The following is a 57,671-nucleotide window of genomic DNA, read 5'->3' as shown; positions in this document are numbered from 1 at the left end:
GTTCCCTTGCTGACGTTTTGAATCGTGCTGTTCTGAAGATCGACCTCAATCTCGTCACCGGACTCAATGCCTTTGACAGCTTCCGGACACTCCAGAATCGGCATCCCGATGTTCAGCGCATTCCGGTAAAATATCCGTGCATAGGATTCTGCGATGACGGCCTTGACACCGGCCGCTTTAATCGCCAGCGGAGCATGTTCCCGCGAAGATCCGCAGCCAAAGTTTTTGCCGCCGATCATCATATCGCCTGGCTTAACGTTGGCAGCGAACGTTGCATCCGCATCTTCCATACAGTGGGCGGCGAGATGTTCAGGTTCGAAGCGGTTTAAATAGCGGGCCGGGATGATGACATCCGTGTCAATATCATGGCCGAATTTCCAAGCTTTACCCATTATCAACGACCTCCCTCGGATGAACGATTTGTCCGCATATGGCTGAAGCCGCAGCGACTGCCGGATTGCACAGGTATACTTCGCTTTCGGGATGGCCCATCCGGCCAACGAAATTCCTATTTGTGGTGGACAGCGACCGTTCACCTTTCGCTAGGATTCCCATATGACCGCCCAGACATGGCCCGCAGGTCGGCGTACTGACTGCTGCTCCGGCTTCAATCATGGTCTGAATCCAGCCGCGGTTCATCGCTTCGAGCAGGATATCCTGTGTCCCGGGGAATATCAGGCAGCGGATATTCGGATGGATCTTCTTTCCTTTCAGAATCTTAGCCGTGATTTCGAGATCCTCAAGACGTCCGTTCGTACACGAGCCGATGACAACCTGATCTATTTTTATGCCGCGCGCTTCATCTACCGATTTTGTGTTCTCCGGAAGATGCGGGAAAGCAATCTGCAGCGGAATATCTTCCGTGTCAAATTCATAAACCTTCTCGTATATGGCATCCGGGTCGCTTTGATAGACTTTATAATCTCTTTTTGCCCTTGCTTTAACGTACTCCAGCGTAATCTCGTCCGGTTCAATGATTCCGGCCTTGCCGCCGGCCTCGATTGCCATATTGCACATCGTCAGCCTGTTGTCCATAGAAAGCGCTTTGATGCCGTTTCCGGTAAATTCCATCGCTTTGTAGCGGGCACCGTCAACGCCGATTTTGCCGATGATATATAGGATCAGGTCTTTGCCGCCGACATAGGGCTGAAACTTCGTGCCGTGAAAAACAAATTTTAAAGTTTCGGGTACTCTGAACCAAGCCTCACCTGTGGCCATCCCAGCCGCGCAATCCGTACTGCCGACGCCGGTCGCAAAAGCGCCGAGTGCGCCATATGTGCAGGTGTGGGAGTCGGCGCCGATAATTAGGTCACCGGGTAGAACCACGCCCTGTTCCGGGAGCAGACAGTGCTCGATACCGACTCTTCCGGTATCCCAGTAATGTTTAATCTCATGTTTCCGGGCAAATTCCCTGACAGTTTTGCATTGTTCCGCGGAGGCTATATCTTTGTTCGGTGTGAAATGGTCGGGTACCAGCGCAATTTTTTTCCTGTCAAATACCTTTTCAATTCCTAACTTTTCAAACTCTTTGATCGCCACCGGAGCCGTAACGTCATTGGATAAGACTATATCCAATTTGGCATTGATGATTTCTCCGGGAACAACTTTATCTACTCCGGCATGGGCTGCCAGAATTTTTTCGCTTATCGTCATACCCATGGGCAACAACCTCCTTTTTGCCTATGCTCCTGTTCATATAATATTATCTCATCTGCGTGAACATTCAGTACGTGCGAGATGAGATAATAAGTATCCTCAATCATGCATCATCACAGCCTGTTTTGTCTCCAGTTATCATCTTTGCTTCAGGCTGATCCAGCCTTTGCTGAGTGCCCTGTTGACAGCCTGGACATACGCTTTAACACTGGCCTCGATAATATCCGGACTGACTCCCCGGCCGGCAACAGTGTGATCACCGAACAAAACCGTTACGGTTACTTCACCCTGAGAATCCTCGCCGACGTCAATCGCCTGTAACGAGAAATTCTGCAGTTTTCCTTCAATCCCGACAATTTTGTCGATCGCCTTATAGGCAGCCGCTACAGGACCGTCACCATAAGCCGCTTTCACCAGCTCATTATGATGCTCTTTCCCATCTTTCAGCTCTAAGCCAATCGTCGCCGTAGGCTTCAGGTTGTTTCCGCTTAGAATCTGCCAGTAATTTAAGACCAGCGTTTCCTCTGCCTCCTGCGTTTCAGCAAGCGCATAAAGATCAGCTTCCGTGATAATTTTTTTCTTTTCAGCAAGGGTTTTGAAGTCTTCAAAAAGCTTCTCAAAGCGTTCTTCACTGACTTCAATGCTCAGGTCGTCCAGAGACTGTTTAACCGCATGCCTCCCGGAATGTTTGCCGAGGACAATCGTATTCATATCGAGTCCGATGGCATCCGGGGACATAATTTCATACGTACTGCGTTCTTTCAGGACTCCGTCCTGATGAATGCCTGATTCGTGCGCAAAAGCGTTTTTGCCGACGATCGCTTTATTCGGCTGGACCCTCATACCGGACAGTCTGCTGACCAGACTGCTGGTCCGGGAAATCTCCCGGGTGACAATACCTGTCTCGACCTCATAAAGGTCTTTCCGGGTGTGCAGCGCCATGGCCAATTCTTCCAGCGCAGCATTCCCAGCCCGTTCTCCGAGGCCGTTGACCGCACATTCAATCTGATGAATGCCTGCCTTGACTGCTGCCAGGGAATTTGCCACGGCCAGTCCGAGATCATTGTGGCAGTGGACGCTTACTTTGACTTTTTCAATGCCCTCCGTTTTGTCCATGATCGCCTTGACGAACTGAGCAAATTCTGCGGGCATCGCATACCCGACGGTATCCGGGATGTTGATCACAGTAGCTCCGGCCTTAATGACCAGTGAGAATACCTTGGCCAGAAAATCCACGTCGCTACGGGAAGCATCTTCAGCACTGAATTCAACATCGCTAACTTTGGATTTTGCCAGTTTGACCCCATAGACAGCGCGTTCCAACACCTCATCCGGTGTTTTTCTGAGTTTGTACTGCATATGAATCGGAGATGTCGCAATAAATGTATGGATTCGCGGGCTTTCCGCGATATGGATCGCCTCCCAGGCCCTTTCAATATCCTTGGCTTCTGCCCTGGCAAGCGCAGCAATGGTCGTATTTCTGATTTTTTCAGCGATCAGGGATACGGCCTGAAAATCGCCCGGAGAAGTAATCGGAAAACCGGCTTCAATGATATCCACACCCAGTTTTTCCAGCTGACGGGCAATCTGCAGCTTCTCTTCCATATTCAGCGCAACCCCTGGAGACTGCTCCCCGTCCCGCAGCGTTGTGTCAAAAAATTCAATCCGTCTCACTACCCTACCCCCCTTGCGCTTAGAATCAATTTTATTCATAAAGATTTTTTATCCAGGTAGGTCTCCGTAATATATAGCCGCTTACGGCAATTGAGCCCTCCTGGCTCAAAAAGCCGCGCTTCGCACTCCTTGCTCCGCTTGTCGCCGCCTATATATTACGGAGACTGATCTCTGGAGATATTCGTTAAATTATTCTGAAAAATACACTTTGGAATCAACATGCAAGTATTCATACCAAAGATTAGTCTGGGGGCTACAGTTCCGCTGTGAGCGGAGCACGATGCGGAGCGCGGCCTTTTGTGCCACGGATGGCACAACGGTCGAAAAGCGGTATTGTAGCCCACAGACATACCCCAAATATTGGTATTGAGAGTTGAGGTTATTTCTTCTTCAGCCAAGGCATCATCGAACGAAGCTCCTGGCCGACTTTTTCAATTTTGTGTTCGGCATCCCTGCGGGTCATGGCATTGAAGACCGGACGGCCAACCTGATTTTCGGAGAGCCATTTGCGGGCAAATTCCCCGTTTTGGATTTCAGAAAGAACTTTCTTCATTTCCTTGCGGGTTTCTTCCGTAATGATCCGTCTGCCGACCATCAGGTCCCCGTACTGGGCTGTGTCGGATACGGAGTAGCGCATCCGGCTGATTCCGCCTTCGTACATCAGGTCGACAATTAACTTCAGTTCATGCAGACACTCAAAGTAGGCGATTTCCGGCTGGTAACCGGCTTCTACAAGTGTGTCAAAACCGGCGCGGACCAATTCGGACGCACCGCCGCAAAGTACTGCCTGTTCACCGAATAAATCGGTTTCGGTCTCTTCAGCGAACGTAGTTTCAATCAGCCCTGTACGGGTGCAGCCAATCCCTTTGGCATAAGCAAGACCAATCTGGTGGGCGTTACCGGTAGCGTCCTGATAGACGGCGATCAGTCCCGGTGTTCCTGCACCTTCGGTGTAGGTCCGGCGGACCAGATGTCCCGGGCTCTTCGGAGCGATCATAATCACATCGACATCAGCCGGCGGCACGATCTGGCCAAAGTGAATGTTGAAGCCGTGTGAAAAGCAAAGTACTTTGCCGGCAGTGAGCGACGGCTCGATTTCTTCCCGGTAGATCCTGCTCTGGGTCTCATCAGGCAGAAGGATTTGGATCAGGTCCGCTTTGGCTGCTGCTTCAGCAACCGTCATCACCGTTAGGCCGGCTTCTTCGGCTTCTTTCCATCTCGGGCTGTTTTTACGCAAGCCCACAATGACATTCAAACCGGAATCTTTAAGGTTCTGTGATTGGGCGTGACCCTGGCTTCCCCAACCCATTACCGCAATCGTCTTTCCTTTCAGCAATCCCAAATCAGCATCTTGATCATAATACATTTTAGCCATGTTATTTACTCTCCTTATTCATTATTTCTTAATTTTAATTATCGGAACGGGCAATCGCAATTTTACCGGTTCTGACAAGCTCGAGAATGCCGTAAGATCGCATCGTTCTGACAAACGCATCAATCTTTTCTTCATCACCGGTTAGCTCAATGGTTAGATTATTTTTGCCCATATCGACGACTCTGCCTCTGAAGATGTCTACCGTCTGGAGTACTTCGAGCCGGGTATCCGATTTAACCTTGACCCGGATCAGGGCCAGCTCCCTGTTCACCACGGACTCCTGGCTCAGATTGGTCACCTTATGGACGACGACCAGTTTATGCAGCTGCTTGGTGACCTGTTCAATGACCTGGCTGTCACCCTCAACCACGATCGTCATCATGGAAAGGTCCGGATTTTCAGTCTGACATACCGTCAGGCTGTAGATATTGTAGCCCCGCCGGGAAAACAGGCCTGATACCCGTGCCAGGACCCCCGGATCATTTTCGACCATTACAGCGAGCGTATGCAGCATTATTCCTTCCCCTCCAGTATCTCTGTAATTCCCTGACCGGCAGGGACAAAAGGAAGTACAACTTCATCCGGTGAGATCGTGAAATCCAGCAAAAAAGGTCCGGGCGTTGCAACAGCTTCCTTCAAGGCATCTTCAACCTGGTCGGCCTGCTCGACTCTGCGCCCTTTGATCCCATAGGCGTCAGCGAGTTTCACAAAATCGGGATTGGCATCCAGCTGGATCTGGCTGAAACGCTCGTTAAAGAGCATTTTTTGCATCTGCCTTACCATGCCTAAAACCCCGTTATTCATCAGGACTATTTTTATGGGAAGGTGATATTGAACCGCGGTGGCGAGCTCATGGATGCTCATTTGTAAAGAACCGTCTCCGGTAACCAGAAAGACCAGACTGTCCGGTTTCGCAAACTGGGCGCCGATTGCAGCCGGAAGACCAAACCCCATCGTGCCCAGACCGGCACTGGTAATAAAATGTCTTTCTTGATTAACCGGACAGAATTGAGCCGCCCACATCTGGTGCTGGCCGACATCCGTCACCACGACCGCTTCTTCCCCGCTGATTTTTCCCATCGCTTCCAAAATCGTCTGCGGATTCAGGCGGCCATCCTGCTCATAGCTTAACGGGTATTCCTTTTGCCAGCTCCTGAGTTCGTTCCACCAATCCTGAATGGCCGGCGGATTGATTTTGGTAAGGAACTCTTCCAGGACAAGTTTGGCATCTCCGACAATCGGTATATGTGCACGGATAACTTTGCCAATCTCGGCAGGGTCAATATCAATATGAATGACTTTTGCCTTCGTAGCAAAACGGTGTTTCAGCCCGCTCGTGACCCTGTCGTCAAAGCGGACACCGATGGCAATCAGTAAATCGCACTCATCGACGGCGAGATTGGCAGTAATGGTCCCATGCATTCCGACCATCCCTAAATGATTCGGATGCTTGGACGGGACACTGCCAATGCCCATCAGCGTTGTAACCACAGGAAGATTGGCTTTTTCGAGCATTTCCTGAAGAATCTTGCCGGCTCCGGAGGTTATGACGCCTCCCCCGGCATAAACAATCGGTTTTTTGCTTTGGGCCAGCGCTTTAGCTGCTTCAGAAATCTGACCGGAGTTTCCTTTAGTGAAGAATTTATAGCTTTTCAGCGCTACTTTGGACGGATAAGGCTCAGTGACCTCTGCTGCCATAATATTCTTCGGCAGATCGATCAGGACCGGACCCGGACGTCCTGTACTGGCAATGTAAAACGCTTCTTTCACGATACGCGGAATGTCTCTGGCATCTTTGACCAGATAGGAATGCTTCGTGATCGGCATCGTGATTCCCGTAATGTCTACTTCCTGAAAAGAATCCGTCCCTAACAGCTGGGTCGATACCTGACCGGTTAAAATCACAAGCGGAATGGAATCCATATACGCATTCGCAATTCCTGTAACCATATTGGCGGCTCCCGGACCTGAGGTGGCCAGACAGACGCCAACCTTGCCGCTGACCCGCGCGTAGGCATCGGCCGCATGAACAGCACTCTGCTCATGTCTCGGCAGGATATGACGGATCGAGCTGTCCAGAAGCGCATCATACAGTGCGAGCAAAGATCCGCCAGGATACCCGAATATCAGCTCTACCCCTTCCTGGTCCAGTACATCGAGCAGCGCTTTGGCGCCATTATAATTATCCAAAGCAAGACTTTCTTCGTCTTCCCAGGTAATTTCAGGGTCTCTGGCTATTAAGGCGTCTTCTTTGGACTTATCCATTCATTCATTCCTCCTTGAGTGTCCGGAAAGCTGCTCCTTTATTGGCCGACTGGGCAAATTGGACGTAACGTCCCAGATATCCTGTCCGGCCTGCTACTTTATACACTTTCTCCAACCCTTTTTCCGGGTCAAAGCTGTTTCTTCTTTCTGCTTTTTCAGATTCGGGCAGAAGCCAGTCGATGGTCCGTTTTTCTAAATCAATCCGAATCATATCGCCGTTTCCGACAAACGCAATCTCCCCACCGAGCGCTGCTTCTGGAGAGATATGCCCGATCGAAAGTCCCCGGCTGCCTCCGGAAAAACGTCCGTCGGTAAGCAACGCCACAGAAGAATCAAGCCCCATCCCTGCCAGCGTTGCGGTTGGCCCGAGCATCTCTCGCATACCCGGTCCGCCTTTCGGTCCTTCATAACGAATAATCACGACATCGCCCTCTTTAATCACGCCGCTGCGGATCGCTTCCGCTGCCAGGTCTTCTCCGTCGTAGACCTTGGCCGCGCCCTCGAAGACAATATCCCTGTTCGCCAGAGCCCCTACTTTGATCACGGCTCCTTCCGGTGCCAGGTTGCCAAACAGGACACAGAGTCCGCCTTTGGCGGAATACGGATCAGTCAGCGGCCGGATCACACCCGGATTTTTGACAGCCGCGCTGCTTAGCCTTTCCGCCATGGTACTGCCGGAAACCGTCATGCCGGAACCATCGATCAAACCGGCATCCAGCAAGCTCTTCAAAACGGCACTGATCCCGCCTGCTTCATTGACTTCGACGAGATAATGCCCGTTCACCGCCGGACTCAGTTTACAGATCTGAGGGGTCCGGTCACTGATTGCATTGATCTCGGCCAAATCAAATTCGATTTCTCCTTCAAACGCAATCGCAGGCAGATGAAGGATGGTATTGGTTGAACACCCTAACGCCATGTCGGCGGCAATGCTGTTCCTGATTGAAATGCTCGTTACGATATCACGTGGCCGAATATTGTCCCGCAGCAGGTTCATAACCTGATAGCCGGTTTCTTTGGCCAAGCGTATTCTCTCGGAATAGACAGCCGGTATCGTACCATTGCCGGGCAGAGCCATGCCGATGACCTCTGTCAGGCAGTTCATGGAGTTTGCCGTAAACATCCCGGCGCAGGAACCGCAGGTCGGGCACGCATTCTGTTCGAGTCCCTGAAGCCACTCCTGGCTTTCCTGGCCGCTGTAGACTTTACCGACGCCTTCGTAGACTGTGATAAAATCAACATTTTTCCCCTCGTGACGACCCGGTAGCATCGGTCCGCCGCTCACGACGATGGACGGCAGATTCAGCCGCATTGCAGCCATCAGCATTCCAGGGACAATTTTGTCACAGCTTGGAATAAATACCAGGGCATCGACAGCATGTGCTCTGGCCATGATCTCAATGGAGTCGGTAATCAGCTCCCTGCTCGCGAGGGAAAAATGCATCCCGACGTGTCCCATGGCAATGCCGTCACAGACACCAATCGTCGAAAATTCGAGCGGCGTACCGCCATTTTCTCTGACTCCGGTTTTGACTGCTTCGGCAATTTGACGCAGATGCATATGCCCGGGCACAAATTCATTAAAGGAGTTGACGATACCGATCAAGGGTTTATTGATTTCCCGGTCGGTAAGTCCAAGAGCTTTAAATAGAGAGCGGTGAGGTGCCCTGTCAATTCCAACTTTTACTGCATCACTGTTCATGGAATCGCTTCCTTTCCTGAAATTTTTTTGTCTTTAATCTATTGTTTGTTTTCAATCTATTAATATAATCATTTGGGTCTGGTCTGCGCGCCACATTCCGGTCTCGGCAGATAGCGCCCTCCATGGCGCTTTCTGCCGCGCTCCGCATCCATGCTCCGCTTACGCTGGAACTGTGGCACACAGACCCAGCTATAAAGGTTTAAATGTCTAGTTATTTAGAGAACAGTTACTAGATAGGCTCTCCCTCTGTCTTGACATATTCGTGGAATTTAGCCAGCAGCTTTTTAAATACGGGTCCTGGTTTACCGTCGCCGATCTTTCTGGAATCCAGCATAATAATCGGAATCAGCTCAGCTGCCGTACCGGTCAGGAAGCACTCATCGGCACTGTAAACATCAATCAGATGAAACAGTTCTTCTTGAACGGGGATCCCTTCCTGGCGGGCTAAATCGATGACCGAATCACGGGTGACGCCTTTTAAAATCCCGGCATAAACTGGAGGTGTGGTTATAACTCCGTCTTTGATAATGAAAATGTTGTCGCCGGTGGCTTCACTGACATACCCTTCCTGATTCAACATCAATGCTTCCATCAGACCTGCCCTGTTGGCTTCAATCTTAGCCATAATATTGTTTAAATAGTTCAGGGATTTGATTCTCGGGCTTAACGCATCCGAACTGTTCCGGCGGGTGGCAGCCGTAATGATCTCCATCCCATTTTCGTACATGCTCTGCGGATACAATGAAATATTGCCGGCAATACAAATAATTTCCGATTTAGGGCATTTCCTTGGGTCTAAACCCATATCTCCGACCCCTCTGGAAATAATCAGGCGGATATAAGCATCTGTAAGATTGTTTTTCCTTACAGTTTCCACAACGATATCCATCATTTCCCGACGGCTTACCTCAACGTTTAACAGGATCGCATTGGCTGACTCATACAGTCTGTCGATATGTTCCTTTAATTTGAATACCCGGCTATTATAGGCCCGGATCCCTTCAAATACACCGTCTCCATAAAGAAAGCCATGATCAAATACAGAAATTTTCGCCTCCTGGCTGTCAACAAATTTACCATCGCAATAGATAATCATGTGAATACTCCTTTCCGAAACTCAATTTTGATTTCAACACTATCTATATTGTAACGAAACACAATCAACATGTAAAATATACCTTAATAAAAAAAAACAGGGAGTCTAATTGCTACACTTCCTAACGTGCATATTCATATATGAGAATAAGAAAAACTCTACAGACTTTCTGAACCATCATTATCTCGCTAACGCTGTGTTATAGCACATATAATTATTTTACCTAAGTGTATATGATACAGTTAACTGTGTCAATATATTTGGAGTATACTTTTCATCCTGCAGTGGACCGATCAAAAATATCCTTGCCAATTCCAGGATAGCTTGGTATAATGTCCACTGTACAGAAACACTTGTTCATTCAGAAGGGATAGGGAGGAAATATTATGAAGAAAATTGTAATTGGTTTACTGGGTTTTGGAACTGTCGGATCAGGTACAGCTGCCATACTGGAAAATAACCGGTATGACATCAGTACCCGTACCAACGCTGATATAAGTATAAAAAAGGCTTTAGTCCATGATATCCATAAACCTCGGCCGGATTGCCGCGGCATTATTTTGACAGACGATCCCAGGGAGATCACGGATGATCCGGAAATTGACATTGTTGTTGAAGTAATGGGCGGTATTGAGCCAGCCCGCACGCTTATCCTGACTGCAATGGCAAACGGCAAAAATGTCGTTACCGCCAATAAAGATCTTTTAGCTCAAAATGGAGAAGAACTGCTTGAAGCTGCGAAAAAGAACGGCCGAGATTTGTATTTTGAAGCCAGTGTCGCTGGCGGTATCCCGATTATCGCTGCCTTAAGGCAATCCCTGACTGCCAACCGGATCTCCTCACTGCTTGGGATTATTAACGGTACGACCAATTATATTTTATCTGCTATGACCGAACAGGGACGCAATTTTGCTGATGTCCTGAAAGAAGCCCAGGAGCTCGGCTATGCTGAAGCAGATCCGGTCTCTGACGTGGAAGGGCTGGATGCCGCCCGCAAACTTGCGATTCTTTCTTCCTTGGCTTTTAATACACGCGTAACCTTTAACGATGTTTATGCCGAAGGAATTTCCAACATTTCTCCGGAAGACATTCACTATGCGGATGAACTCGGCTGCGTGATTAAGCTGCTGGCCATTGCTAAAAACCAGGAAGAAAGGATCGAAGTCAGGGTACATCCCGCCCTGATTTCCAAAAAACATCCGCTGGCCAATATCGGCGGTGTTTACAACGCGATTTATGTCACCGGTGATGCTGTCGGAGAAACCATGTTTTACGGGAAAGGCGCCGGAGCTTTGCCCACGGGCAGCTCCGTTGTAGCCGACATTATCCAGATTGTACGCAATATGTCCGCCGGATCCGAAGGACTCCTGAATTGCGGCTGTTACCGCAACTATCCGATCATCTCAACGGATGATTTTACAACCGCTTATTACATCCGGCTTAAAGTTAAAGACGAACCAAAAGTCTTTGCAACACTGGCGTTATTCTTTGCTGAAGCCGGCATCAGCTTTAATTCCATCATCCAGAAACCGCGGCCGGATAAAAGCGCCGAAATCGCACTGGTGACCCACCCCTGCCGGGAAGGACAGCTCCGTCAGGCCATCCAGTCCCTGAATTCCTACAGCAAACTGGATAAAATCTATAATGTTATTCGGCTGGAGACAAATGGAATTTGACCGGCTGGAACTTGTGGCACCCAGACCTAATATGGGGTATTGAGGCTTGAATGAAATTATTGAGCAATGAATTTAAGAATGTTGTACCGACTGTTTACTTCCCTCAGTAATTGTTATAGAATTTATTCGAATAAATAGGCATATTCATGGATTACCTGCCGAAAAAATGGAGGAAAAGAATGTTCCAAGTAAAAGTACCAGCAACTTCAGCAAATCTCGGACCAGGTTTTGACTGCATGGGACTGGCCTTAAGGCTATATAACTATATCCAGGCTGAAGAAAGCGAAAAACTGGAGATTATCCTTAAAGGCACCTATACGAGCAATATTCCTACAGATGAAACGAACCTCTTATGGAAAACTGTCTGCAAGCTGTGGCAGAAAATTGATTTCCAGCCGAAGCCCTTAAAAATCACCCTGGAAAGCCATGTTCCGCCTGCCCGCGGACTGGGAAGCAGTTCCACTGCCGTCGTCGGCGGACTGATCATTGCAAACGCGGTAGCCGGAAACCCTTTAAACCGGCTTCAATTGCTAGAAATTGCTTCTGAAATCGAAGGCCATCCGGATAATGTCACACCTGCCCTTTGCGGCGGGATTACCCTGACAGTTATGGATGAAGACAAACTTATACCAAGGACGCTGGCGAAGTCTCCAAAATTTAAAGCGGTGGTCGTGATTCCGGATATTCTCGTTGAAACTGAAAAAGCGCGCGGGATACTGCCTTCTTCTGTTCCCAGAGCTGATGTGATCTTTAACGCTTCCCGCGTCGGCCTTTTAGTTGATGCGTTTATTAATGAGGAATACGATTTATTGGCAATTGCCACTCGGGACAGGATCCACCAAAATCAGCGGGCTTCTTTAATCCCTGGTATGCCCGAAGCCTTAGAATCTGCTGTCCACGTTGGCGCGTACGGCGCAGCTCTGAGTGGTTCAGGACCGACTTTGATTGCTTTTTGCCCCTATGGAAAAGAAGATCAGATAGCCCTGACGATGAAGCGCGTACTCCATGAAAATGGGTTGCCTTCTGCAACCCTGACCCTGGATATTGATTCTGAGGGAGCTGTGCTGACCGAAATTTGATTTTTTTATTCGCCCTAAAACGATAAGGGGACGCCGCGAAGTTTTGCGGCGTCCTTTCTATGATCACCCCAGGCATAGGTCGTTCCAATTACAGCCTTCGGATAAGGGGCCGTTTTTTGATAGTTCTCCGACTGCGCATATCGTCATCAGTCCTCCGGTAAGGTAACTCCGGAGAACCGAAAACCTTATACCCGGGATATATCGCAGGAAACCCGGCGACCGGTTTACATTTTCTCCCTTCTTATAAAGAATTAGACCGTGAGGAAAGAAATGTAAATTGTTTTCCCCGCTGTTACAATATACCGTTCGCTTCTAAAAATCGGACAATCTCTGAGGCAACTTTTTTCGGATCGCCTTCGATGAAAGAACTTTTTTGTTTTGCCGGACCGGCGCCACTGAGCTGCTGCATTATTTGGGCCTGCGTAAGGTTAGCGGTATCCGCGGCGGCAGATTTCTTTGTTCTCGGCCGTGGCGGGACGAAATTCAATAATTGGACGCCGCCGGGTTTTATGGCAGAAGGCGTCAAATCTAACGACGCAAGGTTCATGACCGGTATCTCCAGACATTCTGCCGCCAACACGTTGGGCATAGAAGGGTATGGCAGCTCGGCTGAACCCTCGTCAACTGTGATGACCGCCGGAAGTTTACAATAGACAATTTCCCGATCCCCGCGTTCAAGCCGGCGGTGAACAGTCAGTGCATTTTCCCCGGAAGAAATCTCTAAACGGCTGACGCTGGAGATCTGGGCAAATTCCAAATACTCAGCCAAAGCGGGCCCCACAAACCCGGATGCGCCGCAAAGCCCATGCGAGCCGCAAACGACCAAGTCAACGTTTAGCCTTCTAATGGCTGCCGCCAACATTCGCGCAATGATTTCACCGCCTCCCACCTCGGTAAGCGCGCTATCAAGCGCGTTATCCCAAATCCGGACTGCCTCATCTGCCCCTGAGGCAACACAAGACCTTAGCGCACGCTCGGCCGGCTTCGGTCCCACGCTAATCGCCGTGACCTTCGCAGTCCCCGCGGGAAGTACCTCCCGTATCAAGGCCAACGCCGCAAGATCAGCCGGATTTACAATCGGAACAAGTCTGCGTGTATCGATCGCCTTGGTTTCTTCCGTAAGGCTGAAGGGACCTGTCGCATCGTATACTTGCTTAACACATAAGGCAATATGCATATACTTTCTCCTTATTTTTTTATTCTTCTTAACCCATCCGAATGGAAACTCCATATCCGCCGAGCGGATAATCCCACTTCAGAGCTTCCTTGGCGCACATCACCCGGCATGTCCCGCATTCCAGGCATCCTGCATACTGAAACTCGGTTTCGCCGTCCTTCTCAGTAAAGCAGCCGGCCGGACAAACGTACAGACAGGGTTTTTGTTGACAGTTGCTGCATTTGGCACTATCCAGAATAATATGCGGTTCCATGTGCACAACGTGGCGAATAAGCTCAAGCTTTTCTGCACGGTCACTCATAAGGCTCTCACCCCCATCAAGGCATCGCGGACGACATCCATTAATTTCACATTGCCAAGTTCTTTTTTGGCCATACGCATCAAACTTTGGCGCGGATCAGAACCCACGGTTACCATTTGTTCCATAACATTGTTCAGGAGATCCGGATACTGGTCAAATAAGCGCGGAGACCTCATGAATTCCGGGGCTTTCTTATGGGCCTTCATTTCTGAAAGCGCTATACCCTGTTCCAACAAGGTTGTGTAGCGGCTCAACACCGCAGTTGAGGGATCCCCTTTTTGGCAAGCCAGTACAGCCGTCTCACCGGCGCATCTTCCGGAAGCAAGAGCCAGATTCATGCCTTGCAGCACGATTCCGGTATTGACAACAAAGCCTGCGGCATCTCCCGCTACTAACAATCCATCGCGGAAAAGCTTGGGCATCGCTGTATACCCGCCTTCAGGAATAAGATGCCCGGAGTACTCCAGGAGTTTTCCGCCCTCAATCAGACGTGCGACCTCCGGCCTGGCCTTAAAGCGCTCCAGAACTTCATCCGCGGTGACCCGTTGTTCGGCTAAAGCCTGAGGCTGTACGACCATGCCAATCGACACGCTCTCTTTATTCGTATAAATAAATCCGCCTCCCGGGATACCGCGGGCAAAGTCGCCGATCGCGGCATAGCATGCGCCCGCATTACCGGTAAGTCCAAAGCGTTCGTTAATCACTTTTGCCGGCAAAGCCAGCAGTTCTTTGATCCCTAAACCGATATCATGGTGTCCGTATTTTTTGCGCAGTCCGGCCTTACGGGCTAGAAGCGAATTAACCCCGTCGGCCAGAATGACAACCTTGGCCCGGATATTCCCTTCAGTTCTGCGAGTTTTTACGCCAACCACCCGGTCGCCCTCATAAAGAAAATCATCCACAACGGTACCGGTCACGATCAATGCTCCGGCTTCCCGTGCCTTTCCTGCCAGCCATTGGTCAAATTCCTTGCGCAGCACGCTAAACCCATTATAAGGAGGATTCAAAAAAGTGCTGTTGCCAATGTCAATTTCCAAAGCCCTCTCGCCGGAGGTCATCATAATTCTTTGATGCTGAATCGGACGCTCCAGCGGAGCATCTTCCCAATAATTCGGGACAATATCCTGCAACACCCGGGTCAAGATCATGCCCCCGGTAATATTTTTGGCTCCAATATACTCGCCGCGTTCGATGACCAGAACGCTTAAACCGGCTTTAGCAGCGGTTAAAGCTGCTGAAGCCCCGGCAAGGCCCGCACCAACGACGATTACGTCAAAAGTTTCCGACATCTTTACACCGCCCCTTCTTGCTTCCGATTAATCTGCCCGATTATTTCCGGCAACACCTCATGGAGATCTCCGATAGCCGCCAAATCGGCTAGTTTCATGATCGGAGCGCCCTTATCCTTGTTGATAGCAATAATCAAGCGGGAGTCTTTCATCCCTTCGACAAAATGATTCGTTCCGGAGACTCCCACGGCCACAAACAGACGCGGTGACAAGCGGCGCCCGCTGCTTTGTCCCACCAGGCGGCTATGCGGAATCCAGCCTCTGTCAACAGTGGGTTTTGATCCACCTACAGCAGCTCCGATAGCTTCAGCCAATTTCCAGACGAGACCAACGTCATCTTTGTCACGGAAACCGGCGCCCGCTGCAGCCACACGTTCAGCCTCGCCCAATGAAACAACCTTTGGATCGGCTTTCACAAAGCCCCGTACCTCTGTCCGTGATGCCGGGATATCCTCGATCTTCACAGCGATACTTTCGCATTTTCGGGAACGCACCGCTTTGTCCAATCCCAAACTCCCAGGCTTCATGGTGACTACCACCGTGTTGTTGGGGGCAAAGGAGAATACCGCCTGGGCTTTATCAAGATACGCGGATCGGTTGATTTTGATACGATTGTCCACTTCCATACTTATGGTAACGGTGTTGGCTGCATAGCCGCATTGAAGGCGGGCAGCCAATCGCGGAGCCAGACTAATCCCGTTGGGCGTCGCTGAAATGAGAATTAACTGCGGAGAACCTTCCTTCCCCTTTTCGGAGAAAGCCTTCAGATACAAATCCAGGTTAAGCTCTTTGAACGAGCTATCCTCGTACAGGTAGACGACATCGGCGCCGTAGGAGGCAAGTTCCCCTGTCAGTCCTGAAATTTCCTCTCCAAAGAGAAATGCACATACCTTGCCTTTGATCTTGTTGGCCAATCTGCGGGCTTCTCCCAGAACTTCCAGGCTGGCTTCCCGTATTTCACCTTGTTCGTGCTCAGCCCAAATCCAAATTTCTTTGTCCATTGCTATTCTGCCTCCTATCCTGAAATTTCCATTTAGCTTAATGGTCTTATAAAACGGAGGCGACTCCAAAAGCCGCCTCCCTAATTCTATTGAAGAGTCTCTAAGACAAACTAGAGTTGCATACCTATTTTTTGGCCGGCCTTTATGGCATCATCAATACAGAAGGCACTCCAGTGAGAATCGTTGGCGTCTCCGATGACATGAAGCTCGGGGACTCTCCCCTTAAGCTCATCGTACAGCTCATCCCGTGGAGGTCTGCATGTGACCAGAATCACCGTGTCGACATCATTCAGCTCGTCAATCTGATAGGTCAGGATATTCGTCAGCCCAAGCGTATGATCATCGATACCGGAAATCATAGTATTAGGTATAAACTGGGCTTTGGTAAGGACGCGCAGGGCAACAAGCTTATCAACGCCGATATTGTGTACGGATTTTGCCATCGCCGGGTCAGGGCAGATAAACGTGACTTCCTTGCCTTGATCCGCAAACATCTCTGCAATACCAGGCCCAATAAGATAACCGGTGGCATCATAGACGACGACTTTCTGGCCAACTTCGTTCTTAGCCAGAATAACATCTTCGGGTGTCAGCACATAATCAGCCTCCACGCCGGTAATAGGCATCATGTGCAAATGACTAATTCCTGTTCGGGCATACTCCGAGCCGGTAGCGACAACCACGGCGTCCGGCTGCAGGGATATGACAGATTCGGCAGTAGCTTCCTCATCCAAACGAATGTCAACATTCTGTTTTTGGAGTTGAAGTGTTAACCAACGCGGCAGATCGGCACGATCGGCAAGACCGGGAAGCTGGGCTTCCATGAGAATATGACCGCCAAGGGCACCGGTCCTCTCCAACAGCGTTACGTTATGGCCGCGTTTGGCGGCAACGAGTGCGGCCTGCATGCCGGCCGGGCCACCGCCGATAACAGCTATTTTCTTCTTCTTTTCGGCCATGGGCAATGCCAAATGCTCACGCTGAAGATCGGGGTTACAGGTACAGCCCGCAGGCGCTCCAGAAGTAATGCGCAGGAAACAACCCTCAACATCGCCGATACAGTTGCGGATTTCTTCCGTATCGCCCCGCTTGGCTTTATTGGGCCATTCTGGATCGCAGAGGAACGCCCGGGCGGCATATACGAGGTCGCATTGGCCTTCAGCCAAGGCCTGCTCAGCAAACTCAGCGCTGTTAACCCGGCCGCCGCCAATGATCGGAATATTGTCTACAACCTCACGCACAGCTGCCGCGGCATACAGCTGGGTACCCTGAGGCAGATAAGACGAAGGATAGTGCAACTGGATCGACTGAGGCTTCTGCCCACCGGCGGTAATCCGCAGCCAATCAACATTTTCGGTATCGGCCAGGATTTTGCAAGCCTGCGTGCCGACATCCAGCCCGGGTCCACCCAGGATGGTTTCGTCGGCATTCACTACATATCCAATGTTAAAGTCGCGTCCGCAACGCGCCTTGACTTCATTGGCAATCTCCACGAGAATCCTGGTTCTTCCCTCGACATCGCCGCCATAAGCGTCCGTGCGTTTGTTGCCCAACGGTGAATAGAAGAACTGCAGTCCAACACCGCCGCCTGCCGGGAACTCTATGCCGTCGGCTCCCGCCTCTTGGGCATTGGCTGCTGCCTGTCCGTGATCTTTGATCAGTTGTTGAATGTCTTCCAATGACAATTCCCGGTTCTGATAATCGCCCCAAATTGACGTGGGAACGCTCTTGGCTGGTACCCGCGTGCCGGGAGCACCACCCGTCCCCAAGATTCCCTGAACGATCGCTTTGGAGCCCCATTTGTGAATTGCATTAATAATCTTAGCTAACTTCGGTATCTCATCGCGGTCGTAACAGCGCAACAGCCCCTCTTCACCCACAAACGGCTGCACAACGCAGCTGCCAATAACCATCATACCTGCTCCGCCTTTGGCGCGGGCTTCGAAATAGCCAACATGTTCATCGCTGGCAGGTGGCCAACCTATCAATGCGTGCGGAGCCATCATGATCCTGTTCTGAAGTTCCATGGATCCGATTTTTATCGGAGTAAACAAATACTTAAAGTTGCTCATGTGTTATCCTCCCTTGATTGATTAGTCATTACTTCATTGTTCCGTTGTCTTCACAGCGTTCCTAGGTCATAGCCCGAAGTTCCTTCGTCCTACCATTCCAAGAGATCAAACGTCAGTCATGCTCCTAGCCGAATGGGCTGCTGGATATCACCTAGTATCTTCTCCGATTGTAACCTACTCCCTTGCTTAACAAGGCAAAGTTTAAGAATATCGGGTTCGCTGTGACTAACAACTATTATTTTCCTTGGCACAGTTCATAACCGCCTTTTCAATTGTTGATTACATTGTGCCATGTATGGAGAACCACTCAATAATTACTATTATTAATGCAATCGACCATTAGTGCAATTAAACACTAGAAATGAATTCTTACTTCGCAAGTGCACAACTCAGCACCAGTCAACGTCCATTCATTACGGCTCTTGCTTTCCCCGAGCGTGGAACGCCTCATAACGCTCGGGGAAAGCAATTCGTTCTTCTCCCGGTATTAAGACACGTCTACGCCTGCAAGATAATAGATCCCTTTATAGGCTTTTCGCCATAAAAAGGCTATCATCGCAATCGCCCGGATGATGATGGTCTGCGCCTACCACATAGTAATGAACGGTTAATACTTGACTGGTGAAAGAGGACGATCGCCTATCACATACGGAACATCAACACCCATCAAATAATCACCACTTACAGTTAATTTCACCTTGGTTCCTTTTGGCACTTCTTTTTGAGCTTCCGGTTCGGTAGCGTTGATCCGCCCAGGAGCCCAGGAACTGCCCATAAGTATCATCCGTTCAGAGTCAAGGGTAATCCCGGCTGCTTCAAGCATAGGAATGGCATCTTCAACAAAACGTCCACGCAAATCAGGTACATAAGCCATATCCTTATTGGGATGCACGCGCTGGACGCGTTCTCTCTCCCGCTCGATGTCCTCTCTCGCTAAAACAGGATCATATTCGGTGCGCCCATACGGGTTAACTTCAAAGTTGAACGCCATAACCTGTTCAATAATACCGCATACGGAAGCCATCCGTGCGTCGGCGCGTAAGTGAGACCAATGCGACATGTATGCACTCATCGCTTCATATCCGCCGCCAAGGCTCAGCATAATGCAGTAATCAAAATAGGCGCTATGATAGCGAGGTTCTAAACTTGGTCCGTGCTCTAAGTCAAAGACAAAGCCAATATCATCAGCCAGCTCACGGATCCACTCGCCAAAGGCCTTAGCTTGCTCTTCTGTGGTTCCCGGCTTCCACTTCAACAGAACCATGTGCTTAATAGTGCAGTTGGGATTATTTTCCTTACTCATTATTTTCCCTCACTTCAATTAATTTAGTAAACTTCGGTATTCTTCCACTGTCCGCTCAGTCCTGCGGGAATTGTTTTCTCCGCGCTTCGAACGCCGCGATGCGCTCTTCGTCGCTTATCGGAGGCCATGGTTTGCGGCCATCCAACAGGCCCCACGTGACCATTTCCGTATCTGCATATTCTTTCCAGTCAACCGCCTTGCCGTCGCGGAATGTCCAGAGGAAATGATACCTGCAGTTGTAAAGCTTTCCGGACGGCATACGGACTAAGGTCTCAACCTCGACGGCTACACGGTCATCCTGGGCCGTAGTGTTATAAATATTGTACTTCCAGTCCAGGGTTTCCCCGCCCACTCCTGAAAAAGCGGCAAGCAAGTCTTTCCCTGTCTTAAGCGTCCTCGAAAACACAAGGTCGCCTATGATCGTCACGACGCAATCCTCCGATAGATAATTAGCAAAAGCCTTCCCGTCGCCCCGCTCAAGTATACGGACTATTTCACGCGCACACTTAGTATTTCTTTCTTCTTGACTATTCATAATTAGCACCCCTTTCTTATTTACCGCTTAGTAAACTTTGGTTCTCTTCCACTGTCCGCTCAGTCCTGCGGGAATTGTTTTCTCCGCGCTTCGAACGCCGCGATGCGCTCTTCGTCGCTTATCGGCGGCCATGGTTTGACGCCGTCCAACAGGCCCCACGTGACCATTTCCGTATCTGCATATTCTTTCCAGTCAACCGCCTTGCCGTCGCGGAATGTCCAGAGGAAATGATACCTGCAGTTGTAAAGCTTTCCGGACGGCATACGGACTAAGGTCTCAACCTCGACGGCTACACGGTCATCCTGGGCCGTAGTGTTATAAATATTGTACTTCCAGTCCAGGGTTTCCCCGCCCACTCCTGAAAAAGCGGCAAGCAAGTCTTTCCCTGTCTTAAGCGTCCTCGAAAACACAAGGTCGCCTATGATCGTCACGACGCAATCCTCCGATAGATAATTAGCAAAAGCCTTCCCGTCGCCCCGCTCAAGTATACGGACTATTTCACGCGCACACTTAGTATTTCTTTCTTCTTGACTATTCATAATTAGCACCCCTTTCTTATTTACCGCTTTATATTGGCACCGAAGTAGCAAACCCTGTTTTACCCCTTCTGATATGAGTGGCAAAATGAACGACGATTTACGGACGAATTCAAGGCTGCAGCATTCTATTTATATTAAAATATTTTATAACCTTCATCGATATTTTATCGACTCTTTCCTTATATATATAATCCTCCTTTCTATACCTCTATTCGTCCAAAATCATTGTTTGAATTTATCTCAATTATGGCTACTTCCAATATCATTGCTTTTAACGTTCTAAATTACGTATTTTCGCTTAATCAACAGACCAGCCCGCAAAAAAACCTTCCCGCACCGTGTCGCCGATCTGTCCTTCGCCCGCGTTGCAGTCGCCGACAGCCACTGCGGAAGGATATTTATCACAGATCGCATCGCACAATTCACCTTCCGACTTCATACCGAGAGCAAAGATTACGGTATCGGCCGGAAGCTCCAGCGTCCCGGATTCGTTCTGCGCGACCACACTCTGGGGTTTGAATTCCAGAACTTTCGTGCCGACCATCTGCTTTACGCTGTATTTTTTCAATTCATTGAGCAGTGGAATCTTAATTTCCAGAACAAACTCCTTCTGAGCGATTGCAGGAAGCATTTCGACAAGCGTCACGTCCCTGCCTTGCATGGCCAGTTCCAAAGCGCACTCACACCCTGAAAGCCCGCCGCCCACGACGACAATACGGTCTCCTTTGATTCGGTCAGGCTCCCGGTGGGCATCCGTCACTTCGATGACATTGGGAAGATCAATACCTTTGATCGGCGGGGTGAAGGGAACGGCGCCGACAGCAACAATAATCCGATCAGCCCCGGCAAGCTCCGGCGAATCCGGCATTATCGCTTTATTATAGACGACGCTCACCCCGTTCTTTTGTAACTGCAATTTCTGCCAGTTCAGATAAGCTTTCAGGCGCCCCTTGAAGGGAGGCTTGGAAGCAACATCAAGCTGACCGCCAAGTCTGTCGCTTTTTTCAAACAGCGTGACCCGGTGCCCCTTTAACGCGGCGACCCTTGCCGCCTCCATGCCTCCGGGGCCCCCGCCTATTACCGCTACATTTTTGGGTTCTTCCGTCTTGGCAATGATATAATCACGTTCGCCGCCAGCCTGTGGATTCACAGAACAAGTGACCGTCAGACCTTTATAGACCCTTCCTATACAATACTGGTTACACAACAGGCAGGGACGAATATCCTCCTCACAGCCGCTTATGAGCTTATTGGCCCAGTCAGGATCGGCAATCGAGGCCCGTCCAAGCAGGACGATGTCGGTTTTTCCTTTTTCCACAGCTTCTACCGCGCTTTGTGGTGTATAGGAGCCGGTGTTCATCACCGGAATCTTTACCGTTTTTTTAACCGCCTCGGAGGCAAAAGCCATGCATCCATCTCCCGCGTAACCGGGAGGCTGCCCCCATATAGGGTTATCGGGAGCGCCCAGGTCGATATCAAGCGCGTCAAAGCCAAGGCCTTCCAGATATTTGCATATCTCAATACCTTCATCCATGCTGCGCGCGCCTTCGACATCGTGCCAGACTCCTATTCTTGCAACAATCGGAACATCCGGACCTACGGCCTTGCGCATGGAATGATAAATTTCCGCAATAATCCGCATTCGGTTTTCAAAACTTCCCCCGTACTCATCCGTTCTGTGATTCCATAACGGCGTCATAAACTGGTCAAGCAGAAAACCGTTATGCGCGTTAATTTCGAGGATATCACATCCGGCATTGACGGCGCGGGCGGCACAACGTCCATGACTTTCCACGACTTCGCGGATTTCCTCCACAGTCAAAGGACGGCAGATAATGTTCGGATTATAAGGCGTCGGAATAGCCGACGGCGCTACCGGAACCGGACCGTTTTCCGGAACGAACGCGCATCTGCCGATGCCGCACATCAGTTGGATACCCATTTTAGCGCCATGGGCATGTATCTTATCCGCCAAAAAGGACCATTTCTTCATTTGAAATTGGGTATCAACCAAAGTTTGATGAACTAGCCCCGGATCTGTTTTGTTGGTAACAAATTGGCCCTCAACTATAACCAATCCTATTCCGCCTTTAGCCCGGGCTTCATAATAATTGATTTGCGAATCGCTCAGCACTCCAGTCGGTTCTTCCGCCATAGTGCCCATAGGCGGCGTAGCAATACGGTTGCGCAGCTTTACTTTTCCTATTGAAGTCCGTTCAAAAAGCTTTTGGTAATTTGTTGACACGTTTTATACCTCCTGTTACTATTTTGTAGATTTTCAGAAGTCTTCATCATCCAGTCAAATCAACCGGTTTAAGTGTTGGTAAATTATGCTCGCCCCTATAAGTTCCCAACTTCACATAGTTAAAACAAGCGATATTTGTGCAATTGGAACTTGATAAAAATAAGTTCGCGCAAAAATTGATTTAGGCACTACAGTTATACGTCTCGAATCTGGCGAAACACTTAACCCCAAACACCCCTGTACCGTTAGAAACCGGCAGATAAATTGCGAACTTGTCTACAGTCTGATTTTATATAGAAAAAAATTGAGGCGCAATTTACATTTTTGGATTATAATCAAATAATTTTACATCTTTTTTTAAATGTAAAATTACTTTAGTTTAAACTTTAGGTTAGTTATTTTCCGGTCGAAACCGCATTTGCGCAGGAAAAGGACTTCACCTGTGGACTTCACCTGTAAAATACATAGAAAAACTGAACTAACATCAGCGCTTCTTCTGTCGATTTTTCTGAGCTGAATTTCACTCTTTGATTTTATTGTCTACATTTTTTACATTATTTTTTACTTATCATCTATATTATTTATATTATTCGCAATTTACATTATTCACAATTATCTAATTCTATACATTATTTTTAAATTGTATAATAGCTAGGCAAATATTTTATTCTGTAAATTGTCTTTTATCATTTATTCAGTAAGATGAAGTTGAGGCAAATATCACGTGCGCAAAAAAAAGAAAGGAGGTTATATGAAGTTATTCTCTTCGTCGATGTAACCGACTGCGTCAACGTGAGCGTCTTGGCGGCCGCTGAAGAGGGGCGTCCGTAGTCTTGTGTTTACAAGCAATTCAGAATTATTCAGCAGTATTACATTAAAACATAATTAATTGCCGCAAAGTGTTTTCCAACCACGCGGAGATGTTCTCTCCCATCCCTTCCGCGGAGCTTCGGGATCTGATTATACTGCGGCAGCTCCGTGCATCAAGACGAAGTAAATCAAGTCCGAAAAAAGGAGAATAAAAATGGAAAACTCAAAACAAAATAGTTTCATGTTCCTGGCCGTAATTGCACTGTCCGCTTTCACTATCCAGGGTTTCCTGAACGGCATCAATCCGGCTCTTGGGTATCTAATGGCGGAATATCCTCAGTACAGCGTAAACACAATCATGCTGGTATCCACGCTTGTCAGTCTGTGCTCCATTCCAACGAATCTGCTGTTTGGAGCGATTGTAAATAAGCTGGGCTTTAAGGTCACCAGTTTAATCGGTATTATCTTGGTTCTGGTGGGCGGCCTCGCTCCCTTCTTCCTTACGAGTTTCCCTGTTATCCTGGCGTTTCGTGTGTTGCTGGCTCTCGGCTATGGCATGGTCTTCCCGATGGGGGCCGCGCTGACAAGCGCATATTTTCGGGACGATGTTCAAAAGGCTAGAGTCATTGGCTGGGGCAACACTGTCATGGCTGCCAGCGGCATAGCTTTTGCCATGATCGCCGGCGTTTTGGTCGCCATTGGTATTAAGTATGTTTGGCTGGTTAACCTTATTATGGTGATTCCTTTCATTTTTGCGCTGGTTATGCCCGAACCGAAGACTGAAAAAACTGAATCCGCCGTTGCGGAAAAATCAAATGAGAAAATAGGTAAGTCCTGGTTTTTTATTATCTGCTATACGGTTTTGATGATATTCATGTATCCTTACTTTCTCAATATGTCTTCCGTTGTTATCGCCGTAGGCGGCACTCCGGTTGATTCCGGTCTGATGGGCTCTTTGTTTACTGTCGGCGCGGTTCTTGCCGGCTTAATTTTCGGTTTTCTTTTCAAGGCAGTTCCTAATAGGCTCATCTGTGTCGCGGCAATAATCTTTTGCCCTTCAATGTTCCTTTTTGCATACGCCAAAAGTATTTTGATGCTTGATATTATGACTGTGATCGCCGGTATCGGCTGGGTTCTCATGGTGGCTTATATGTACACAGGTATCGCTATCTCAGCGCCGCCAAGCAAAACCGCTACGGCCATGGGACTGATTGTTGCTGGCAGTGGTCTGGGTCAGTTCGTTGCACCCTACTGCAGTACTGCTATTTCCACGTTCTTTGGCCAGTCTGGTAATATACGTTTTCCTATCGTAGTATGCGTGGTCGTCGTTGCGGTACTGGCAATAGTCCTCTTGGTCAATCCTCTTAAGCTGGTGGAATCCAAATAAACCCGCCACATGGGGTTGAACCAAGAATTTAAAAAATCCTGGCGCTATTAATTATGGAAAAACGCCCAAGAACCATGGTAACAGTAGTTTTTGGGCGTTAAATTATTTTTTTCAATATTATTTAAACTACAGAAATCAGATTACTCCTCTCACATTTGTACCGATCAGGGCGGAGCCCATGCTGGAGGAAAACGAATGGTGGAGAATAGTAGTAAGTTTTTTTGGCAGCTTGCTGAATGCCTCACCCTAATACCCTTATATAAATAGTTAAATACGGAAAAGGAGATTTATAAATGGACTCATCAGTAAAAAGAAACTCGTTATTCCTTACTATGGCTGTATTGGTAGTTTATCTTGTCGCGGGAGCCCCGAACGGCGTTACCGTAGGCATAGCCAAGCTTTCGACACAGTATCCGCAATATCCCTTCACCACCGTCGTACTGCTCTCCACCATAGTCAGCCTGACCTGTCTTCCCACCAATATGTTATTCGGGACGATCGTAAAAAAGCTTGGCTTTAAGGTCACGAATCTGATCGGCCTTGTTTTATTTCTTCTCGGGGGCCTTATTCCGTTCTTCCTTACGAACTTTTGGGCTATTTTGATTTGCCGCATGGTGGTGGGACTTGGCTTCGGCCTAAGTGTTCCCATGGGCGTATCTCTGGCCTCCGCATACTTTAAAGATGAAACCGTGAGAGGCAGAATCATTGGCGGGGGCAACGCCTTCCTAAATTTAGGCGCTATGCTTTTCTCGCTGATTGGTGGCCTGTTGGTTACCATAGGTATTAAATATTTGTGGCTGGTCCATCTGATCGCCATAATTCCCTTCATCTTTGGCCTGATCATGCCTGAGCCAGAGCTCAAAGACACTCCTGCCGAAAGGGAAGCGAAAGGAGTCGACGTCCAAAGAAAGATTCCCGGTTTAACCTGGTTCTTCATTATCGCCTTTTCAATTATGATGGCGTTTTGCTATCCCTACTTCCTTAATCTTTCATCCATCGTCGCCAACGAGGGTATTGGCACCGCCGTGCAGGTCGGGACAATATTCTCCATGTGGAACGCCGGCGGCTTTATCGGCGGTTTTGTCTTTAGCTTTCTTATGAAGAATGCTAAAAGAATGACTTTTCCTTTATCGGCATTGGTTAATTCTGCAGGTTTGTTTTTATTCTTCTTCTCTAAGACCGTGTTAATGATGGAAGCCGCGTCTTTTATTGCGGGACTTGGCTGGGCCGCGATCATGTCCTATATGTACCTGGGGGTCAGCATAACGGCGCCTGCCAGCAAGATACCACAGGCCAACGGTTTTATGGTCTTAGGTAACAATTTGGCCATGTTCTTCGCGAATTACTTTGGCATTGCTCTTTGCACCGTTTTCGGCAAAGTCGGCGACCTGCGCTTCCCTATCCTGCTCTACGCAATCTTTATGGTCATTTGTGGCATATTCTTTGTCTTTAAGCCCATGATCAAGTTCGAGAAATAATAATTTACTATTCTACGGCAGTTAAAGTGTTCCCTATGTCAAGAATTAGTTTTGAAAAAGGTCCTATTAAAATCCGTGGAATTGCTTGAATGAGTTTCACAGAGGAACTATGCAATAAACGCTGGCAGTCTTATCACTTCGATACAACTACCAGCGTTTTAATATATCCGTATATTGATAAACATCATGAAAGCTATCAGTGAGAAGGCTTTGCAGACTGTCTTGGTCTTTTCCGTATTTTGTGCTACCTGTAGTCGGTTTAGCCCTTCCGTCAACCTTTGATGCGCACGATTTACTATCCATTCCTTTGATGAGTGAGGATTCACCAGAATTACAATATCATCAGCCCATGAGTAAGTATTTGAACATCCGAATTGGATCGATCGCATTTCTGCCTTATCTAGACAATAGTTAACTTTCAATTCCTCATATACAAAAGAGAAATCAAGCCCTTTTTTTAATTGTCCTTGACACAGGGATCAGTTTACCCATTTTGCATTTGTGCAGATCAGGTCGGGTTCCCACTGGAAGGAAAATATTTCCGCAGTATGGCGGGCATATTTTTTAAGTCTCTAACAGTACTTTCTTCAATGGGTGCGTATGCGCTGGACAACAGCTGTTTTTGAAAGATCCGAAAGGCTCCGCGTACATACGATTCCAGAGTATACAAGACATTCGCTGTCAATTCCTGGGGGCCGAATTTGACGCTTATAAAGTTACGCATATTTTCATAAATCCATTTTTCAAGCCATTCCATGAAGTCTGTCGTTTTGTAAGCCTGGAGATAAAAATGCCTGTTTTTACTTATAAGCCTACTTGATTTTCTCGCCCACCGGTCATAGTCCTGGAACTCCATGAGGGGATCGTCAAAATTGCGGAGATAGACCCACTCTATCAGCTCAAACTTATCATGGAAATGATTGTAAAATGTCTGCCTGCTGGCACCACAGTGATCGACGATGTCCTGTACGGTGATCTTCGTAATAGACATAGTTTCACATAGTTCCAAAAACGCATCGGTCAGTGCCTTTTTTGTTCCAATACACATATGATCGCCTCTTTCTATAGATTTTGATGTCTGCCACAAGATGTAAATAATACTAATCTGCGTATAGTATATGAAAAATATTTAGATATCAATGGTAAAATATTAGTAAGAAAGGTGCTGATATTATGCCGAAATATCAATTTAGCGAAGCCCAAAAAATAGAAATATTAGAGGCAATGAAAAAGAGTAAGAATACATTTGAGTATTATTTGCGTATAGTTCTAATTTCTAAGGCCCGCATGAACGTGCCTGTGTTTTGAATACTCGCTTCTACCTTCACGTCAATAGGCATATCAGGAAAGAATACAGGCCATTTATCACGGAAATTTTGGTTATACGCACGGTAGTTTTGCCTAAACAGTTCGAAACCGAAACCGAAAATATCGGATTTCAATTCTCGCTGCCCCTTCTCCAGAGCCGCCTGGACCTCGGATTTTATCTCAACTGCCAGGTCCTTCTCCAAGCTGCGGATGATATCCGTGTCAATTACATTTATACTCTCGGCCCATTCTCTGACTTCGCCCTTAACTTTAATGTCGATATGCGCTGACACTGTATTATTATCAATCGTATATTTAATTGATGATTTTCCGTCCAAGAGATGAAAAGTAACCGGACTTAACTTACCTGTATCGCTGCGGGGAGTGATTCTTACAATATAACCACGCTTTACTTTCCCACGGATCCATCCCCAGCCCCTGCTTTCTTTTTCATTCAGCCAGCCTACAAGCGTTGTCCCATTAAAGACAGCCATTCCAGGGAGACTTAAATAACCGGGTTTTTGCTTCACAACTCCCTGTGTTCCAGTCTTTTCCGGCGAACCAGCCGCCTGTTCCGGTAAATCCGAAGCTTTAACAGCAGCAATAAGCGGCTGGACTCCGGTGCTGAACAGGGGTAAGAAAAGGCTGTCTCCAATTCTTGTGGCAAAGGAAAATCCCGTTTCTTCAGTATCTCTTGCCATTGAACTGATTGTTACTCCAATTAAAGATTTCCGAGGTACAATGATGGATAAAACATTCTCTGCACGATCTTTGCTGATGAATATATAAGCAGAACGCCGTAATTCCAGGTTACCCTTCAAAAAATCCAGTATCCGGTCCATATCCTTCCTGGCGGCTTCTTCACCGATAACGACCGATCCCACATACCCAAGAAAAATCTCATGCTCCGTTATCTCCTGCAGCCGGCTTAGCGCTGCCGACAAGGTTACTTCGCTGGCCTGATAAATGACGCCGCTTCCTATTTGGCTCTCACTCCCGTCTGCCTTCCCACTATTTCCGCCTGCAGACCGGGATTGAGGGATGGCACTCTCGACCGTCAGCGTCATTTCACCGTCACCGGGCCCACTGTCAATGCCCACGGAGGTGATAAAACTATATTCCTCCAATTCTTTGGCTCCCCCGCATCCTGACAGCATCAGCATGATTACAGACAATAGTAATAAGAAGACTTTCCTCATTTCTTTACACCTGCCCGCTTTTTACCCCTAAGCAAAAGGCTGGCGGTTGCCAACAGGAGAACAAAGAAAGCAAACGGGAAAATTCCATAGATGCTTAAAAGTTCCGATAATAATACGGATTCATTAAATGAATGAATGCTAATAGATAAAAACAATATCAAACAAGTATTTACGATCAGCCATAAATTAGGCTTCCAATTATTAAAAATTCTGATTGAGGCTGTCCATCCACAGTACATACACATTCCAATGTTCATCATCGTGACTAAAATGTATGCAACTACAATAAATATATCCAAACCCTGAATGAATCGTCCAAGAGAAGCAGACTTGGCTACACTTAAACCTATTTCCGATAGACTTCCTGCTTGTTCAGCGCCAAAAGTTCCGATAGCAGGTAATACTACTTCTGTTGCCATTAAAGGCGTGAATACAAGTAAAGCTTTGAACATGAAGCGGTAATGATCGGCGGGACGGGGAAGCGCAGCGGTTATCACAAAGAGGAATAAAATAAAAATCGAGAAATAGGCGGCACTAAGGTATGTGCCTTCGGCCAATGCTTTTAGGCCCCGATCAAAGATGGGCGTAAAAAGCTCCAAATTCAGTTGCCCAATAAGTGCAAAGCCTATCCCGGGAATATATATGACCATGACAACAAGCCAAATTATTTCAGACATCCGGCCAAGACCTTCAATTCCGTCTCGCGCCATAAGAACAGGCAGTACAAGAATCAGCAGGCTTAAAACTAAAATAGGTGTATCAGGCAGGATAAATATTTGAAGTAACCCGCTTAAGCTCCGAAGCATCAAAGATGAAGCAGCAATAGAGAGTATTATGTATACAATTTCAATCATTTTCCCAATGATCTTTCCTGCATTGATCTCCAGGATTTCCAAGATTGTGTGCCCCAGAAGTGAATTGCCCAGCCACAATGACCACAGTGTTAATGGCAATAACACTATCATGCCTGCCGAAACGGCTACCCCGGCTGCCCGCCCGGAAACGCCGATTATCGTATTCCATGCGAAACTTACAAGGCAGCCTATATTTAATATCAATAAAACAGCTAACTGTCGCCCAGAAATTTTTTGGTTTTCAATCATATATATACTATCCTCTATCTTTCGGTTTTGGCTTGACCGTACCTGCTCCCATTTTTTTTATATTATCTTGTGCCAGTAAACTGGGACGCTTACGCAATTGCCAGACGGGCGCGCGGAAAAAAATATCCTTTAGTCCATAGTTCTCGCCCGGAGCTAGGGGATAAAAAAGTGGAATCCCAAAAGATCGTAAAGAAATAACGGTCCACAGCAGCCAAGCCATCCCTATCGTGACCCCTAAAAGCCCGAAAATCCCTCCAAGTATGATCAGCAAATAGTTTGCTATCCTGGTGGCATTTGCTAATTCTAGAGATGGGATACTAAAGTTTGCTATCGCTGCTATTGCTACAATGATGATTACGGTCGGGCTGACGAATCCGGCGGCAACTGCTGCCTGGCCAATGATTACCGCTCCCAGAACAGCGACCGCCACCCCGATAGGCTTGGGCAACCGTGCTCCGGCTTCCCGCAGCAAATCAATCATCAGCGTGAGCATTAAAGCTTCAAAAATACTAGGAACAGGGACGCCTTCCCGTCCGGCAGCTATTTTAAATGCCAGAAGCTGAGGAATAATTGTCGGATGAAAGGAAACAAGGGCTACAAAAATTGGGGACATCATAAGGGAAATGTAAAAGGCCATATGCCGAAGCAGACGAAAAAAGCTTCCTATCAGTGGTTTATCCGCATAATCATCGGGCGTTTGTAAGTTTTGCCAGAATAATAGCGGGGCTATGATGATATACGGAAACCCGTTGCAGAAAATGGCAAAACGCCCTTCTGCTAAGTTTGCAGCCACGACATCAGGCCGTTCGGACATATGGACCTGGGGCCAGAGAGAGGAAGGATTATCTTCGATCAATTCGGCAATCAGGCCACTTCCGTAAATATAATCGATATCGATTCTTTGAATGCGGGTACGGACTTCCTCAATAATTTTGGGGTTCGCTATCCCTTCAATCCATGACAAACGTATCTCGGTGCGCGATATTTTTCCTAAAAAAAAAGTTTCAAAACGAAGAGTGGGACTGCACAGCCTCCGTCGTACCATGCTTACATTGGTTGAAATATCTTCAATAAATCCTTCTCGGCTTCCCCGTATCACCGTATCCGTCTCTGGATTTTCAATTGAACGTTTATCAAATTTTATATTACCCACAACCAGAGCTGAATCCGTCCCGTCAATAAACAAGCAAACATTGCCATACAACACAGCGGTAATTACCGCTTCCATTTGTTTTGTTTCCTTGACGTCTACCGTCTTCAATAACCCCTGAATGAATCTTATCCTATTAATTGATGGCGTTTCATTAAGCTTTTCAAACTTGTTTGGGCCATTCATCAAAGGCTCAATAACGTACTTATTCAGTGCATCTTTATCCGTCATCCCACGAATGTAGACAATTCCTAATTTTTCATTCCCCGTTATGTTAACCCGGCCAATTACCATATCTGTATCAGCTTTTAACAGCTCAGCAATTAATGACAGATTTTTCTCCATGGAAGAAGTCAGCAACCTTGTTTGCTTTTGGGAAGGGTGTTGTTTTACAAATTTATTTAAACTCTGACCTTTATTCTTAATCTTGCTGGTTATTTTTGAAAAAGGCATCGCTTTTATTCCTCAATAAAGCAGAATTCTTATATTTAGAATAACCCAAATTTCAATTTATTATTGATCGTATCATAATGCGATTACAGGAGACATGTGAAACGCAGATTCACATGATATTTCTATCCATTTTTTCTCATGGCTGATGAGGGCTTTTCGGGAGCCAACTGGGAAAAAGTTATTTCTTAAATAAAAAGCAATTGCTGTGGTTCTCACCTTGTTTCCTAATAAATCTTAGTTAAGCTTAACAATGACTGTGATGTTTGGCTGACTTCCATGATCGAAGACGTAATCTCTTCTGTGGCAGCCGCCTGATTTTCAGCGATATTGCCGACTTGATTGATTTCATTGATTATCGATTCGATCGATTGCTTCATTCCATTTAGAATATCCGTCACCATTTTGGCCGAATCTTTGCTTTGCACAGCTAGCTTCCGCATTTCATCAGCGACGACCGCAAACCCCCTGCCTTGCTCGCCAGCCCGGGCCGCTTCGATGGCCGCATTTAGTCCCAATAGATTCGAATGGGAAGCAATATCTGTGATAGCGCCAATGACTTTATTAATTTCCTGAATTCGGTTTTGGGCTTCATTTGCTGATGAAATTACATAGTTAATCTTATCTGAAAGTCCCTGGGATCCTGAAGCGACCTCCTCAACCCCTGCATTGACCTGTTCAAGGGTTGCCGCCAGGCCATTGGATATTTCTTCAATCTTGTAATCTGTTTCTAAGCTTTTTCCGATACCAACACAACCAATGATTTCCCCCTTCAAATTTCTAATCGGAAATTCGATGCCCGTAAAAGGGAAACCAAAAAGTTCTTTGCCTACCGTATACTTTAATATTTTTCCAGACTGCATCGCTTTATATTCGTGTGCATTTTCTACACCGACGATTAAATTGGCATCAGTCGACATTTTGTTCCCGGGGAAGTAATAAAGACCAGTTTTTGTGTTTGTCACGATGACCTGTAAGTCTTCATCAACCATATCTTTAAGATTTGACAGCACAAACGCATAGTATTCCAGAAGTTCATCGTCATTTTGTGGATTAATATTCATAAAATCCTCCCTCTTTTAAATAAATCATCATAAATCATTCAACTTTCCCATCATCCTTTATTTAAAGGAATAAACCTATAGGAGAGAGGCTTAAACAGCAAGAAAACCGCCAAAAATGGTATGATAGGAATAGCAACAAACCCAATAAATTTGTTGACACGTTTTATACGTCTCGGTAATCCTGATTGCTGATCTTAGCTGGACAGGTCATTCAAGCCGTGAACCTGTTTACAATTTAATTTTATATGGCATAAAATTGCGGTGCAATTTACATTTTCCTCAATAATCAAATAATGTTACAATCAACCCAAAATGTAAAACCATCCAGTTGATCTTATAGGTATTAAATATTTGTGGCTGGTCCACCTGATCGCCATAATTCCCTTCATCTTTGGCCTGATCATGCCTGAGACCGTGTTAATAATGGAAGCCGCGTCTTTTATTGCGGGACTTGGCGGGGCGCGATCATGTCCTAAATGTAGCTGGGGGTCAGCATAACGGCGCCCACCAGCAAAATGCCTATGGCCAACGGTTTTATGATCTTAGGTAACAATTTGGCCATGTTCTTCACGAATTACTTTGGCATCGCTCTTTGCACCGTTTTCGGCAAACTTCCCTATCCTGCTCTACGCAATCTTTATGGTCATTTGTGGCATATTCTTTGTCTTCAAGCCCATGATCAAGTTCGAGAAATAATAATTTGCTATTCTACGGTAGTTAAAGTGCTTCCTATGTCAAGAATTAGTTTTAAAAAAGGTCCTAAAAAATCCGTGGAATTGCTTGAATGAGTTTCACAGAGGATCTATGCAATAAACGCTGGCAGTCTTATCACTTCGATACAACTATCAGCGTTTTAATTATCCGTATATCGATAAACATCATGAAAGATAATAGAGCGTAAACGCAGTCCCCGATTGAACCGAGGAGTCGAACTGGGGACGTAACGGGGGACCGATAACTATGGTTTCCACCATGCACCCTAATGCCCTCCAGAATGTTGAGTAGCATAAAGGGCCAAGTATTTTTCATAACTTTTGTAAACTTTCTCGACATATTCCCTGGTCTCTGTAATTGGAATTTCCTCAATACGGTACGCATTCGGATCCTTCGGCCAATCATCCAGCCAGCTTTGCACCCTGCCGATCCCGGCGTTATAAGCCGCCAGGGTAAGAACTGTATTGCCGGAAAACTCTTTGCTCAAAGAAGCAAGATACCAGGTGCCGTAACGAATATTGGTTTCCGGATCAAGTAAATCAGCCTTCGCGTAATCCTCTTTCAGCCAGACAGCTACCTCTTTAGCTGTCGCTGGCATCAGCTGCATCAATCCGACCGCCCCTTTGGATGATTTCGATTTGGTGATGAACCTGCTCTCCTCCCTGATTACAGCAATCACCAGCAAAGGATCCGTACCATACTGGGCGGCATATTTCTCAACGGTCTGTTTGTATGGAAAAGGATACATCATTCTGCCGACAAAGTTTGACTGGTATACAGCCAGGATCATAAATAATAAAAAAATAATTGTTATGGTCTTAACAATTTTCTTCTTTGCGATAAACAAAATGCACCCATCCTATTTCAATATTCTAACCTTTTGATTATCAGTATGTTGATCTGAGCAAAGATATGATTTAATTCTGAAACATTATATACGACAAAGCTGATTCAATGCAAGCCGAGACCTTGCTTGATGAAACCTTGCCTGAGAAATCTATGGAGTGGAGATTTCAGGAGAACAGTTCTTTCCAGATCGTTTCAAGTTGTTTTTCAGTTTCTCCCCAGTTCCTGGAATTATCGATAACCCGGTCGGCTTTCCCTTTTTTGTCCTCCAGCGGCATTTGCGCAGCAAGCCGCCGCTCTGCCTCTTCCCTAGTCAAGCCACTTCGTTCCATCAGCCTGGTGATTTGTATTTCAGCAGGGACATAAACGACCCAAACCTCGTCGACAAATTTCCCCCATCCCGTTTCCAGAAGCAGCGGAATATCCAGGATAATCAGCTTTTCACTTTGGATTTCTGCCTTCAGGCATTGATCCTGCATCTGCTGGCGGATCAAAGGATGAACAAGTTCCTCAAGCCTTTGCTTGGCCTCAGGATCGGCAAATATGATTTTGCCTAGCTCCGCCCGGTCAATCTTCCCATCTCGGACGCATTCAGATCCAAACTCTTTGCCAATCAAAGGGATTAACGGCCCGTCATACAACCTATGAACTGCGTCATCCGCGTTAAAAACCGGGATGCCCTTCTGCGCAAACCAGCTGGCAACACGCGTCTTGCCGCTTGCTATTCCTCCTGTAAGTCCAATTTTGATCATGTTTAACCTCAAATTATTTTTAATGATCCGATGAGTATCAGGACGATCCCCGGCAGATACCTGACTCTCGCCAGCACGCCCGCCGGAAGCCTGCCTGTCAATACCTGACCGGTAAAGATCATCAGAACCTGCATCAGCGTCACCATCCCGATGACATACCAGAAAATTCCTGTCAGCGCAGCGGCTACACCCGAAGCAAATGCATCCAGGGACAATGCCACGCCGAGAAGCAGACTTTCATTCAGCGTAATGACTCCGGAGCCGTCAATGTCTGCCGCATCCGGGGTCTGCAAAACCTGAATGACCAGACCGAAGAAATTCAAATTAATACTGAACAAAGTACGATACGGATTGTCATCTCTCTGCCCGACTGAAGCTACCATTACCGGGACAGCTTCAGGCAGTTCCGCTCTGTTTCTCAAAGTTTGAATCAATTGATACAAGCCGATTGCAATAAGAACGACTGCTCCCAGAATACCTGGATGGATCACCGTAAGCTGAGACGTGATCAGATGTCCGCAGTACATCGAGACTGTCATGGCGAGTGCCGTACAAAAACCAATAATCATCATGGAACTGAGCGGTATCCGAATCCTCTTCAGACCGTAGGCCATCCCTACCCCAAAACCGTCAAGACTCAAAGCCAAAGCAAGGATCATTGCCATTCCCATATTCTTTTACCCCTTAAGTATTTCCTTCGGGATAATATATGGCTGTAACCTCGTTTTGGTGTGCCGCGCCGGCTCATCTGTGGTCGTCGATCTGTCGGGTTTCCCGTACTAATCCTGGTAAGCCAGCCACTCCTCCATCAGATGATTGAGCTCTGCCTGCACTTTCTCATACGACTGGTGAAGTGACAATGTCAGTTCATAATCACTGGCTGCGGCATCGAGCTTATCCTCAATTTCTTGAAGCAATAATTCTGTATCCGCAATTTTTTCCTCGATTTGCTTGATCTTTTTTTCTATCCGTTTGGTATTCTTGGACTCTTCCCTGTAATCTCTGGCTTTTTGAGCCTCTTCATTTTTACAGGTCTGATCTTCAGTGGCTTGAACAGATTCCGTTTCTTCATTTTCACTCTTCTCGCTCATCTCACGATAGGCCGTGTAGTCTCCCTCAAATACCTTCAGACCATTCACTGTAAGCAAAGCAATCTTATTCACGATTCGGTTCAGAAAGTACCGGTCATGGGATACGGTCAAAATTGTCCCGTTGTAATCCTGCAACACTTCCTCCAGGACTTCTCTCGTCTCCATATCGAGATGGTTGGTCGGCTCATCAAGCAAAAGCAGGTTTCCCTGATTCAGAAAAAGCTTGCAAAGTGCCAGCCTGCTTTTCTCTCCCCCGCTTAAACCAGCAACAGGTTTAAATACATCCTCTCCCCGGAAGCCAAAACGGGCTAAAACATTGCGTATTTCCGGATCGTCAAGCGTTGAAGAATAACGGATTTCGTCCATGACAATTTCCCTTAATCCAATATTCTCATGCTCCTGGGAATAGTAGCTGACGGAGACATTCGCCCCGGTCCGGATCGTACCGTTATACGGAATTTGTCCTGTAACAGCTCTCAACAGCGTCGTCTTTCCAATCCCGTTTCTGCCGAGCAGGGCAATCTTATCACCCCGGCGCAATTCCAAACCTACATGTTCGAATATGGTCTTCTGCCCGTACTTAACGGCCAGATCGTCTATCTCGAGAACCCGGTCACCTGAGCGGGTTTTGGCCTGGAGGCTTATGCTGAGTTTTTTCGACTCTTTCGGCGCATTCACCGGCGTAATTCTTTTCAGCATGGATTCCCTGCCCCGGGCTTGTTTAGCTTTGATTCCGGCGCCATGACGCCGGATATACTCCTCCAGGTCCACAATTTTTTTATTGATCCGTTCCGCTTCTCTGGTCAGCGATATTTTTTCAATATTCCGCTGCAGTTCAAATTCCGAATAATTGCCGTTGTAAGCTTTCAGGAACCCATCCTCAATCAGGAAGATGCTGTCCACGACCCTATCCAGGAAGTACCTGTCATGGGAAACGACAAGCACAGCTCCAGCATAATCTCCCAGGTAATTTTCGAGCCATTCCAGTGCCTCAATATCGAGATGGTTCGTAGGCTCGTCAAGAATCAGCACGTCCGGATCACGCAGCAGAAGCTTGCCAAGCGCCAGACGAGTTTTCTGACCACCGCTTAAATGATTAGCTTCAGTCGTCTGATGCCGGTCCATCCCGAGTCCGGTCAGGATCTTGCGGATCCTGGCTTCGAGCGCATAACCACCCGCCCTTTCATATTGTTCCGTAAGCAGACTGTACCTTTCGAGCGTTTTCTCGTCGGCCTGTTCCGCCATTTTATTTTCCAAGGATCTGAGGCTGTCCCGCAGATCAAGAATATCCCGGCGTTCCGTCAGCATTTGTTCAAATACTGTACCGTGTTCTGCTGTGGCTGCCGCTGTCTGCGGCAGATAGCCGACAGTACCCTGCCAGTTGATATCTCCGTTTTCATGAGCAATTTCCCCCATGACAGCCCTGATCAGTGTTGTTTTACCTGCCCCATTGGCTCCGACCAGGCCGGCTTTTTGACCCTTTTCCAAACGCAGCGTTATATGATCCAGCAGGGTGCTCCCTGCTACTTCAATTTCAAGTCCATTGCAATAAAGTATGCTCATCCTTCTGTGAAATACTCCTCCTGGATTCTATCTTCCTGCATTAAAAGTTATGTTTCTTCAAAACAAATTTCATCTATCTCTGGCAGTTTGGACAATACACCGTTGTCCTTCCGACTACTTTGATTTTAGCCAATTGACCTCCGCAATATTTGCACTCCTGACCGCTGCGTCCGTAGACCATCAGATTTTCCTGAAATGCACCCTTCTTGCCGTCTGCGTCACGATAATCACGAAATGATGTTCCGCCAGCCGTGATTCCTTCCTGCAGAACCTCACAGATCGCATCGTAAAGCAGCATAATCTCCGACACCTTTAACGAAGCCGTATTCCTATCCGGCAAAATACCTGCGCGGAACAGGGCCTCGTCCGCATAAATATTTCCGATACCGGCTACGACGGTCTGATCGAGCAGCGCAGCCTTAATCGTACTCTTTTTCCTGGCGAGACGCATCCCGAGCTGATCAAATGCAAATGACTCGTCCAGCGGTTCCGGCCCAAGTTTAGCCAAACAGGCAGCCTTAAAGGCCATTTGAAAAGACACCAGCTGTATTCTGCCGAATTTACGGATATCGGAGTAATGAAGTTCTCCCTGATCGAGCCTAAACAGGACATGCGTATGTTTATCCGGCTCATGCTGCTCAGGATAATAGATCAAACGTCCGGTCATCCTGAAATGAATGATCATCGTAAGGCCGTGACTCAGGTTCACGAGCAGATACTTGCCGCGTCTGTCAAGGCTTTCAATCGTTCGGTTCCTGACCAAAGCGCTGAAATCCTCATCCGCCAGAGAAACTGCTGCCGGAGGCCATCGGACTTCGATATCTTGAATTGTCTTTCCCAGAATCCTTGCAGCCAGGGACAGCCGGATACTTTCTACCTCGGGAAGTTCAGGCATCGGATCGACCTCCTAAAACAACAGCGCATTCACCTGATAAGGGACCATATCATACCAGTTGCTTCCGACTTTGCAGTCTACCAGCAATGGAACAGAAATCGGGAAAGCCTGCTCCATCTCTTTCTTGACAATTGCTGCGACCTTGGGAAGCGCTGACGGTTCGACCTGGACTACCAGTTCGTCGTGAACCTGAAGCAGAACTTCTGCCTGCAGGCCCTCAAGCGCTTCAGCTACTTTGATCATCGCAATTTTCATCATATCAGCCGCGGTTCCCTGGATCGGGGTATTCTTGGCAATCCGTTCGCCAAACTGCCGCGTCATTCTGTTTGGATGAGACAATTCGGGGATTTTCCGCAGCCGGTTCAGCAGCGTACGAACCTCTCCATTTTCTTTGGCTTCAGCGACGGCCTCCTCAAGATAACGGTGAACACCGCTGTATCTTTCAAAATACTGACTGATATAGTATTTTGCCTCTTTTCTGGAAATAGCCAGATCCCTGGCCAGTCCAAAGTCCGTCAGACCATACATTAAACCAAAGTTAACCGCTTTGGCCTTGCGCCGCATATCTGAATTGACTTCGTTCAGCGCTACGTCAAACACCTCGGCAGCTGTACGTCTGTGCACGTCTTCCCCGATCAGGAAGGACTCACAAAGTATCGGATCTTTCGAATAATGCGCCAGAATTCTTAATTCAATCTGAGAATAATCTGCGGATAACAAAAGCCAGTCTTCCTGAGTTGCCTGGAAAACCTTCCTAAGTCTCCGGCCTTCTTCCAGACGGATTGGAATATTTTGCAGATTCGGTTCGGTACTGGAAAGTCTGCCGGTAGCTGTAACCGTCTGCTGAAACGTGGTATGAATTTTGCCGTCACAGCACTGGGCCAGCAGGCCCTTGACATAGGTGGAATTCAGTTTAACCAGCTGCCGGTATTCCAGTAGTTTCTCCACGACAGCGTGCTCCGTCCGCAATTCTTCCAGCGTTTCCGCATCCGTTGAATAACCCGTTTTGGTTTTTTTGAGTGGCGGGAGCCCTAAATTCTCAAATAGAATCCTGCCAAGCTGCTGCGGCGAATTGATATTAAAGTTTTCACCGGCCAGATTGTAAATCTCACTTTCCAATCGGCTGATCTTAACCTCAAGTTCCTGACCATATTCCTGGAGTTTCGCCTTGTCCAGTGCAATGCCGGTCTTTTCCATCCTGGCCAATATGAGGCTTAAAGGCTCTTCAACCTCATGCAAGAGCTTTTCAAGATCGTCTTCCGCCAGCTTTTCCATATAGGAAGCGGCAAGTTTCCGTAGCAGAGCTGCTTCCCGTGCCGGCGTATTTGAAAACAAATCCGTCACATAATCCCCCAGCAATTCGGAAGCGCTGTAATTGGACCGGTTCGGGTTTAACAAATAAGCGGCCAGGCTTAAATCCAAATCAACGCCGGCGAATGTCTTATTCTCATTCAGAAGCAGTGAATATAGCCCCTTGCTGTCTGCAACCACTTTGCGGACACCGTCGTCAGCCAGGATTTCTTCCCAGAGACGCAGCACACTTGGAGCAGCAGCATACCGGTTCAGCGAATACGTATGATGTTCATCACAGATCCCCATTTCAGTCCAGAGCCCCTGATGAATATTCCTGCCCTCAAAACGATAACTGAGTGCGAGGACCGGTTTCTGCTCAAGCCAGGTATTCAGCAGCTCCAGCCAGCCTTCTCCGTCCATGTTCTTTTCTTGCTGGACAGTATCAATGATCTCTGTATCTTTCATGCCGCCTTTATTCTGATCTTTCAAATTTCCATATAGGTTATTGATTAAATCCGGTTTAGAAGCAGCTATCTCGTGAGTCTTTATTTCCTGATTTTTGTTACCTGATGCTTTTTGCTTCTTGCTTTTTTCGACAAATTGCTCAGGACTCGTTACCGCAGCGAGGCTCTGTTCAAACAGCGATGCGACTTTATATAAGCTGTAGCTATGGAGGATCTTTCTGCAGGCATCTTTGTCCGGCTCCGTCCATCTTAAGTCGTCAAGAGAAAACGTAACCGGCACATCATGAATCATTGCTGCGAGCTTTTTGCTTAAGAGTGCCTGATCAGCGTATTGATTCAGCAGTTCCTTTAATTTATTGCCTTTGACCTCATCCTTGTTCTGCAGCACATTTTCGACGGACCCGTATTCGTGAAGCAATTTTAGTGCGGTCTTTTCCCCCACACCGGGAATCCCGGGGATATTGTCCGAAACGTCCCCCATCAGGCCTTTCAGATCGATAATCTGGGCAGGCTTCAGCAGATACCTTTCTTCCAGCCGTTGTTCGTTGTAACACTCAACTTCCGAAATCCCTTTCATTGTCAGCAGCACAGAGCTATGCGGCGAAATCAGCTGAAGAGCGTCCCTGTCTCCGGTAAAGATTAAAACTTCTATTTGCTGGGCGATCGCCAGATCGTTTACTGTCGCTATGATATCATCCGCTTCGTAACCTTCCAGTTCCAGAATCGGAACGGCCATCACCCGCAAAATTTCTTTAAGATAATTAAACTGCGGCCGCAAAGTCTCCGGTGTCTCTTTCCGGTGAGCTTTGTAGCCTGCAAACTGCTCAATGCGGACCGTTGCTTTCGTCTTGTCAAAAGCTACGACCCAATAATCGGGCTTCTGCTCTTTCTGGAGCCTGAACAGCATGGTTAAAAAACCGTGTACGGCGTTCGTCGGAAGACCTTCGTTGGAGGTAAGCGGCGGAAGCGCATAGAAAGCTCTATTGATAAGACTGTTACCGTCTAAGATCAGCATTCGGGGCATCGTAATACTCCTTTCAAGAACCGTTTCTTCAGAATCTCCCTCGGAATCATTCGTCAAACAATTCCTTTGAATATACCTTTCTATATCATAACCTTTTCTGGAATCAAGTACAACAAGTACACAGCACAGAAAAATAAACGGCTGCATTGCTGCAAGCCGTTTAATATCCGCTGATTTCAGTCATTCACACTTCTTTGTCCGCTGCATCATTGATTTCGATCATTCCTCGTACCATTCTCTGAAAAGTATCGGAGATCTCCTGGATACTGGTATTGAGCTCCGAGGATAGACAGTTCCCCCTGTCTAAGACATCCTGTTATAGACAATAGGCTTAAAGGAAAGTTTTGACTTTTTCTTTCCTTCTAAAAATTCAGGATTGTCAGAAGGCTCACTTTCATATTCAGTCTCAGGCTTGGTTTCTAGTTCAGTTATACTGCCTGCCTGATCATGATTTTGACTCTTCCCTATGAACCTTGCACCCTGTTCAATCTGAAGCCCTTTTGTTTTTATATCACCATAGACTACGGCAGTTGAAGCTATTACCAATAAGTTCTCAACTGTAATATTCCCATGTACTTCTCCCTGTATCCGGGCGTTTACAGCAAAAATTTCCGCTTCTACTTTTCCATGCGGACCCACAAGCAGATCTGCTTTTGTTTCAATTGTGCCTTCAAGCTCCCCGTCAATTATCACATTGGTTCTGGAGTTTATTTTTCCTGTTATTTTGCATTCTTTGGCAACGTACACGTCATTATCCGTTTTTTTACCAAATTCGACAGCTTCCATCTTCTTTTCCTTTCACTCTTCCATTATTAAACATTATATTTAAATTTAGGATATGACAACGGAGCCAAATATTATATAGGCCATTAGTCCTATTTTTATACAATAGTTACAAACAGTGATATGTAAATCTACAATAACTTAGCGTAATCAGCCGAGATATATAGGATCGGGCATATAGTGGAAATAGAAAGAGGACACAGCAAAGTTGCATCCTCTTTTCTTATGTCAATTTTCCTGTACGTTTATTCGGACCGCAAATCCTTTTCCCTGATTTCAACCCTGCGGATTTTACCGCTGATGGTTTTGGGGAGCTCGGTCACAAACTCAATGACCCTCGGATATTTATAGGGTGCGGTTACCTTTTTGACATGATCCTGCAATTCCTTAATCATGTCTTCCGAAGGTTCGTAACCTTTGTTCAGTACGATCGTCGCTTTGACGTTAAATCCTCTGATTGGGTCTGGGACACCCGTAACAGCTGATTCCAAAACTGCGGGATGCTCCGCTAGAGCCGACTCGACTTCAAAGGGCCCGATGCGGTAGCCTGATGATTTAATAATATCGTCATTCCTGCCGATATACCACAGGAAACCAAGCTCATCACGGTAGGCCAGATCGCCGGTATGATACAGTCCGTCATGCCAGGAACGCTGCGTATTCGCTTCGTCCCGGTAATAGCCCATAAAAAGACCTTTCGTCTTGGTCGCGTAATCCGGAGCTTTGATGCAGATTTCCCCGGTCACACCAGGGTCAACCTCTTTGCCGTCTTCATCCGTAATCACCATCTGATAACCCGGTGTGGGCATCCCCATCGAACCCGGTCGCGGCTGCACCCATGGGTACAGGATCGAGCAGCAGACGGTTGTCTCCGACTGTCCAAAGCCTTCAAAGATACGCAGTCCGGTAGCCTGCCGCCATTGATTGAACACTTCCGGATTTAGTGCCTCTCCTGCGGTACAGCAGTGTTTCAGCGCCGACAGATTGTAGCCCTTTACATCTTCCCGCAGCATAAAGCGGTACATGGTCGGCGGTGCACAGAAAGTGGTTATTTGGTATTTCTCCAGTTTCTGCAAAATATCCGCACCGTTAAAGGTGTCAAAGTCATACGTGAATATCGCTGATTCACCTAACCACTGGCCATACATTTTGCCCCAGAGAGATTTCAGCCAGCCGGTGTCGGAAATTGTGAAATGCAGGCCGCCAGGCTCTACCCTGTGCCAAAAAATGCCGGTCATCGTATGCCCCAAGGGATAAGCATGGTCATGCGAGACCATCTTGGGGTAGCCGGTCGTTCCGGAGGAAAAGGCCATAATCAGCATATCCGTGACTTTGGTCGCTTCTTCGCCGGTAGGGCGTTCCCATTGGTCAGACGCAGCTTCGATCCCGGCCTCAAAATCGAGCCAGCCTTCCCCTGCATCCTTATGTTTGGTCACCGCTTTCATCTGAACCGTTTTACATTCTGGAGCAGCCTCGTCAAAATGCCGGGTACAATCACCGTCTGCGGTAATCACGGCCATCTTGATACCTGCCGCCTGGCAGCGATAGATATAATCTTTCGCCGTCAACAGGTTCGTGGCCTGAACAGCCACTGCGCCAATTTTATGCAGAGCCATCATCGCATACCAGAATAAATAGCTTCTTTTTAAAACCAGTAGGACAAGATCTCCTTTTTTAATGCCAAGTGACTTAAAATAATTCGCCGTCTTATCAGACCAGCGTTTCATTTCAGCAAAAGTAATCCTTTTTTCTTCACCGCTATTGCTTACCCAGAGCATCGCCAGCTGATCGGGTTTCTCCTCAGCCAGTTTATCAAGGACATCGTAGGCAAAGTTAAAATCATCCGGACAGGTCACCTTAAAATTCTTATATAAATCTTCCAGCGTGACATAGTCGTCCCGGTGTCTGCCAATATACTTCTCATACATGATCATGTGCGCGTCCTCCTTTATTTCATGACGATGGCCAGGAATTTTGCCGGAGCATCGCCATGGGCCTTCATCGCGTGGGGAACGGACGAATCGAAGTAAACGCTGTCACCCTCACCAAGTTCGTAAACCATCTCACCGATAAAAAAGTCCATGGATCCTGAAACCAGGTAATTGAATTCTTGCCCGTCATGGGAATGACGTTCCGGTATCGCATTGTTCGGTTCTACTGTCACCATAAACGGTTCAGCTTTCTTATTGCGGAAGGTGAAGGCCAAGTGCTTGTAATCGTAAGCTTTTCGGCGGTTGATCTCATACCCGCCGCCGGCTCTGACCACGCAGCAGGTGGATAGCTTCGGTGACTCACCGCTGATGATATCCAGTACGTCAACCCCTAAAATACCTGCAACATTGTACAGAAAACTAAACGAAAAATCTTTTTCTCCTGCTTCATATTGAAGATAATCCGCAACCGGAACATCGAGTATCTCAGCAATTTTTTCCGGCGTGAAGCCCGTTGACTCGCGCAGCATCAAGAGACGTGCGCCCATATCCTTTAGTTGATCAGTCAAGTTAATGGCACCTCCTTATAATTTGCCTGTTTTAAGTAAAACTTGGCTGGAGCCAAGCCTTGGCTAAGGCTACAGCCTTAGCTGCACTTATGTATAGCAGAAAGCGCTTAGAGCCTTTCTGCTATACTAAAATAATTGCCGGATCATACTACTATACTATAACACTATGTTTCAATAGTATTATAATACTATGCTGTAATACAATACGGCAATACTTTTACAAGACTTTTTTGAAATACTTAAGTCAAAACGGTACGACTTAAGTTAAGCCGCTACGACTTTAGTTAAATTTATACCCGATTTCTATCGCTTTGATATTGGATGCCAGAAGATCTTTCTTTCTCTCCGGAATCGACTTGGATACTGCTTTATTCAGCATCTCCAGATCAAAGATACCGGCTTGCTTGGCAATTTTCCCAACCATGACCATATTCCCGAGTCCTTTCAGACCGGCATCTTCAGCCAGCCTCGTGGCCGGTATATAAAAGGTCTGAACATCGGGACGCTGTACCTGAATCGGGATCAGGGAGGAATCCACGATGATTGTCCCGTTTTTCTGGACGTCCATTTCAAATTTTTCGAGGGACGGCTGGTTCATCGCAACCAACATCCCGGGATAGGTAATAATCGGTGATCCGATCGGCGTATCACTGACAATCACGTTGATATTGGCTGTGCCGCCGCGCATTTCCGGTCCGTAGGACGGAAGCCAGCTGACTTCCTTGCCCGCGAGCAGCCCGGCATAGACAAGGATTTTGCCGGCGAACAGCACACCCTGTCCGCCAAAACCTGCAATCATAAGTTCAAGTGTCGTGCTCATTAGAAAACCTCCTTATCCTTATAGACACCCAGCGGGTAGTAAGGAATCAGGTTCTCGCGCAGCCAGGTGAGCGCTTCAACAGGCTCAAGCCCCCAGTTGGTCGAGCAGGTCGACAGAACCTCGACAATCGTAAAGCCTTTCCCGGCGATCTGGTATTCAAAAGCCTTTTTGATCGCCTTCTTGGCGTTAATCACATTTTTAACACTGTCTACGGACACCCGCTCCGCATAGGCCGTCCCGTCAATCGTGGAAAGCGTTTCGCAGATTTTCAGGGGGAAACCTGCATACTTTGGATCTCTCCCGTAAGGAGAGGTCTGCGTGATCTGGCCCGGGATGGTCGTAGGGGCCATCTGTCCGCCGGTCATGCCGTAAATGGCATTGTTGACGAAGATAATGGTAATATTTTCACCTCGGGCTGCTGCATGAACGGTCTCAGCCGTCCCAATAGCTGCCAGGTCTCCGTCCCCCTGGTACGTAAATACGATATTGGCCGGATTGGCGCGCTTAAGGCCTGTCGCAACTGCCGGAGCCCGGCCGTGCGCTGCCTGCGCCATATCACATTCAAAATAGTTATAAGCAAGTACAGCGCAGCCAACAGGGGCGACACCGACTGTTTTTCCGGTAAGATCAAGTTCGTCCAGAACTTCTGCCACCAGCCTGTGAATGATCCCATGGGTACAGCCGGGGCAATAGTGACTGGATACATCTGAAAGTGCTTTCGGTCTTTGAAAAACAATTTCCATCATTAACTCCTTTCCGCCTGCGCAGCGTTTTCTATGGCTTCCAAGACAGCTTCTGGAGTCGGAACCATCCCGCCGGTACGGCTGCAGAGATGCACCGGACGGCTGCAGCGGATGCTCAGCTCCACATCCTGGATCATTTGTCCCATACTCATTTCGACCACCACAAAAGCCTTTGCTTTTTCCGCTGCGGCTTTCAGCTGGTTTTTCGGGAACGGCCATAAAGTAACCGGACGAATCAACCCTGCTTTTATGCCTTTTTTACGGGCTTCGTTAATCGCATTTCGGGCTATTCTGGCGCAGATACCATAAGCAACGATAATTACTTCCGCATCCTCGGTCAGGTAATTGTCCGTTCTGGCAATTTTCTCAACTTCCGCGTATTTTTCAAAACGTTTCAAGTTAAGCATCTCGAGCTCTTCGGCTTCGAGATAAAGCGAATTAATGACATTTCTTTTTCTCTGACCTTTTGTTCCAGTCAGCGCCCAATCCTTGGTAACGTTCGACGCCGCTTCGCCGCGGCTGATGTCCACAGGCTCCATCACCTGTCCGAGCATCCCGTCGCCTAAAATCATCGCGGTCATCCGGTACTGGTCAGCCAGTTCAAAAGCTTCTATCGTCAGGTCGAACATTTCCTGAACGTTATTCGGTGCGAGCACAATCATATGAAAATCTCCGTGACCGGAAGAACGTGTTGCCTGGAAATAGTCGGACTGGGACGGACGGATTCCGCCAAGTCCAGGACCGCCGCGCTGAATGTTGACCAGCACTGCAGGCAGATCGCTTCCTGCCATATAGGATAAGCCTTCGCTTTTCAAGGAAATTCCCGGGCTCGATGAAGACGTCATCGCTCGGACTCCCGCTGAGGACGCTCCGTAAACCATGTTGATGGCCGCAATTTCACTTTCCGCCTGCAAATAGGTTCCCCCGATTTTCGGCATACGTTTAGCCATATAAGCTGCGACCTCGGTCTGAGGCGTTATCGGATAACCGAAGAAATGACGGCAACCGGCCATAATTGCGGCTTCAGCAATTGCTTCATTTCCCTTCATTAATACTTTTTCCGCCATTTTCTTTAATTCACCTCTTTTTCAATCTGAATACAAACATCCGGACACATGATCGCGCAGAATCCACAGGCAGTGCACGCTTGCTGATCTGTCATTTCCGCAGGATGAAATCCTTTGCTGTTAAGGATTTCGGGCGAAAGTCTGAGCAATTTCTTAGGACAAGCATTTACACAAAGAGAGCAGCCTTTGCATCTGTCTGCCTCGATTGTTAGTTTCGTCACTTTTGCCATTCATACTCCTCCAAATCTATTGGAAATATATTTTGAATATTACTTGCCAGTTCCGCTGCCAGACTTCTCTGCACGGTTGTCATCACAATCGGCAGTCCCGTCCTTGCAGAGATTTGCTCTGCGTAAGGAAGCGAATTCATGACATCGGAGGCGGTAGTAGCATTACCCAGGTTGGAATTATTAATAATTCCGGAAAATTTGATTCGCGCTGCCGCTTCAATTTCGTATTTAATTTTAATCGTCGCTTCGGCATCGCGGCTTAAAGGCCGGTACATATTTACAACAATACAGGCAGCAGCATCTGTACGATGAAGCTGTTCGTAATAGCGGCCGAGAGCATAGGCGCCTCTGTCGTCTCCGCCGACATCGATCACCGCATAGGCATCGCGTTCGTCAAATACCGCATTGATTTCTCCCGGAACAGCAGGAATATCAACATTCGAATTCGCATAATCCGAGGAAATCAGCTTAATCCCTGACCGTTTCAGCATCTGCGCGCTATCTTTCGTTCTGAAATAAGGGTTAACAATATCCAGATCGGCAATGGTGACTTTCTGATGACTTTTTTTCAGCCACAAGGCGTAGTTTACAGCAACACTCGTCTTGCCGCTGCCATAGTGACCGGCAAAAATGGTAACCCTTGCACTCTGCACACGAGACCTCCTAAAGTAAGTATACTAAGACAATTAAAATTAATAATACCACAAATTCACGTTTGATATCAACTTCAATACATATTTAATACTCAATTTTCGGCCAATTTTCGGCTTATTTAATGCTTACTTCGTTGTTTTTCATAATCCAAATAGATCCTTTAATTTCAAAGCGATACCCGTGTCCATATAGGTCAGCATCGCAAGCTTTAGATCACTTTTTTCTTCCGCGGTAAGCTTGTTGTATTCTGCGATGACCCTGCCGGCTTGATCGCGATAAGGCGAGGAAGGATTTTGGATCAGATTATTGACAACCGTCATCATGGATCCGACAATTTGTTTTTCCTGCACTGTTTTTACATTTGCATAGACGATCCCTAACTGGCTGTAAACGGTACGCAGCAGCACTTTTGTCGCTTCAGAATTAATTTGAGAACCGCTTCCTCCTTGGCCAGTTGAATTTGCGCCTCCGGCAGCACTTTCGCTGCTCGAAACTTTTTCGTCTTTCTTCACTTCGAATGTCATCTTGTCAGGTTTTACTGAAAACGCTATGATCTCAAAAGGAAAAAAATCATTTGTTAAAACAAGGGTGTCGCCTTCAAGGGTAATTCCTTTATCAGCTATCGCCCTGATCTTGCTGAGCTTATTGAGGACCAAGCCTTTAGGCAGTAATATTTTGCCTATTTTAAAATTCTCCGGTATATAGACTATGCTCCCGTCGCTGTAAAACAGATACCCCTCTGAATATAGCTGAAATTTGATTTTCTGCCCGATTGTTCCCCCAACAAATATCTCAATCCTGTTTTTCCCAAGCTTGGAAGTAAGCCCTGTAAGATACGGGACAGACTGCAGTTTCTTTTCGCAATAAAAAGCCATTGCGCTGTTGATCTCGTCTTGACTGAATTCAATCGTCCCGCCTTGTTTTTTGATATTCTTCACCTTATCTGCCATTTCTGTCACTGAGACAGTCTGGAAGGCAGGCTCATCTTCTGACCATAGAGCCATAACGGCCGAAATGATCATCACAAACACAACAAGACAGGCAATGCTGACTCCTAAAACTTTTTTTGATAAAAATTTTAGCCCGAACAAAAAAACACTCCTCTCAGCGCTTACTGCCAGAGCAAACCTGAAGCGTATTGCACCGATCTCTAACCTTATACCGGCATCTATGTTAAGAATACCATAAGAACCATTTGATTACATCCATCGTCTCTCAATACACCATTGTCCGATGAACAGCAAATACGGGTGTTTAGACTCAGATCCGAATCATAAACACCCGTATTCGTGAATTGTCGATTGCAAATTTGTTCTACCTTTTAGTATGTAACCGTTTTACACTGGAACAATGTAAAACCTGCCAACTTACTTGCAGTTTTCTAAATTCTTTATGGCAATAGAACTCAAAAAACTTAAAGTAATTAGTAATTGTGAGGGTTACGGAAAGGCACGCAATTACTTCTTTGGACCAAATAAATAAATGGAAAAGTATTCTTCTCCATCTTTTTCAATCCTATACATTACTTTTTTCTGCTTGGAAGGCATTTTCACAATATTAAAATTATTGGTTATAAAATACCCGAAACCGAGTTCGTTCATTGGGAAGTATAATATCCCGTTATCATCTTTAATCGGTTTAAATGTATCATAAGAGATTTGCTGGATTTTTATGCCATCCGGAGCCTGTTCTGAAAAGATAAGCTGGCAGTGTTGATACATCTCAAAGTCATGATACAGTTCAGCAAATTGGTTTTCCATTTCAATCCCCCCTTTCCGGTTTTATTACTTCGCTATGAAGATTTCATTTCCTGCCCCAAAACGCAAAATTTGGCTAAAATCCTGATTTTATACAGGTATATACAATTCGTTGTATATAAGGCTTGCAAAAAATAATAAGCTTCTTTCTGGCAATCCCGCTCATGGGATGCAGCCAAACAAAACAACAAACCGAGAACAATCCCTGGTCTAAATGTTAAAAACTTACTGAATTAAAATAAACTACCTGTGTATTTTATTCCTATATGCAGATACTACAGATAAATAAACAAAAAGGAGGGATATCTAATGGCTAAGTATAAACTGCCGGTTAACAAACAAAGCGTTGCCAGCGAGCTTAATGTTAACTTAGGTCCAGACACCTCCGCAAGACAAAACGGCTCTGTTGGAGGTAGCATGGTTAAGAAAACCTTTGAATACATTAACGGTAAAATCTAAATCATCCAGCCATGACAGCGAAAGCCCCGAAGGATCTTACTCCCTCGGGGCTTCGATGTTCGTATATCTTTCACCATTCATAGTTCTTCTATATTTTAAGCCTTTAAATTACTTGGTGCCGAAGGCCGGGGTCGAACCGGCACATCCTCACAGATATCGGTTTTTGAGACCGACGCGTCTGCCAATTCCGCCACTTCGGCACGCCTTACTTTTGCTATTTTATAGTATCAGCGTCAAAAACGCAAGTACATTGCCACTTTTTTTACGGCTATTTTCATATTATTTTTTACTCCGATAAAGACAACTTGGATTATGAACGCATAATACCGGTCAGAATCTCGTTGGCTTCCTCAGCCTCCGACTCCGGCACGAGTATTTCGACGCTTACGTCGGTGGATTCCTGTGAACCAACTGCTTTTAGCTGGACTAAAATACCTTCGTCTGCAAATGCTTTTTGATATTTTTCAGCGACTGCTTTATTTGGTGCTATATAAATGACTGTCCACATATTCTATCCTCCAATAGCATTTAGACCATCTTATTATACTTTTGAATCATTGCTTTCTCCACATTCGGCGGAACTAATCCTGAAACATCTCCTTGCAGACTTGCCGCCGATTTGATCGAGCTGGAACTGATGAACGAATACTCGCTTTTTGTCATTAAAAAGACGGTCTCGATGTCGGGAGCCAGCTTTTTATTCATCAAAGCCAGCTGAAATTCGTATTCGAAATCAGTCATGGCCCGCAAGCCTCTGATCAGCGCAATAGCTCCGCATTCACGCGCAAAATCCACAGTCAGACCGCCAAAAGACTTGACTTCAACATTTTCCATATCGCTAGTTTCGCATCTCAACAGTATCTGTCTTTCTTCCAAGGAAAAAAGCGTCTGTTTGTTACTTTCGGAAGCTACTGCCACAATGACACGGTCAAAAAGATAAATGGCTCTATGCAGGATGTCAAGGTGTCCATTGGTTACTGGATCGAATGTCCCCGGGTATATTGCAGTTCGCACAAAAAATCTCCTTCAGTCTAGAAAATATCTTAGTGTCATAAAATCTATTTATGGGATTCGCCCCAAAGCGGCAATATCCTGCCTCTTCCAACAAATTTTTATTGCCATCTTACCTGATCATTTCCCAAAAGCGCAATAAGCACCCTGTCAAGCTCTTCAGATGGCCTGACAAAATAATTTGGACTTATCTCAAAGGTCTTCTTATTATCCTGGCAAAAGAAATAGACAGGATGCGTTCCGCGAAATGCCCCAAGGACCGCCAGGATCTTATCGGTCAGTTCCGTATCCTGATTGCTTGGAATCTTCAGAAACAATTTATCCGGTTTGACGCTGCATTCCTCGATTGGCAGAACTTTTTCAGCAAATATTTTCTTTTCATCTTCATTCACATAATAACGACCGTGAACAACCACAATATGGTCGTTGTCCATCCTGACAACTTCCGGAAACAATCTGGGAAATACCAGAACCTCAATCGTTCCGGTCAGATCCTCCAGTAAGAAGGTAGCCATCATTTCCCCTTTTTTCGTTATTGTTTGCCGATAAGAATTTATTATCCCACCCAGAATGACCTTTTTTTCTTCCGTATTTTCGAGACAGGCCGCAATTTCTGAACTCGTGATTTTCCTGAGCAGGTCATTCACGGAATAAAGCGGATGGGCTGTGAGATATATACCGATATACTCCCTCTCCATCTTCAGGATCTCGTTCTCGCTGAATTCCGGTATTTCAGGCATAACCAGCCCTTCATCGAGGTCCTGATCGAGATCAAACAAAGACATCTGGCCGGATTCGCTGTCCTTTTGCCGGTTCTGGGCCAGCTCCAGGGCCTGATCCAGGACTTTCATAGCCTGAGCGCGGCTGCACAGTGACTGAAATGCGCCGGCCTTAATCAGACTTTCCAGGGTTCGTTTGTTCAGAACTTTAGCATCCATGCGTACAATAAAATCATAAAATGAGGTAAACGGGCCGTTCTCTCTTTCGGCGATGATCCTGTCAACCACCTGTGTCCCGACATTGCGGATCGCCTCGAGTCCAAAACGTATCGCTCCGTGTTCAATGGTAAAATCCCGGTAACTGTACTGGACATCGGGCGGCAGAATCTCAATGCCACTGCTCCTGGCCTCCTGAATATAAAAAGTGACTTTATCTGATGCGCCGATCACGGAACTCAGCAGCGCCGCGGTGTATTCCAGCGGATAATTCGCTTTTAGATAGGCTGTCTGGTAAGAGATCATCGCATAAGCCGTAGCGTGGCCCTTATTGAATCCGTACTCGGCAAATTTGGCCATCAGATCAAAAATCTCTTCGGCTTCCTTTTCACCTATACCCAGACGGAGCGCTCCCGGCACAATCCATTCGCCGCCGCTGTCCTGCAGGCCATAGATAAAGTTCTGCCTTTCTTCGGCCATGATTTTCTTGTCTTTTTTCCCCATGGCCCTGCGCAGAAGATCTGCTCGTCCAAGAGAGTATCCGCCAAGATTCTGGGCAATCTGCATGACCTGTTCCTGATAGACGATAATCCCGTACGTCGGTCTTAAAATTTCTTCCATTTTCTGATGCAGGACCTTGATCTGCCCGCCATGCTTTCGGCGCACGAACTCCGGAATCTGTTCCATCGGACCAGGACGGTACAGAGCGAGCACAGCAATAATATCTTCAAAACAACTGGGCTTCAAATCTTTTAAGATAGCCCGCATGCCGCCGCTTTCCAGCTGAAATACGCCTGTGCTGTTCCCTTCGGAAAGCAGTTGATAGGTCGCTTGGTCATCCAGCGGCAAATGATTCAGATCAAGCCGGATACCGCGGGTTTTCCCAATATTCGCCTGGGCTTTGGTCAGGATCGTCAGGTTCCGCAAGCCCAGGAAATCCATTTTCAGCAGTCCGATCTCCTCGACCAATTTCATCGGGAACTGGGTCATCAGCAGCCCGTCGGAAGTTTTCTGAAGCGGAAGGTAACTGGTCAATTCATCCCTGGCAATCACGACGCCGGCAGCATGCGTGGAAGCATGCCTCGGCATCCCCTCCAGCGATTTTGAAATCTCATAGAGCCTTTTGATTTCCTCTTCTTCCCTAACCATTTTCTGCAGCTCCGGAGAAACGGTCAGCGCCCTTTCCAGCGTCATGCCCAGTTCGAATGGAACAGCTTTGGCAACTTTATCGACTTTGCTGAGCGGTATATTCAGGACTCTTCCGACATCCCTCAGCACGCCCTTGGCACCCATGGTACCAAACGTAATAATCTGGCAGACTTTCTCTTCCCCATACTTTTCCGTCACATATTTGATGACTTTTTCCCGGCCTTCCGGGTCAAAGTCGATGTCAATATCCGGCATCGAAATCCTTTCCGGATTTAAAAAACGTTCAAAAAGAAGATCATGGCGCAACGGCTCCACGGAGGTGATGCCGAGCAAGTACGCAACCATGCTCGCAGCTGCCGAACCACGCCCCGGACCGACCGCAACATCATGCTCCCGGGCATACCGGCAGAAATCGGACACAATCAGAAAATACCCGGAAAAACCAGTCTGGGTAATAATCCCAAGCTCATATTCCAGCCGCTCGCGCTGTTCCGGCGTTGCATCGGGGTAGAACACCGGGAACGCCTTCCAGCATAATTCCCGCAGGTACTCGTCCAAGGTGCAGCCCTCCGGAACCTCGTACACCGGCAGATAATGCTGGCCAAACGAAAAGCTGACGTTGCAGCGCTCCGCAATCTCATTCGTCTGGCGTAAAACCTCGGGCGTCTCCCCAAAAAGCAAATTCATCTCCTGCTTGCTTTTCAGATAATACTCGCTGCCCTCAAAGCTCATCCTGGAGCTGTCGGCCAGCGTCTTTCCGGTCTGGATGCACAGCAGGATATCCTGAACCGACGCATCTTCTTTCCGGATATAATGGACATCGTTGGTCGCGAGCAGCGGAATCCGCGTCTCCCGGTGCAGGTCCCAGAGGCCGGCATTAACTTTTCTCTGATCGGTGATGCCATGATCCTGCAGCTCCAGATAAAAGTGTTCCGGACCAAAAATATCAAGATACTCCATCGCCGCCGCTCTGGCTCTGGCCGGATTGTCCTGCATCAGGTACTCCGGGATCTCTCCGCCCAGACAGGCGCTCAGTGCAATTAAACCTTTACTGTGCTGCTGTAAAAGCTCCTTGTCGGCCCTGGGTTTGTAATAAAAGCCGTCCACGTTGGCCTGCGAGACAATTTTCACCAGGTTCTGATAGCCCTCGTTCGTTTCGGCAAGAAGGACCAGATGATAGTTCTTGTCATCTTTGCCGAGAACCCGTTCCGTTCTTTTTCCCGGAGCCATATAGATCTCACAGCCGATGATAGGCTTAATTCCCTGTTTGCCGCAGGCTTTATAAAAATCCAGCACGCCGTACATCACGCCGTGATCAGTGATCGCGAGCGCCGGCATTTCCAGCTCGGCAGCGGAATGCACAAGGTCATTGATTCTGGCCGCGCCGTCCAGAAGGCTGTATTCGGTATGAACATGAAGATGTGTGAACATAGCCTATCTTTTATCCCCCATCCGGGCTGTCATCATCCCTTTAGCCAGGACTCCGTTATCGTTGAAAACTTCAATCTCAATATTGCAGTTCTTTTTTGTTACGAGCAACAGTCTGGCCGAAATGCTGACGACTGTTCCGGCCGGAACCGGATGGAACTGATAAAAGCTGAAATTTTCTGTGATCGCATCCAAGCGGTATTTTTTTCGGAGCGCAATGTAACCCGCCGTATTCATCAGGGTTACCAGAACACCGCAGCTGGCTGAACCAAATTCATTCACCATAAACTGCGTGATTTCGCCCCGAATGGTCAGGTATTCAGACTCTTCCACATAACCAAAGCCGCTTAAAACCAGATTATCCACGGTCTCGCCGAACTGAGGCTGCTTTTGGATCTGCTGAAAAGCCTCGAGTACATCCTGCAAGCTTATGATTCCGATCAGCTTGCCGTTTTCAAGTACGGGCGCAATCTCCCAGCCCTCCCAGACCATTTTGCGGGAGATATGGGTAACCGGATCGTCTCTTCCGACGGTCAGCGGATTCCTGTTCATGACTTTGGTGATCTTGACCTCGACGCCTTCGCCGGCGACATCGACCGCGGTCACAATACCGAGTAGGTTATGCTGGCTATCGATGACCGGGAAGCGGCTGTGTCCGGTCTTTTGCGAAAGCTTATACCAGTCTCCGATCGTAGCACTGTCTTCCAGAACCTTCGCATCCTTAACCATGATATCTTCAATGAGCAATAGTTCCTTGCCGATGAGCCTGTCAAAAAGCGCCCGGTTGATCATCGTCGTAACTACGAAGGTGTCATACGGGGAAATGATAATCACCGAATTCAGGCTCTTGGCCAGCGCCACGACCTCTTCCGTAGGTCCCGGGCCTCCGGAAATAAGCAAAGGAACATTATTTTTCAAGGCAAGGAGCTGGGCATCTGTCCTGTTGCCGACGATACAGAGCGCGCCTTCTTCCAGATAACGCGCTAAATCTTTCAGTTCCATCGCCGCAATAATAAACTTATTCGGACATTCCGTCAGCCTGTTCTCTCCGCAGATAACAAGCCCTTCCACGATTTGGGCTACTTCCTGAAGCGTAAGATCTTCAATCTGTTTTTCTTTGACGCCTTCAATCCGCAGTGTCCCAACCTTCGGGATCGAACGGACAAACCCTTTGTTCTCCGCTTCTTTAATTGCGCGGTAAGCAGTCCCTTCGCTGACATCAAGCTCTTTGGCAATAAACCGGACTGATACCTTGCTCCCTATGTCGAGATCCTCAATAAAATTAAGAATCTGCTGATGCTTTGTCTTTGTCAAATAAAAACGCCTCACCTGTTTTTTTCATTAATTATATCACATGGTGAGGCTTTGAACTAATTGTTGTTATATAGTAGTTTTTATTTATTGATCCGTTTTAATCTTTGAGACAACTTTCCGCCTATTTTCCCGGAAATTCTCGGAGACAGGGAATCCCAGCCCTCGTTTTGGACCTGCTGGATGATGCCAAGTTCCGAAGCAATCTCCATTTTCATTTCCTCAATGAAGTCTGGTCTCTTCTTCCTGTTATCCTTTTTTTTCGTATTGCCTGTGTTTTTCTTGGTGATGTTTTCTCTCATGCTTTAACGCTCCTGTTCAGAGTATGGAGACTGCGGCCAGTGAACCGTCCCGGTTGGGGCATTCGGGAGTTTTCAGCCCATGGTTGTTTTCCAGACGGCAGACGCCGTCCACAGCATAAATGCATTCTTTCGCGCAATCTTTGGTTCTCATTCTGTTTTCATCTCCTTACAGTCTATTTTTGCCCTGAAAAGCAAAAAATATCCTGTAAGGTTACAGGATTTTCTTTGAAACATATCTATCTGTCTAATCTTATGATCAATATCGGTTTTTATATCATAAATTTGCTTTGTCTTCCAGCTTTCTTGATATGATTCTGCGCTGCATTAATGCCCTTTAGATTCTACAACTTCATATACTGTCCCGGCTCAAGAATCATTCCCTTGCTCTCCGGTGCTTTTCTGCTTAGCAGCGCGAGAAAGGCCTTGGCATCCTGCTGTTCTTCCTCAAATGTATTGTAATGCATCGGAACCACGACTTTGGCCTGGAGCATCTGAGCTGCTTCGGCCGCATCTTCCGGCCCCATCACAAAATTATCCCCGATCGGCAGCATAGCCAGATCGATTTCCGTCAGGCTGCCAATAAGCTTCATATCCCCGAACAAACCGGTATCCCCGGCATGGTAAAGCTGCTTGCCCTCGAGCTGAAGCAGAAAACCGCAGGCCAAACCACCATACAGACAGGTTCCGTCAGCCTGCTCGATCCCGGAACCATGAACGGCCTGAGTCAGCTTTACAGTTCCAAACGGAAAGACGTGCTTACCCCCGATATGCATGGAATGAACCCTCACCCCAAAGGTCTCCGCATACCGGCATAATTCAAAATTGGAGATCAGGACTGCCCCGGTCAGCCTGGCCAGTTCGACCGCATCTCCCAAATGATCGTCATGACCATGGGTGACTAAAATTGCATCAAGCGTTTTAAAATCAGGCGGTTTGACCTCTGCTT

50 protein-coding genes and 1 tRNA gene (1 of these 51 running past the window's edge) are annotated in these 57,671 nt (G+C 47.2%); 5 read left to right on the top strand and 46 right to left on the bottom strand.

All coding sequences use genetic code 11. The features are described 5' to 3' along the window. The 8 genes from NC238_00310 to ilvE all read right to left on the bottom strand — a co-directional run. A protein-coding gene (locus NC238_00310) for a 3-isopropylmalate dehydratase small subunit (GenBank protein ID MCM1564396.1) crosses the window boundary here: on the bottom strand, window positions 1-392 show its 5' portion. It extends 97 nt beyond the left edge of the window; the window shows 392 of its 489 coding nt (coding positions 1-392); its start codon is at window positions 390-392; its stop codon lies off the left edge, out of view. After that, window positions 385-1,659, bottom strand: coding sequence for a 3-isopropylmalate dehydratase large subunit (gene leuC, locus NC238_00305; protein ID MCM1564395.1), 1,275 nt, complete (start codon window positions 1,657-1,659; stop codon window positions 385-387). The genes NC238_00310 and leuC overlap by 8 nt, the downstream gene beginning before the upstream one ends. Window positions 1,660-1,794: 135 nt before the next feature. Further along, the gene (locus tag NC238_00300) at window positions 1,795-3,330 is read right to left on the bottom strand and encodes a 2-isopropylmalate synthase (GenBank protein MCM1564394.1); all 1,536 of its coding nucleotides are present in this window, start codon (window positions 3,328-3,330) and stop codon (window positions 1,795-1,797) included. A gap of 379 nt (window positions 3,331-3,709) precedes the next feature. Beyond that, window positions 3,710-4,705 carry a ketol-acid reductoisomerase gene (gene ilvC / locus NC238_00295; GenBank protein ID MCM1564393.1) on the bottom strand — a complete coding sequence of 332 codons (996 nt, stop codon included), beginning with the start codon at window positions 4,703-4,705 and terminating at the stop codon, window positions 3,710-3,712. 34 nt (window positions 4,706-4,739) lie between these two features. Then, the gene (gene ilvN / locus NC238_00290; protein MCM1564392.1) at window positions 4,740-5,219 is read right to left on the bottom strand and encodes an acetolactate synthase small subunit; all 480 of its coding nucleotides are present in this window, start codon (window positions 5,217-5,219) and stop codon (window positions 4,740-4,742) included. Then, the gene (gene ilvB / locus NC238_00285; protein MCM1564391.1) at window positions 5,219-6,970 is read right to left on the bottom strand and encodes a biosynthetic-type acetolactate synthase large subunit; all 1,752 of its coding nucleotides are present in this window, start codon (window positions 6,968-6,970) and stop codon (window positions 5,219-5,221) included. The genes ilvN and ilvB overlap by 1 nt, the downstream gene beginning before the upstream one ends. Window positions 6,971-6,974: 4 nt before the next feature. After that, window positions 6,975-8,672, bottom strand: a complete 1,698-nt coding sequence (ilvD, locus tag NC238_00280; protein ID MCM1564390.1) for a dihydroxy-acid dehydratase — start codon at window positions 8,670-8,672, stop codon at window positions 6,975-6,977. 229 nt (window positions 8,673-8,901) lie between these two features. Beyond that, the gene (gene ilvE / locus NC238_00275; GenBank protein ID MCM1564389.1) at window positions 8,902-9,768 is read right to left on the bottom strand and encodes a branched-chain-amino-acid transaminase; all 867 of its coding nucleotides are present in this window, start codon (window positions 9,766-9,768) and stop codon (window positions 8,902-8,904) included. Between the two features lie 386 nt (window positions 9,769-10,154). Between ilvE and NC238_00270 the strand changes: the two genes are divergently transcribed. Together NC238_00270 and thrB are read left to right on the top strand one after the other, a co-directional pair. Next, the gene (locus tag NC238_00270) at window positions 10,155-11,444 is read left to right on the top strand and encodes a homoserine dehydrogenase (protein ID MCM1564388.1); all 1,290 of its coding nucleotides are present in this window, start codon (window positions 10,155-10,157) and stop codon (window positions 11,442-11,444) included. Window positions 11,445-11,623: 179 nt separating this feature from the next. Next, window positions 11,624-12,523, top strand: coding sequence for a homoserine kinase (gene thrB, locus NC238_00265; GenBank protein MCM1564387.1), 900 nt, complete (start codon window positions 11,624-11,626; stop codon window positions 12,521-12,523). A 292-nt stretch (window positions 12,524-12,815) separates the two neighbouring features. On the opposite strand, the gene NC238_00260 is transcribed toward thrB, so the two are convergent. The 9 genes from NC238_00260 to NC238_00220 all read right to left on the bottom strand — a co-directional run bounded on the left by NC238_00260 (window position 12,816) and on the right by NC238_00220 (window position 22,985). Then, entirely contained in the window at window positions 12,816-13,700 is an 885-nt protein-coding gene (locus NC238_00260) for a hypothetical protein (GenBank protein MCM1564386.1), read from the bottom strand. Between the two features lie 28 nt (window positions 13,701-13,728). Then, window positions 13,729-14,001, bottom strand: a complete 273-nt coding sequence (locus NC238_00255) for a 4Fe-4S dicluster domain-containing protein (protein MCM1564385.1) — start codon at window positions 13,999-14,001, stop codon at window positions 13,729-13,731. Next, window positions 13,998-15,290 (bottom strand): FAD-dependent oxidoreductase, encoded by a 1,293-nt coding sequence (locus NC238_00250; protein ID MCM1564384.1) that lies wholly within the window; start codon window positions 15,288-15,290, stop codon window positions 13,998-14,000. The genes NC238_00255 and NC238_00250 overlap by 4 nt, the downstream gene beginning before the upstream one ends. A gap of 2 nt (window positions 15,291-15,292) precedes the next feature. Then, entirely contained in the window at window positions 15,293-16,291 is a 999-nt protein-coding gene (locus tag NC238_00245; GenBank protein ID MCM1564383.1) for an electron transfer flavoprotein subunit alpha/FixB family protein, read from the bottom strand. Between the two features lie 110 nt (window positions 16,292-16,401). Next, the gene (locus tag NC238_00240; GenBank protein MCM1564382.1) at window positions 16,402-18,363 is read right to left on the bottom strand and encodes an FAD-dependent oxidoreductase; all 1,962 of its coding nucleotides are present in this window, start codon (window positions 18,361-18,363) and stop codon (window positions 16,402-16,404) included. Window positions 18,364-18,970: 607 nt separating this feature from the next. Beyond that, window positions 18,971-19,666, bottom strand: a complete 696-nt coding sequence (locus tag NC238_00235) for a PASTA domain-containing protein (GenBank protein ID MCM1564381.1) — start codon at window positions 19,664-19,666, stop codon at window positions 18,971-18,973. 55 nt (window positions 19,667-19,721) lie between these two features. Further along, the gene (locus NC238_00230) at window positions 19,722-20,201 is read right to left on the bottom strand and encodes a nuclear transport factor 2 family protein (protein ID MCM1564380.1); all 480 of its coding nucleotides are present in this window, start codon (window positions 20,199-20,201) and stop codon (window positions 19,722-19,724) included. Window positions 20,202-20,260: 59 nt separating this feature from the next. Next, on the bottom strand, window positions 20,261-20,740 hold the full coding sequence (locus tag NC238_00225) for a nuclear transport factor 2 family protein (protein ID MCM1564379.1): 480 nt from the start codon (window positions 20,738-20,740) through the stop codon (window positions 20,261-20,263). Window positions 20,741-21,038: 298 nt separating this feature from the next. Continuing rightward, the gene (locus tag NC238_00220) at window positions 21,039-22,985 is read right to left on the bottom strand and encodes an FAD-dependent oxidoreductase (protein ID MCM1564378.1); all 1,947 of its coding nucleotides are present in this window, start codon (window positions 22,983-22,985) and stop codon (window positions 21,039-21,041) included. A 1,024-nt stretch (window positions 22,986-24,009) separates the two neighbouring features. Here NC238_00220 and NC238_00215 point away from each other — a divergent pair. Both NC238_00215 and NC238_00210 read left to right on the top strand, forming a co-directional pair. Then, entirely contained in the window at window positions 24,010-25,182 is a 1,173-nt protein-coding gene (locus NC238_00215) for an MFS transporter (GenBank protein ID MCM1564377.1), read from the top strand. 293 nt (window positions 25,183-25,475) lie between these two features. Continuing rightward, a complete protein-coding gene (locus tag NC238_00210) occupies window positions 25,476-26,660 on the top strand; it encodes an MFS transporter (GenBank protein MCM1564376.1) in 1,185 nt (394 codons plus the stop codon). Window positions 26,661-27,168: 508 nt separating this feature from the next. Here the strand turns inward: NC238_00210 and NC238_00205 are convergent. The 21 genes from NC238_00205 to NC238_00105 all read right to left on the bottom strand — a co-directional run bounded on the left by NC238_00205 (window position 27,169) and on the right by NC238_00105 (window position 50,133). After that, window positions 27,169-27,708: a TetR family transcriptional regulator gene (locus NC238_00205; protein MCM1564375.1), complete on the bottom strand. Its 540-nt coding sequence runs from the start codon at window positions 27,706-27,708 to the stop codon at window positions 27,169-27,171. 205 nt (window positions 27,709-27,913) lie between these two features. After that, window positions 27,914-29,167 (bottom strand): Ger(x)C family spore germination protein, encoded by a 1,254-nt coding sequence (locus tag NC238_00200; GenBank protein ID MCM1564374.1) that lies wholly within the window; start codon window positions 29,165-29,167, stop codon window positions 27,914-27,916. Continuing rightward, window positions 29,164-30,270, bottom strand: a complete 1,107-nt coding sequence (locus NC238_00195; GenBank protein MCM1564373.1) for a GerAB/ArcD/ProY family transporter — start codon at window positions 30,268-30,270, stop codon at window positions 29,164-29,166. Before NC238_00195 ends, NC238_00200 begins: the two co-directional genes overlap by 4 nt. A 7-nt stretch (window positions 30,271-30,277) precedes the next feature. Further along, complete coding sequence (locus NC238_00190) at window positions 30,278-31,873, bottom strand: spore germination protein (protein ID MCM1564372.1); 1,596 nt, start codon at window positions 31,871-31,873, stop codon at window positions 30,278-30,280. Window positions 31,874-32,097: 224 nt separating this feature from the next. After that, window positions 32,098-32,934, bottom strand: coding sequence for a methyl-accepting chemotaxis protein (locus tag NC238_00185; protein MCM1564371.1), 837 nt, complete (start codon window positions 32,932-32,934; stop codon window positions 32,098-32,100). Window positions 32,935-33,913: 979 nt separating this feature from the next. Then, window positions 33,914-34,495 carry a lytic transglycosylase domain-containing protein gene (locus NC238_00180; GenBank protein MCM1564370.1) on the bottom strand — a complete coding sequence of 194 codons (582 nt, stop codon included), beginning with the start codon at window positions 34,493-34,495 and terminating at the stop codon, window positions 33,914-33,916. A gap of 166 nt (window positions 34,496-34,661) precedes the next feature. Further along, window positions 34,662-35,246 carry a dephospho-CoA kinase gene (gene coaE / locus NC238_00175; protein MCM1564369.1) on the bottom strand — a complete coding sequence of 195 codons (585 nt, stop codon included), beginning with the start codon at window positions 35,244-35,246 and terminating at the stop codon, window positions 34,662-34,664. An 8-nt stretch (window positions 35,247-35,254) separates the two neighbouring features. Then, window positions 35,255-35,917 (bottom strand): sporulation membrane protein YtaF, encoded by a 663-nt coding sequence (gene ytaF, locus NC238_00170; GenBank protein ID MCM1564368.1) that lies wholly within the window; start codon window positions 35,915-35,917, stop codon window positions 35,255-35,257. 108 nt (window positions 35,918-36,025) lie between these two features. Beyond that, a complete protein-coding gene (locus NC238_00165; GenBank protein ID MCM1564367.1) occupies window positions 36,026-37,900 on the bottom strand; it encodes an ABC-F family ATP-binding cassette domain-containing protein in 1,875 nt (624 codons plus the stop codon). A 73-nt stretch (window positions 37,901-37,973) separates the two neighbouring features. Continuing rightward, window positions 37,974-38,795 carry a DNA-formamidopyrimidine glycosylase gene (gene mutM / locus NC238_00160; protein ID MCM1564366.1) on the bottom strand — a complete coding sequence of 274 codons (822 nt, stop codon included), beginning with the start codon at window positions 38,793-38,795 and terminating at the stop codon, window positions 37,974-37,976. Window positions 38,796-38,807: 12 nt separating this feature from the next. Continuing rightward, window positions 38,808-41,576, bottom strand: coding sequence for a DNA polymerase I (gene polA, locus NC238_00155; protein MCM1564365.1), 2,769 nt, complete (start codon window positions 41,574-41,576; stop codon window positions 38,808-38,810). A 303-nt stretch (window positions 41,577-41,879) separates the two neighbouring features. Then, window positions 41,880-42,362, bottom strand: coding sequence for a polymer-forming cytoskeletal protein (locus NC238_00150; GenBank protein MCM1564364.1), 483 nt, complete (start codon window positions 42,360-42,362; stop codon window positions 41,880-41,882). 242 nt (window positions 42,363-42,604) lie between these two features. After that, entirely contained in the window at window positions 42,605-44,293 is a 1,689-nt protein-coding gene (locus tag NC238_00145; GenBank protein ID MCM1564363.1) for an AMP-binding protein, read from the bottom strand. 14 nt (window positions 44,294-44,307) lie between these two features. Then, window positions 44,308-44,859: an XRE family transcriptional regulator gene (locus tag NC238_00140; GenBank protein ID MCM1564362.1), complete on the bottom strand. Its 552-nt coding sequence runs from the start codon at window positions 44,857-44,859 to the stop codon at window positions 44,308-44,310. 280 nt (window positions 44,860-45,139) lie between these two features. Continuing rightward, entirely contained in the window at window positions 45,140-45,679 is a 540-nt protein-coding gene (locus NC238_00135) for a 2-oxoacid:acceptor oxidoreductase family protein (protein ID MCM1564361.1), read from the bottom strand. Continuing rightward, entirely contained in the window at window positions 45,679-46,422 is a 744-nt protein-coding gene (locus NC238_00130) for a thiamine pyrophosphate-dependent enzyme (GenBank protein MCM1564360.1), read from the bottom strand. The genes NC238_00135 and NC238_00130 overlap by 1 nt, the downstream gene beginning before the upstream one ends. A gap of 2 nt (window positions 46,423-46,424) precedes the next feature. After that, complete coding sequence (vorB, locus tag NC238_00125; GenBank protein ID MCM1564359.1) at window positions 46,425-47,489, bottom strand: 3-methyl-2-oxobutanoate dehydrogenase subunit VorB; 1,065 nt, start codon at window positions 47,487-47,489, stop codon at window positions 46,425-46,427. A 5-nt stretch (window positions 47,490-47,494) separates the two neighbouring features. After that, a complete protein-coding gene (locus tag NC238_00120; GenBank protein MCM1564358.1) occupies window positions 47,495-47,719 on the bottom strand; it encodes a 4Fe-4S binding protein in 225 nt (74 codons plus the stop codon). Continuing rightward, window positions 47,707-48,372: a hypothetical protein gene (locus tag NC238_00115; protein MCM1564357.1), complete on the bottom strand. Its 666-nt coding sequence runs from the start codon at window positions 48,370-48,372 to the stop codon at window positions 47,707-47,709. Before NC238_00115 ends, NC238_00120 begins: the two co-directional genes overlap by 13 nt. A 141-nt stretch (window positions 48,373-48,513) precedes the next feature. After that, window positions 48,514-49,464, bottom strand: a complete 951-nt coding sequence (locus NC238_00110; GenBank protein ID MCM1564356.1) for a hypothetical protein — start codon at window positions 49,462-49,464, stop codon at window positions 48,514-48,516. A 366-nt stretch (window positions 49,465-49,830) separates the two neighbouring features. Then, window positions 49,831-50,133, bottom strand: coding sequence for a hypothetical protein (locus tag NC238_00105; GenBank protein MCM1564355.1), 303 nt, complete (start codon window positions 50,131-50,133; stop codon window positions 49,831-49,833). A 306-nt stretch (window positions 50,134-50,439) separates the two neighbouring features. Here NC238_00105 and NC238_00100 point away from each other — a divergent pair, with 306 nt between their 5' ends. Continuing rightward, entirely contained in the window at window positions 50,440-50,589 is a 150-nt protein-coding gene (locus NC238_00100; GenBank protein ID MCM1564354.1) for an alpha/beta-type small acid-soluble spore protein, read from the top strand. Window positions 50,590-50,702: 113 nt separating this feature from the next. Here the strand turns inward: NC238_00100 and NC238_00095 are convergent. The 8 genes from NC238_00095 to NC238_00060 all read right to left on the bottom strand — a co-directional run. Continuing rightward, window positions 50,703-50,789, bottom strand: a tRNA-Leu gene (locus NC238_00095). 110 nt (window positions 50,790-50,899) lie between these two features. Beyond that, window positions 50,900-51,097 carry a DUF2007 domain-containing protein gene (locus NC238_00090; protein MCM1564353.1) on the bottom strand — a complete coding sequence of 66 codons (198 nt, stop codon included), beginning with the start codon at window positions 51,095-51,097 and terminating at the stop codon, window positions 50,900-50,902. 20 nt (window positions 51,098-51,117) lie between these two features. Further along, window positions 51,118-51,603: a pantetheine-phosphate adenylyltransferase gene (gene coaD, locus NC238_00085; protein ID MCM1564352.1), complete on the bottom strand. Its 486-nt coding sequence runs from the start codon at window positions 51,601-51,603 to the stop codon at window positions 51,118-51,120. A 98-nt stretch (window positions 51,604-51,701) separates the two neighbouring features. Further along, window positions 51,702-55,115: a DNA polymerase III subunit alpha gene (locus NC238_00080; GenBank protein MCM1564351.1), complete on the bottom strand. Its 3,414-nt coding sequence runs from the start codon at window positions 55,113-55,115 to the stop codon at window positions 51,702-51,704. Window positions 55,116-55,118: 3 nt separating this feature from the next. Further along, a complete protein-coding gene (locus NC238_00075) occupies window positions 55,119-56,426 on the bottom strand; it encodes a DRTGG domain-containing protein (GenBank protein ID MCM1564350.1) in 1,308 nt (435 codons plus the stop codon). Between the two features lie 80 nt (window positions 56,427-56,506). Further along, window positions 56,507-56,725 carry an alpha/beta-type small acid-soluble spore protein gene (locus NC238_00070; GenBank protein MCM1564349.1) on the bottom strand — a complete coding sequence of 73 codons (219 nt, stop codon included), beginning with the start codon at window positions 56,723-56,725 and terminating at the stop codon, window positions 56,507-56,509. Window positions 56,726-56,741: 16 nt separating this feature from the next. After that, entirely contained in the window at window positions 56,742-56,876 is a 135-nt protein-coding gene (locus NC238_00065; GenBank protein MCM1564348.1) for a cleavage protein, read from the bottom strand. 190 nt (window positions 56,877-57,066) lie between these two features. Then, window positions 57,067-57,671 (bottom strand): metal-dependent hydrolase (locus NC238_00060; GenBank protein MCM1564347.1); only part of this gene is annotated, 605 nt, incomplete at its 5' end.

This window comes from Dehalobacter sp. (genome assembly GCA_023667845.1).
Lineage (GTDB): Bacteria > Bacillota > Desulfitobacteriia > Desulfitobacteriales > Syntrophobotulaceae > Dehalobacter.
Note: the sequence above shows the minus strand (reverse complement) of the source record. Positions and strands in the feature narration are given on the sequence as shown.

What these genes read in the sequence shown, in the direction of transcription:
- leuC (MCM1564395.1), bottom strand. Translation starts at nt 1,659, where the DNA reads ATGGGTATGACGATAAGCGAAAAAATTCTGGCAGCCCATGCCGGAGTA.
- ilvC (MCM1564393.1), bottom strand. Translation starts at nt 4,705, where the DNA reads ATGGCTAAAATGTATTATGATCAAGATGCTGATTTGGGATTGCTGAAA.
- ilvN (MCM1564392.1), bottom strand. Translation starts at nt 5,219, where the DNA reads ATGCTGCATACGCTCGCTGTAATGGTCGAAAATGATCCGGGGGTCCTG.
- ilvB (MCM1564391.1), bottom strand. Translation starts at nt 6,970, where the DNA reads ATGGATAAGTCCAAAGAAGACGCCTTAATAGCCAGAGACCCTGAAATT.
- ilvD (MCM1564390.1), bottom strand. Translation starts at nt 8,672, where the DNA reads ATGAACAGTGATGCAGTAAAAGTTGGAATTGACAGGGCACCTCACCGC.
- ilvE (MCM1564389.1), bottom strand. Translation starts at nt 9,768, where the DNA reads ATGATTATCTATTGCGATGGTAAATTTGTTGACAGCCAGGAGGCGAAA.
- NC238_00270 (MCM1564388.1), top strand. Translation starts at nt 10,155, where the DNA reads ATGAAGAAAATTGTAATTGGTTTACTGGGTTTTGGAACTGTCGGATCA.
- thrB (MCM1564387.1), top strand. Translation starts at nt 11,624, where the DNA reads ATGTTCCAAGTAAAAGTACCAGCAACTTCAGCAAATCTCGGACCAGGT.
- NC238_00260 (MCM1564386.1), bottom strand. Translation starts at nt 13,700, where the DNA reads ATGCATATTGCCTTATGTGTTAAGCAAGTATACGATGCGACAGGTCCC.
- NC238_00255 (MCM1564385.1), bottom strand. Translation starts at nt 14,001, where the DNA reads ATGAGTGACCGTGCAGAAAAGCTTGAGCTTATTCGCCACGTTGTGCAC.
- NC238_00250 (MCM1564384.1), bottom strand. Translation starts at nt 15,290, where the DNA reads ATGTCGGAAACTTTTGACGTAATCGTCGTTGGTGCGGGCCTTGCCGGG.
- NC238_00245 (MCM1564383.1), bottom strand. Translation starts at nt 16,291, where the DNA reads ATGGACAAAGAAATTTGGATTTGGGCTGAGCACGAACAAGGTGAAATA.
- NC238_00240 (MCM1564382.1), bottom strand. Translation starts at nt 18,363, where the DNA reads ATGAGCAACTTTAAGTATTTGTTTACTCCGATAAAAATCGGATCCATG.
- NC238_00235 (MCM1564381.1), bottom strand. Translation starts at nt 19,666, where the DNA reads ATGAGTAAGGAAAATAATCCCAACTGCACTATTAAGCACATGGTTCTG.
- NC238_00230 (MCM1564380.1), bottom strand. Translation starts at nt 20,201, where the DNA reads ATGAATAGTCAAGAAGAAAGAAATACTAAGTGTGCGCGTGAAATAGTC.
- NC238_00225 (MCM1564379.1), bottom strand. Translation starts at nt 20,740, where the DNA reads ATGAATAGTCAAGAAGAAAGAAATACTAAGTGTGCGCGTGAAATAGTC.
- NC238_00215 (MCM1564377.1), top strand. Translation starts at nt 24,010, where the DNA reads ATGGAAAACTCAAAACAAAATAGTTTCATGTTCCTGGCCGTAATTGCA.
- NC238_00210 (MCM1564376.1), top strand. Translation starts at nt 25,476, where the DNA reads ATGGACTCATCAGTAAAAAGAAACTCGTTATTCCTTACTATGGCTGTA.
- NC238_00205 (MCM1564375.1), bottom strand. Translation starts at nt 27,708, where the DNA reads ATGTGTATTGGAACAAAAAAGGCACTGACCGATGCGTTTTTGGAACTA.
- NC238_00200 (MCM1564374.1), bottom strand. Translation starts at nt 29,167, where the DNA reads ATGAGGAAAGTCTTCTTATTACTATTGTCTGTAATCATGCTGATGCTG.
- NC238_00195 (MCM1564373.1), bottom strand. Translation starts at nt 30,270, where the DNA reads ATGATTGAAAACCAAAAAATTTCTGGGCGACAGTTAGCTGTTTTATTG.
- NC238_00190 (MCM1564372.1), bottom strand. Translation starts at nt 31,873, where the DNA reads ATGCCTTTTTCAAAAATAACCAGCAAGATTAAGAATAAAGGTCAGAGT.
- NC238_00185 (MCM1564371.1), bottom strand. Translation starts at nt 32,934, where the DNA reads ATGAATATTAATCCACAAAATGACGATGAACTTCTGGAATACTATGCG.
- coaE (MCM1564369.1), bottom strand. Translation starts at nt 35,246, where the DNA reads ATGATCAAAATTGGACTTACAGGAGGAATAGCAAGCGGCAAGACGCGT.
- ytaF (MCM1564368.1), bottom strand. Translation starts at nt 35,917, where the DNA reads ATGGGAATGGCAATGATCCTTGCTTTGGCTTTGAGTCTTGACGGTTTT.
- NC238_00165 (MCM1564367.1), bottom strand. Translation starts at nt 37,900, where the DNA reads ATGAGCATACTTTATTGCAATGGACTTGAAATTGAAGTAGCAGGGAGC.
- mutM (MCM1564366.1), bottom strand. Translation starts at nt 38,795, where the DNA reads ATGCCTGAACTTCCCGAGGTAGAAAGTATCCGGCTGTCCCTGGCTGCA.
- polA (MCM1564365.1), bottom strand. Translation starts at nt 41,576, where the DNA reads ATGCCCCGAATGCTGATCTTAGACGGTAACAGTCTTATCAATAGAGCT.
- NC238_00150 (MCM1564364.1), bottom strand. Translation starts at nt 42,362, where the DNA reads ATGGAAGCTGTCGAATTTGGTAAAAAAACGGATAATGACGTGTACGTT.
- NC238_00145 (MCM1564363.1), bottom strand. Translation starts at nt 44,293, where the DNA reads ATGATCATGTATGAGAAGTATATTGGCAGACACCGGGACGACTATGTC.
- NC238_00135 (MCM1564361.1), bottom strand. Translation starts at nt 45,679, where the DNA reads ATGAGCACGACACTTGAACTTATGATTGCAGGTTTTGGCGGACAGGGT.
- NC238_00130 (MCM1564360.1), bottom strand. Translation starts at nt 46,422, where the DNA reads ATGGAAATTGTTTTTCAAAGACCGAAAGCACTTTCAGATGTATCCAGT.
- vorB (MCM1564359.1), bottom strand. Translation starts at nt 47,489, where the DNA reads ATGGCGGAAAAAGTATTAATGAAGGGAAATGAAGCAATTGCTGAAGCC.
- NC238_00120 (MCM1564358.1), bottom strand. Translation starts at nt 47,719, where the DNA reads ATGGCAAAAGTGACGAAACTAACAATCGAGGCAGACAGATGCAAAGGC.
- NC238_00105 (MCM1564355.1), bottom strand. Translation starts at nt 50,133, where the DNA reads ATGGAAAACCAATTTGCTGAACTGTATCATGACTTTGAGATGTATCAA.
- NC238_00100 (MCM1564354.1), top strand. Translation starts at nt 50,440, where the DNA reads ATGGCTAAGTATAAACTGCCGGTTAACAAACAAAGCGTTGCCAGCGAG.
- NC238_00090 (MCM1564353.1), bottom strand. Translation starts at nt 51,097, where the DNA reads ATGTGGACAGTCATTTATATAGCACCAAATAAAGCAGTCGCTGAAAAA.
- NC238_00080 (MCM1564351.1), bottom strand. Translation starts at nt 55,115, where the DNA reads ATGTTCACACATCTTCATGTTCATACCGAATACAGCCTTCTGGACGGC.
- NC238_00070 (MCM1564349.1), bottom strand. Translation starts at nt 56,725, where the DNA reads ATGAGAGAAAACATCACCAAGAAAAACACAGGCAATACGAAAAAAAAG.
- NC238_00065 (MCM1564348.1), bottom strand. Translation starts at nt 56,876, where the DNA reads ATGAGAACCAAAGATTGCGCGAAAGAATGCATTTATGCTGTGGACGGC.